Here is a 57,671-nt window from a genome sequence, read left to right on the forward strand (position 1 = left end):
CCGGCAGCCGAACGATTCCAAGTCCCGCGACGGCCGCATCGCGAATCAGATCGCCGTTATTGGCGCGTAACGGCCCGCGCACCTCGACGCTCTTCACCACGCCCTCGACGCTGAAGTCCCAGCTCACCGCGCCGCCGTGGCCGTACAGCAGACATTCGTGGTTCGCGAGATCGCCAGGCACGGCCGGACTGCCACGCCGGCGCAGATAACCGGGGCTGCAGCACGCCACCATCTTCACATCGATCAGCTTTTGCGCGATCAGCGACGAATCCGCCAGCGTGCCGATACGGATCGCCATGTCGAAGCCTTCGCCGACCACATCGACGGCGCGGTCGCTCAGTTCCATGTCGAAGCGCACGTCGCGATGCTCGCGCAGAAACGCCGCGACGAGCGGAGACAGATGCATCATGCCGAACGACATCGGCGCGCTCACGCGTAGCAGCCCGCGCGGCCCGGCGCGGCGCAGCGACATGGCCTGCTCGGCGTCCTCGACCTCGCCGAGGATGCGCTTCGCGCGCTCGTAGAACTCCTGACCCAGATCGGTTACCGCCAGCTTGCGCGTGTTGCGGATCAGCAGTTGCACACCGAGTGCTTCCTCGAGCGCCATCACACGGCGGCTCACGAACTGTTTCGACAGCGACAGCCGGTTCGCCGCGGCGGTGAAATTGTGGGCGTCGACGGTCGCGACGAAGATGCGCATGTCATCGAGTTGCATCGTATTGTCTACTCCAATGCGACAGTGTTTCCGGTTTTATCATGATTATAGCCATCCGGATTGACCTACACTGTCGTTCATGGATCGCAGCCAAACATCTGGCCCGGATCGCACGACAAAACTCAAGGAGAAAGAGCATGCTCGAAATCAGACACGCCAACCAACGTGGCCGCCCGGAACACGGCTGGCTCAGCTCGCGTCATACGTTTTCGTTCGCGAACTATCACGATCCGAAGCAGAACGGCTTCTCCGACCTGCTCGTGATCAACGACGACCGTGTGGCGCCGGCGCAGGGCTTCGGCAAGCATCCGCATCGCGACATGGAGATCTTTTCGTACGTGCTCGAAGGCGCGCTCGAACACAAGGACACGATGGGCACGGGCTCGGTGATCGTGCCGGGCGACATCCAGTTGATGAGCGCGGGCACCGGTGTGGCGCACAGCGAATACAACCATTCGAAGAGCGAGCCGGTGCACTTCCTGCAGATCTGGATCGCGCCGGCCCAGCAAGGCACGAAGCCGCGCTATCAGCAACTGCACTTCGGCGCGGCCGACAAGCGCGGTGTGCTGCGGCTCGTGCTGTCGCCGGACGGTGCGAACGGTTCGCTGCAGTTGCAACAGGATGCGCGGGTGTATGCCGGTCTGTTCGACGGCGAGGAAACCGCGCGGCTCGAACTCGCGAAGGACCGCTATGCATATGTTCAGGTGGCGCGCGGCAGCGTTACGGTGAATGGCGTCGAGCTTGGCGAGGGTGACGGCGCGCGGGTGCGGGGTGAAGAAGCGCTGACGTTCACGCAGGGCCGCGATGCGGAAGTGCTCGTTTTCGACCTGCGAAATATCGAAACCTCGGCGTTGTGGGCATAAGCGCTCCGCTTGCGCCGCGATTGACTCAAACCTGAACGCGGCTCGCTGGACGACGATTTCCAGCGAGCTTCATCCCTCTACCCTATCGGGAAAAATCATGCGCTACACACTGTTTGAAAACCAGAAAGACGTCGTCGTTCTCGTCGCTCGAATCCTGCTGATGGTGCTGTTCGTGATGTTCGGCTGGTCGAAGCTGACCGGCTTTGCCGGCACCGTCGCTTATATGACGTCGACCGGCGCGCCCGTGCCGGCGTTCTCGGCTGTTATCGCGGTGGTGATGGAGCTTGTGGTGGGCGTCGCGCTGTTAGTGGGATTTTTCACGCGACCGCTGGCGCTGCTGCTTGCGGTGTATACGCTCGGCACCGCGATCATCGGCCATCACTACTGGAACATGACCGGCGCGATGCAGTACGACAATATGATTCATTTCTACAAGAACATCGGCATCATCGGCGGGTTGCTGCTGTTGTGCGTGACCGGCCCCGGCAAGTATTCGTTCGACCGGCGGTGATACCGATTCCCGTGCTTTAACGAAAAAGGCCCGCACGAATGCGGGCCTTGTTGCATGCGCAAACTGAAACGGCGGCCCGCGGGCCGCCGTTTGCCTCTCTGAGCTACCGAATCAAACCGCTGCTTCGGCTTCCGCTTCGCTGACCGCCGCGACTTCTTCGCTGTTGCGGATCAGGTGATCGAATGCGGACAGCGATGCCTTCGCACCCTCGCCCACTGCGATCACGATCTGCTTGAACGGCACCGTGGTCACGTCGCCGGCGGCGAACACGCCCGGCACCGACGTCGCGCCGCGCGCATCGACGACGATCTCGCCATGCTTCGACAGCTCGACCGTGCCCTTCAGCCATTCGGTGTTCGGCACGAGACCGATCTGCACGAACACGCCTTCGAGTTCGACGTTCTTCACTTCTCCCGAAGCGAGGTCCTTGTAGACCAGACCGTTGACCTTCTTGCCGTCGCCGGTGATTTCCGTGGTCTGCGCCTGCGTGAGGACCGTCACGTTCGGCAGGCTGCGCAGCTTGCGTTGCAGCACCTCGTCGGCACGCAGCGTCGCACCGAATTCGAGCAGCGTCACTTCGCGCACAAGACCCGCGAGGTCGATCGCCGCCTCGACGCCCGAGTTGCCGCCGCCGATCACCGCGACGCGCTTGCCCTTGAACAAGGGGCCATCGCAGTGCGGGCAGTATGCGACGCCATGATTGCGATACGCGCGCTCGCCCGGCACGTTGATTTCGCGCCAGCGCGCACCGGTCGCGAGGATGATCGTCTTCGCCTTCAGCACCGCGCCGTTGGCCAGACGTACTTCGATGATGCGCCCCGGAATCAGCGCTTCGGCGCGCTGCACGTCCATGATGTCGACGTCATAGGTCTTCACGTGCTGTTCGAGCGCGGTCGCGAACTTCGGTCCTTCGGTTTCGGTCACGGAGACGAAGTTCTCGATCGACAGCGTGTCGAGCACCTGGCCACCGAAACGCTCGGCCACGACACCGGTCGCAATGCCCTTGCGCGCCGAGTAGATCGCCGCCGCCGCGCCCGCCGGGCCGCCGCCGACGATCAGCGTGTCGAACACCGGCTTGTTCTCCAGTTGCTTCGCGGCGCGCGCACCGGCGTTGGTGTCGAGCTTCGCGAGGATTTCCTTCACGCCGCTGCGGCCCTGGCCGAAGGTTTCGCCGTTCAGGAACATGGTCGGTACCGCCATGATCTGGCGCGCGTCGACTTCGTTCTGGAACAGCGCGCCGTCGATCGCGACGTGACGGATGCGCGGATTGATCAACGCCATCACGTTCAGCGCCTGCACGACTTCCGGGCAGTTCTGGCACGACAGCGAGAAATACGTTTCGAATTGATAGTCGCCGTCGAGGCTGCGGATCTGTTCGATCACCGCATCGTCGAGTTTGACCGGGTGGCCGCCGACCTGCAGCAGTGCGAGGACGAGCGACGTGAATTCATGCCCCATCGGAATGCCGGCGAAACGGATGCCGGTTTCCTTGCCCGCTTCGCCAATCGAGAACGACGGCTTGCGTTCGTCGTCGCCGCGACGCTCGATCACCGTGACGCGCTCCGACAAGGTCGCGATGTCGTTCAGCAGGGCCAGCAGCTCCTGGGACTTCGCGCTGTCATCGATCGACGCGACGAGCTCGATAGGCCTGCTAACTTTTTCGAGGTACGACTTCAGTTGAGTCTTGAGATTGACGTCAAGCATGGCGTTGCGATTCCGTGACGAGGGGTGTGGGTGTCCCGGCGCCGCACGCATCCGGATAGGACGTGTTGGGCCCGGGGACGCGCGAAGCGCCGTATCAGGCGATTCGCGCGGTGAAGCGCCGGGAAGATCCCGGCAGATGCAGACTGCGGGGTGCAGCGTGAGCTGCGCGGACCTTAGATCTTGCCGATCAGGTCGAGCGACGGGGTCAGCGTTTGCGCGCCCGGCGTCCACTTGGCGGGGCACACTTCGCCCGGGTGCTTGGCGATGTACTGAGCAGCCTGAACCTTGCGCAGCAGTTCGCCAGCGTCACGGCCGATGCCGTTGTCGTGGATTTCGCACAGCTTGATCTCGCCTTCCGGGTTGATCACGAACGTGCCACGCAGCGCGAGGCCTTCTTCTTCGATCAGCACGTCGAAGTTGCGCGAGATAGCGAGTGTCGGGTCAGCCAGCATCGGGTACTTGATCTTGCGGATCGTATCCGACGTGTCGTGCCAGGCCTTGTGCGTAAAGTGCGTATCGGTCGACACGCTGTAGATTTCCACGCCCAGCTTCTTGAAATCTTCATAACGATCGGCCAGGTCACCGAGTTCGGTCGGGCACACGAACGTGAAGTCGGCCGGGTAGAACACGAAAACCGACCACTTGCCCTTCAGGCTTTCTTCAGTGACGGTCTGGAAATCGCCGTTGTGAAAAGCCTGTGCTTTGAACGGTTTGACTTGACTGTTGATGATCGGCATTTGCTAAATCCTCTCTTTGAGGGGGTTGGAAAGTGGAGCCAGTATGTCAGACTGCGCTTAATAGGTAAAGTGGATTGTGTTAATGAGTTCGATAGTCCCACACTATTCATGTCGTCGATTGAAACTATCGGACGATTTGCCGGGCGTTTCAGCCCTTCAGAAGCCGCCACAGCGTGGTTCTGCCGATGCCGAGCGCTCGGCTCGCGGCGGCGCGATTGCCGCCCGATTGTTCGAGAGCGCGCAGCGCAGCCTCACGGCTGGGGGTAGCGCGGGGCGCCGTACTGCCGGGCGCAGGGCCCGGAGGCGCCTGTGTGATCTGCTCGACCTCGACCGCCCTGATCCGGAAGAACTCGGGAAACACGGCCTGCCGGTCTGGCAAGGCGTCGGCAGTCAAGTTCCCGGACATCTCGTTGATTGGCTCACCGATATAAATCGCCGCGCGGGCCAGGAGATTTTCCAGTTCACGGACGTTACCGGGCCACGCGTAATCCGCAAAAAGCGGGGCGAGAAACACGAGCACCCGCTCGAGCCCCGCCGCCGACAAGCCGTACTGCAGCGCGCTGCGCTCCAGCAGATGCCGCGCCAGCGGCGCGATGTCGGCACGGCGTTCGCGCAGCGGCGGCAATTTTATCTGAAGCAGATTTAATCTGAAATACAGGTCCGCGCGAAACGCGCCCTCCTCGACGAGCGCGTGCAGATCGCGGTGTGTCGCAGCGATCACCCTCACGTCGACCGGCGTCGCGCGGCCGGCGCCGAGCTTCATCACCTCGCGCTCCTGCAGCACGCGCAATAGCCGGCTTTGCAGCGCGGCCGGCATTTCGCCGATCTCATCGAGAAAAATAGTGCCGGTGTGCGCGATTTCAAACAACCCCGGCTTGCCGCCGCGCCGCGCACCCGTGAACGCCCCTTCCTCGTGTCCGAACAGTTCGCTTTCGATCAGCCCCTCGGGCACCGCCGCGCAGTTGAACGCGACGAACGGATTGCCGCGCCGCCGGCTCGCGTTGTGGATGCCCTGTGCGACCAGTTCCTTGCCGGTGCCGCTTTCACCACTCAGGAGCACGGTCGCGTCGTGAGCGGCGCCGGCGCGCGCGAGCCGGCGCACGCGCTCGAGCGCCGCCGAAGCGCCGATCAGATCGTCGAGCCGGTGCCGCGCAACCAGATGCCTCGGCCGCTGGCTGGTGCGCAGGGAACGGTCGATCCGCTGCGCAACGAGCGCGTCCTGCGCCGTCACGACGAAACCGGCGCGCGCGCCCTGCTCGACGATCGGCACACAGCCGACGATCAGCGCGCGGCCGCCGATCTGTTCGATGCGTTCGTCGACCGGCTGGTCGGCGGCGCGCGTCTCGCGCAGCAGCGGCGCGAGCGCGCGCGCCACTCGCGCGGGGGTGTCCTCGTCGTCGTTTGGGACCGCCTGCGCGGCGCCTAGACCGAGCAGTTCGAGCATTGCCGGGTTGACGGCTTCGAGCTGGGCGGCTTCGTCGAACGCGGCGACGCCGTCACGCAGATGCGCGACGATCGTGTTCAGGCGCACCCGCTTCGATTCCTTCTGGCGGCTCACCCGCGCCAGTTCGACCGAGCGCTCGAACGCTTCCTCGACCGCGGCAAGCGAATACAGGAACACGCTTTCCATACCGGCCTGCTGCGCCAGATCGCAGGCCATGCCAGCGCCGACCACCACGCGGCAACCCTGCGCGGCGAGTTCATCGACTGCGAGCCGCACTTCGTCGATCGACCGATACGCGCGCTGCCGCAGATCGACGTTCAAGAGCGGGCTCAGGTCGGCCAGCTCCTGCGCGATTGCTTCGTGCAGCACGAGCCCGATGCGCGCCTGCGGCCATGTGGCGGTCGCGCGCGTGATCGCGCTCAACACGTCGAAGCCATTCACCTTGACCATTACCACCGGCACGCTGAGGTTCTCGCGCAGGTACGCGCCGTTCGAGCCGGCGGACAGTACGACGTCGACCGAACCTGCGTCCACGTAAGCCTGCAACGCGGCGACGGCCGCGCCGTAGCCCTCCCGCACCGTGAAGAACTTCGCCCGGCCCGCGTAGCGCGGCGCCACCGCCTCGCAAAGCGACTGCAGTCGGCTGATACTGACGAGTGCGACACCGGGCCGCCCGGCATCGACGGCGGGGCCAGGATTGGCGACAAATGGGGTGAACGTGGACACGCGGCTCTCCTTGATTGAAACGTTCCTCGAAACGTTTCATGAAACGTTTCACCGATTGTGCCATGAACGTCCAGGCAGGAGGTCATATCGCGCAAACCCTTGTTCCAGCGGCACGACCGGCGAACTGCCGTTCAATGCCGTTCAATGGCACGCTTCCTGCAGAATGTAGGCCGCGTTCCCTTACCGATTTCCCTTCTGGAGACCTCCATCATGACCACCACTTCCGCCACCCGCCGCGCCGCGTTCCGCGCCAAAGTCAATCAGCGTCAGGGCCTGCTCGTGCCCGGCGCGTTCAACGCGATGAGCGCGCGCGTGATCGAGGACGCCGGCTTCGAGGCGGTCTACATCACCGGCGCGGGCGTCACCAACATGTCGCTCGGTCTACCCGACCTGGGCTTCATCGGCCTTGCCGAAGTCGCAGAGCACACCGCGCGCATCCGCGACGCGGTCGCGCTGCCGCTGATCGTCGATGCCGACACCGGCTTCGGCAACGCGCTGAATGTGCGCCAGACCGTGCGCGTGCTCGAGCGCAGCGGTGCCGACGTGATCCAGTTCGAAGATCAGGTGATGCCGAAAAAATGCGGCCACTTCTCGGGCAAGGAAGTCGTCGCGGCGAGCGAGATGGTCGGCAAGATCCGCGCGGCTGTCGACGCGCGCGAAGACGCGAACCTGCAGATCATGGCGCGCACGGACGCGGCCGCGGTCCACGGCATCGAGGACGCGATCGAGCGCGGTCATCGCTTCATCGAGGCGGGCGCCGACATCCTGTTCATCGAGGCGACCGAATCGCTCGCCGACATCGAGCGTCTGCCGGGGCTGTTCAATGTGCCGCAGCTGATCAACATCGTGATCGGCGGCAAGACGCCGGTGCAGTCGCGCGACGCGCTCGCGAAGCTCGGCTACGGCATCGTGCTGTACGCGAATGCGGCGCTGCAGGGCGCGGTGCTCGGCATGCAGCGCGCGCTCGGCACGTTGCAAAGCAACGGCCGCCTCGACGAGGACGCGGCGATCGTCGCGCCGTTCAGCGAGCGCCAGCGGCTCGTCAACAAGCCGCTGTACGACCGGCTGGACAAGGAGTACGCGGGGAAGGACTGACGTTCGGGCGGCGGCGCGGCGGTGCGACGCGCTGCATGCCTGCGCGATGTGGAACCCTTTATTGCGTTAGGATTCAGGGCTGGCAATCAGGCAAGCTGATGTTCGCGTCAGCCCGCCGCGACCATTCGCGGCGCCGGCCTCGTCCGCGGGGCCGTTCTCCCGGCTGCCGGCAGAAGCACGAAAACGCAAACGAAAGGTAGTCGCAAGCACCATGAAGTCAAACTCTTCACGCGCCCCGCGCGGGCTCGTCAATTGTCTTTCAGCGCGCACGCGCGCAGCACGGGAGCTCGCCCGATGAGCTGCAGCGGGACCCGCACCGCGCACGTCGGCTGGCTGCCGTACATCGTCGCGGCTACCTTCTTCATGGAGTACCTCGACACCACGGTGATCGCCACCGCGCTGCCGCAGATGGCGCGTTCGTTCGGCGTCGGCCCGAACAGCCTGAGTCTCGGCATGACCGCCTACATGCTCGCGCTCGCGATCTTCATCCCGGCGAGCGGCTGGGTCGCCGACCGCTGCGGCGCGCGCACCGTGTTCGTCAGCGCGATCGGCGTGTTCACGGTCGCGTCGGTGCTGTGCGGACTGTCGCAGAACGTGCCGGAGTTCACGGCCGCGCGGCTGCTGCAAGGCATCGGCGGCGCGATGATGGTGCCGGTCGGCCGTCTCATCGTGGTCCGCAGCACCGAGAAAGCTCGCATGATGCAGGCGATCTCGACGATCACATGGCCGGCCATTGCGGCGCCGGTGGTCGGCCCGCCGATCGGCGGCTTCATCACGACCTACGCGTCGTGGCGCTGGATCTTCCTGCTGAACGTGCCGTTCGGCCTCGCGGCGATTGCCATCGCGCTCGCCATCGTGCCGAACCTGCGCGGCACTGAACGCAAGCCGCTCGACGTCGTCGGCCTGCTGCTGAGCGGCGTCGCGCTGACCGCGATTCTGTACGGCGCGGAACTCGCGAGCCAGCCGGCCACCAATCCGTGGCTCGCGGTCTCGATCGTGGCGGGCGGCCTGCTGGTCGGCGCGCTCGCGTTCCAGCATGCGAAGCGTCATCCGTATCCGCTCGTCGACGTATCGACGCTGAAGGTGCCGACGTTTTCCGTGACGGTCATCACCGGTTCGTTCACGCGCATTGGCATTGGCGCGGTGCCCTATCTGATGCCGCTGCTGTTCCAGGTCGGTTTCGGGCTGTCGGCGTTCCGCTCGGGGCTGCTGCTGCTCGCGAGCGCGCTCGGCAATCTCGGCATGAAGGCGCTGACCACGCGCATCCTGCAGCGCTATGGCTTCCGGATGGTGTCGATCGTCGACGTGGCGGTGGCCGGCATTTTCATCATCGCGTGCGGACTGCTGACGCCGGACGTGCCGCTCATGTTCGTGCTGATCGTCGTGTTCGTGTACGGCGTCGCGCGCTCGATGCAGTTCTCGACGCTCGCGACGCTCGCCTACGCCGACATCCCGCAGCCGCAGATGAGCGCGGCGAGTACGCTGTGGAGCGCGGCCGCGCAGATGACGATCGGTCTCGGCATCGCGTTCGGCGCGGTGTCGCTGCGCGTCGCGGCGCTGTTCAACGGCGAGACGACCGGCCACGTGTTCACGCTCGACGATTTCCGCCTCGCGTTCCTGTTCGCGGGCGTGCTGACGCTGCTGTCCGTGCTTGGATATATGGGGCTCGCCCGCAATGCCGGGCAGAGTATCGGTGGGGGTTCGCGCGGCGGCGAAACTCCGGCGAAGAGCTAGGGGCCGCGCAAGCGCAGCGCGATCAAAAGGAGACGTGCCGTGCAAGCAGGCGAACTGACGATTTCCAGCCGCATCGACGATCTCGAGCTCGACCTCGTCTACACATTCCTGTCGCAGGAAACGCCGTGGGCGCGAGGCATGCCACGTGCGACCTTCAAGCGCGCCGTCGCCGGGTCGCTGTGCTTCGGCGGGTTTGTCGATGGCAAGCAGATGGCGTTCGCGCGCCTCGTCACCGACGAGGCGACCTTCGCCTACCTATGCGACGTGTTCGTGCTGCCCGCGTATCGCGGCCAGGGCTATGCGTCGGCGTTGATGAAACATATCTTTGCGAGCCCTTCGCTCGTCACGCTGCGCAGAATCATGTTGGTCACGACCGACGCGCATCACGTCTATGCGCCGCATGGGTTCACGTCGCTCGAGAACCCCGAGCGGTATATGGAGGTGCATCGACCGGATGTTTACAAAGCGGCCGAATAGGCCCCGCCTCGGCACACCTCCCACTGATGTGACCCAGCCTCGGCCGTACGCGCCCTCGCGCATCCACTTCGTCATGATCCACTTATCGCCGGCAAGCACCGGCGCGCCGCCGTGCAGAGTCGACGGATCGAGCTGGCGCTGGCCGTTCATGTAGCGGAAATACACCGCGCCGCCCGCGCGCGCCTAGTCGCGCGTCAACTGCCCGCGATAGTGCAGCAGCCCTCGGCGCGCCTGCTGCCTGAGCATCCGCTGCACGAACGGCGACCAGCCGAACAGCGTGCCGCGCACGCCCATCGCCTGGCGCATCCACAGCCACAAATCGAAGCGGTCGCGATGCTCGACGATGAGCCCATCGCGGAACACGAAACGCGCCTCGATCCGGTTCACGACGTCGCGCCCCGTCTGGACGAAACGGTAGCGCGCCACCCACTGCGCGCGGCCGGTATGGTCGTCCGCCTCGATGTCGCTGAAGCTCAGCGTGAAGTCTTGCGCATGCTTGACGAGCATGCGCCACATGTCGCGCGCTTCGTCGCCGACCAGCTCGCCGAAAGCGGGGTCGCTGAAGACGACGTCGTCGGCATAACAGGCGACCATGGTCTCGGCGTCGCGTTGCTGGAAGGCGGTGTAGAAACGTTCGATCAGCTCGGTGTTGGGATGGCTCATTGATGTCGTATGGTGTATTGCGGGAGCGCGTCATGCACGCGCAGCGTCGTGTCGCGCTCCGGAAAAACAGCCCGCACGCGGTAGGCGGCGGGGATGGCGCACACGATATCGGAAAACGGCGTGAAAGGGGGCCGGCGCGAGCCGACGACGGCTTTTACCCTTCCGATACCGCTCCCTTGAAGCGCACCACCTCCGCCCGCCCGGCGAGCTTCCACACCACCGCCGCCACCGCGCCGCGACGAGCGCCGCTACCCCCAACGCCGCCGCAAAACCCGCGGCGAAGGCACCTTCGAAGTCGCGCGGCGCGGGCGCTTCTCACCTCGGCTCGGGCCGCGTCCGGGTACGCTCGCGGCCGTGCTCGCCTGCGTGTCGCTCGGCGGTTATGTGTCGGTCGTGCCGCATACGCTCGCCGATTGCATCGCGCTGCCGGGCGTCGTCTACCGTGACATAGCCGGTCAGGCGATTGCGTCCGAAATCGCGCTCGCGTTCCGTCGGCACGAGCGAGCGCCAGCCGTCAAGGCGTTCCTACGCTTCGCGCGCGATGGTAAAGATTCACGCTGACGGCAGCGTCGCTACGTTGATCGGGGTCGGCGTCCTGTCGGATATTGCGGTAGGTCTGCCCTTCATGCAGCACTGGGCGCTGATGACTCGCCCGCTCGTGACCATGCCGATGCGTCAGAAAGCTGGATCAACCTTCGTCCGCATAGGCGCGGCCTCGAATCTCGGCCAGCGACGTATCGACCAGCAAGCGGCCCGCATCGAACACCGTCTCGAGCGCTTCGTCCCACTCGCCCTCCACCGTGCTCCCGTCCCACGCGATCGGCAACGTGACCGTCCGGTACTCGCCGGTGCGGCGATGGCGCAGCAAGGTGAGCCGGCCTTTCATCGAGCGCTTGGCGTGATCCGTGACTGGATCCTTCGACACATCGTGCCACGTGTCGCCTAGCCGGATCGCCGAGCACTTCATCGCGAAGCGCTGCGTATCGCGGTTGATCTGCTGCAACAGCGCACCGCCCATGCCGAACACGATGTTGTCGGTGGCGAAGCCGGCCTCGTCCATCGCGGCCAGGATCGCGACGATCGAATCCGGGTTCACGCCGTCACCCTGAATCACGCGCACATGGTCGAGCACGCGCCGCCCCTTGCTGTTGGTCTGCGACCCGAACGAAGCCTCCAGCGAGCGCAGCGTGTGCAGGACGATCGTGCACGGATCGCCGGAGTCCGGGCGAATCACGAGCATGCCGCCGGAATCGAGCACGGCCTGCTTCAGCTCGCCGCCCCATGCGTTCAGCGCGGCGAACAGGTCGTAAGAGTCGGACACCACCGAAACGATCGCGCCCGGCTTGCCGAAGCGGGCGATCATGTTGCGATACGCGTCGACTTCGCGCTCGCGGCCCCACGACGTGATCGTGCTGTGCTCGGCCGCCGGCACCGAGAACGCGGCCATGCGGTCGCGGTAGTAGTGATTCGCCGCAACCACGCCGAGCACCGTATCCGAGCCCATGAAGCTGACGAGATGTGCCGCGCCGCCGATCGCCGCCGACTCCGCGCTCGACACGCCGCGCGCGCCGAAATCGTGCAGCTTGAACGGTAGCTGCGAGAGATCGTCGCTGCTTTTCAGCAGATACGCGCGGATCGTCTGGCGCAGATGCCAGCTTTGCGTCGCGATCGTGATCGGATACCACACGCGCATCAGCATCGTCTCCAGATACGACGTGAGCCAGAACACCTGCGGATCGTCGCATTCGACGGTGACGAGCACGTTGTGCGTGGGCACGACCGAGCCTTCGGGCGCCGCGCGAATCCGCACCGGCAGATGGCCGCCGTATCGCTGCACGACGTAGCGCCAGCCCGCCTCGTTGAACGGCTCGCCGTGCGCGCTGAAGAAGGTCCGCGCCTGGTCGATCATCGCGCCGGTAACCGGCCGGCACAGGTACTCCTTCAGCAGCATCTGCAAGCCGAAGAACAGCGTGCGGCCGTAACGTCCGCCGCGCGATTCGATGTACGAGAACATCGCCGTCGCGTCGGGCGGATATTGCAGATAGTGCGATGCCTTGTACGAATCCGTATTCAGAATCGGATTGGACAGGATCGACGCAAGGTCGCTGAAACCCTGCGCGTTTTGCATGGACGGTGCTGCGCTCACGTGATTTTCTCGCTGGAGTGACCGGACGGCGCGAGCCTGCCCGACGCTTTCGAAACTCTGAGGCCGCGGCTCGACGCCTACAGACTATGCCGGGGATGACCCTGTATCTCACCTTACTACGGTATGCGCGATAGCGCTCGTCGTCGGACTGCAGCTTCTCTTCGCGCAGGATGAGTCTGGCCCGCAGCGCCAACTCCAGCCGCAGACAATCATCCTCCGGATCTCGAGGTTCACCAGTAGAAGACCGGGCTAGAGCAGCGAGTAGACGTCGTCCTAGCCCCCCGGCTTCAATTGCGGCGGCAGATTCGGCCACGTCGCGAGCAACCTGCCGAGCATGCTCCTGCGGCGCTCCGCACTCGCGGGCCACAGCATGTTCGCGAGCAGCACGATGCCTTGCGCGAGCCCGCTGTCGCGCGCGCACGCGACGAGCGGCACGCCGCGGCTGAGCGCATCGTTGACGTGCTGATCGTCGCGCGGCAGTTGATGCGCGACCCTCGCGCCGAGCGTGCGTTCGAGCATCGGCAGATTGATCTGCGCGTCCTTGTCGTACTGGTTGACGACGACCCGCACCTTGCTGGACGGATGCCCCAGTTCGCGAAAGATATCGAGCATGCGGCGCGCGCCATGCAGGTACAGCGGGTTCTGCCGCACCACCATGCAGATCGCGTCGCTATGCGCGAGCGCGCGGATCGTCGACGGATTCAGGCTCGGGCCGACGTCGATCAGCACCGCGTCGTAGCGCTCGCGCACCAGCGTCAGAATCCGGTCCAGCTGAGCGGGCAGCAGTTCGGCGGCCTTCAACGGATCGCCGGCGCCGGCGAGCAGATCCAGGTTCGGGCACACGTGCATCGCGCACGCGTCGAACAGCGCCGGGTCGAGTTGCTCGTTGCGCGAGCACAGATCGACGAGCGTCATGGGCGGGGGGCGATTCGCCATCAGCAGGCTCGCGTCGGCGAATTGCTGGCTCAGGTCGATCAGCAGCACGCGCCGCTCACGCCGCGCGGCGAGCGCGCACGCGAGGTTGACCGCGATCAGCGTGGTGCCGCTACCGCCCTTGCTCGACGCCAGGGTGACCACGCGCGCGTGGCGGCGTTCGGGCTCGCGGCGCCGCGCTTCGATCTGCGCAAACGCATCGACGACGGCCTGACGATCGAGCGGCCACGACAGCACCTGCCGCACGCCGACGCGCAGCGCCGCGCCGATCAGCGCGGTGGACGGCGCCGGCGTCACCAGCATGCAATGGAGCGTCGGCGCGCAGGCGAGCGTTTCCTCGATGCCGTCTAGTCCGCGGATGCTCAGATTGGCGTCGTCGACGATCAGCAGGTCGGCGCCGCGGACCACGCGCGCGTGCATCGGCAGTTGCCGGGCCGGGCCGAACGCGGTGCGCAGCCGGTAACGCACGCCGCTCTCTTCGAGCCGCACGACGATTCGCTGCGCGTTTTCGATGCTCGCGGCAATCAGGAAGATGTCGATCATGGCAGCTCTGCGGCGCTTGGCGCGTCATGCGCGGGCTTTTATTCCAGTCGTCTGTTCACGATTGACGACGCAGGCTTCGGCGCGAGTTCCTTACCGCGACGCTCCCCCGTGAAAACCATGAGCCGGCAAACGGTGTTATCGAATTCCTGCGCGGTCGCTGCGAGCCGACGAGCGGCAAGCGTCAGACGTCGGTTTCATCGTCGTCGCGCCGCTGCGCCGCGCTGCGTTCAGCGCGCACCGGCATGGCGTACAGCGCGTCGCGCAGCAGGTCGCGGCGGATCTCGGCTTGCGCTCGGCGCTCGAGCGCCTCGGCGACGACGAGCGTCAGCAGATCGACCGACGAGCCCGCCGCCTGCGCGAAAAAGCGCGCGCGCGATGCCGCGACATACCGCCGGTAAGTGCTTCTGGTTCCTCCCGAAGCGGCCGGCCTGCGAATCAGTTGTGGTTTCATGTCAGCCCCCGATGTCGAGCAGATTTGCGCCAGGTCACGCCGTCTGGTCTCAGCGCCCCGGCCATTGGGCCAGGTCGCCGTGCCCGTGCCAACCCACGGACACGGCCCCTGGTTCACCTCGTACATTCGTCTCTCTGTGGAGACTAGCGTCTCTCCCCGCTTCATCGCGCCGGCCGATCCTGATCCGGCGCTGCCCCTTCCCTTTGCGGCGCGTCGCTCGCGAACGTTGCCAGCGCGTTGCCTGTCGTTATCGCCACCCTTTTCGCGTCGTGAGGACAAAAAGTCGAAAAGGAAAAACGGCGAAGTCGTTGCCCTTTTTTCGTCCGGTTTTGAATGGCCGCCAAACCGGTCCGCCACTCACCCGTTTGCTAACGTATTTAGAAGGCCCCGCCGCGCTCCCGCAAACACCTGATGGCTTCCCCGACCATGTCTGCGAGTGACTTTTTTACCGCCGGCCTTTTTTAATCCGGTTTTCCCGTACCGTCGACCTGGCGGCAAAACATTTTTTCTGTGCAGACCTTATTGCAATGGTTATGCCAACACGCATTCGAATTTGTAAGGCGCCCGCCAAAGCTTCACTCTGGCGAGAAATCGGTTTGCTTTTGACGCAGTGCGAACCGGCCCGATTTTTGGCGTGGCGCGCATTGATTCGTTTCTGACACGCCAAATCGCCGCGCGCTGGCCGCAAAGCGCGCCTCCCGCTTCCGTCTCGCCAGCCTGCTGACTGGCCGCGGGGCCCGCCACACGCGGCTTCGCCGCTCCTTCCGGTTGGCAAAGCGCCCCACCCGGCGCGGTAAAGCGCATTCGACTCGCGCTGTCCAATCTGTCGCAACCGTGAAACACGACTGCTCGCGCCCCGTCCGTTTTAGTCACGCCTTAATACCCGGGCAATTGCTACCCAATGTGCGATTGCGCGCATAACCGGCCTTGACCGCTTATTCATAAGTGATCCGTGTTAATCCGAAAATCCAACCCGCATTCTTCATCCATGTTTCTTTGTCTGGCGCTTTCAGGCGCTTTCGCTTATCGTTAGGCCATGCGCCAATCAGAGCGCTTCTATCAGGTCAACGAGGCAAGCCACGGTTCCAGTGGTTTTCACGGTTCGGGGAAAAATCGCCGGGCAGTTTCAGCAATGAACGACAAGGTCGCCGCCATTGCATGAATCGGTCCGCCATGCAGCGCGTTCCGGTTCGCGCCGCGCTTGAAGCGTGTCCCTTGTTCGTGATTGCTGCTGTCGTGAATGCGTCGCAGCCGGAGTGCAGCAACTGGCCGCCTGAATCTCACAACGTCGCACGGCAGTCCTGAGGATCGAACGGGGGGAACCATGACTACGACTTGCACGCCGGCCGATATGGAACGCACGGTTCTGTACGTGGCGAACGCGCCCGACCAGATACTCGTCGAGTTTCTGGCCGCGTCGGGATGGCAAGCCGTGCACGCAAAAAGCACGGCCGTGGCGGAACGCATGATCGAACGCGGCAACATCAAGGTCGGTCTCGTTCAGTTGCCCGAAGATTGCACGTCACAGCAGTTGTCCGCGCTCGCGCTGTGCATGCGCCGCGTCGAAACCAACTGGGTCGCGCAGATCGTGCCGGGCCAGGCCGACAACGAGCTGGTCAGCCGTTTCATCCTCGATTACTGCTTCGACTTCGTCACGCAGCCGTGGCTCAACGAGCGGCTCGTGTTCGCGCTCGGCCACGCGCATGGGCTGTCGAGCCTGCGTCAGCCGCGCGTCGTGCCGGAGCCGTCGCTCGGCCGCCACGGCATGGTCGGGCAATGCGAGCCGATGCAGCAGCTCTACCGGCGCATCGACAAATGCGGCGTGACCGATGCGCCGGTGTTCATCGCGGGCGAATCGGGCACCGGTAAGGAGCTGACCGCTCGTGCTATTCACGACCGCTCGCCGCGCGCGGGCCGCACGTTTGTCGCGATCAATTGCGCGGCGATTCCGCCGAGCCTGTTGCAGGCCGAACTGTTCGGCCACGAGCGCGGCGCTTTTACCGGCGCGGTGCAACGCAAGCTCGGCCGGATCGAGAGCGCGCATGAAGGCACGCTGTTTCTCGACGAAATCGGCGACATGCCGCACGAATGCCAGGCGGTGCTACTGCGCTTCCTGCAGGAAGGCACGATCGAGCGGCTTGGCGGCAACGGTCCGATCAGCGTCGACGTGCGCGTGATCTCGGCCACCCACGTCGATCTGGAGCGCGCCGTCGAAGCCGGGCGTTTCCGTTCCGACCTCTATCACCGGCTGTGCGTGCTGCGCCTCGTCGAGCCGCCATTGCGCGAGCGCGGCGGCGACATCAAGCTACTCGCCAATTACGCGCTCAGCATGTACAAGCAGGACGGCGCGCGCAAGCTGCGCGGCCTGTCGAGCGACGCGATCGTCGCGATGTCGAACTATCCGTGGCCCGGCAACGTGCGCGAGCTGATCAACTGCGTGCGCCGCGCGGTCGTGATGAGCGAGGGCCGCTTCATCACCGCGAGCGACCTCGGCCTACCCGAAGCTGACAATGGCCCGGCGGTCACGCTGGCGGAAATCCGCAGCAAGGCCGAAAAGGATGCGATCGAGAACGCGCTGCTGCGGCACGGCTACAAGCTGTCCGATGCGGCGGCCGAACTCGGCATTTCGCGCGCGACGCTGTACCGGCTGATGCACGCGAACCGGCTGCATCAGGAGCCGGCCGGACGCGGCGCGAGCAGCGGCCCCCATGCCGATGACGAAGCAGAGCGCCAGACCTCTTCAGTGGCATAAGCGCGGATTTAAGCGCTTTTTGTAGTGAACGCTTAGCAGCGCACGGTCACGGCGATTGAGCATTCCCGACTTTCCGTGCTCTGCCCGCACGTAGCGTGGTCGTCGAGAACATCCTCGCGCCGCCGCCAGCATTGCCACCCGGCAAGCGGCCACCTACCTCCTGCGCCGCCCCGCCCACGGGGCTTTCCGGGCAAGCTTTCTGCTGCCTTCGACAGGCCTGCCGGCCAGCATCGGCTATCCTGTCGGGTCAACGCCCCACCTGACGGGCGCCGCTCCCGCGGCCCTTTCGCCCGTCCGGCGGGCCTGCGCCGCAGGAACTTCAGCGCCCCGCCCCGTGTCGGTCCCGGGTCACCCCGCTGAAACAGCCCATGTTCCGGCACAATCGTCCGCACTTGCTTCATCCCGCTTTACACCCTATGCAAAAATTTCTGCGTATCTATTTTTTCATTTTTCTGCTCGCAGGCGCGGCGCCCGTCTTCGCCGCCGCGCCTGAGCCTGCCCATCCCACGCCCGCGACACCCGCTTCCGCCGCCGTCACGCTGACACCTCAGCAGGCCCGCGACGCGCTCGCTGTCCTGAACGACCCCAAACGCCGCGCGCAAGTCGCCGATACGCTGCAAGCGATCGCCGCGGCCGGCGCGTTGAGCGCGCCGCCCGCATCCGCGCCGGCGGCGGCGTCGGCGCCGGCCGCCGCAAGCGGCGCAGCCGCGCTCGTGCCGGACGCGTTCAAATCCAATGGCCTCGCCTCGCAACTCGCGCGCGAGGGCGCGCATTACGCCGGCCATCTCGCGACCTCGCTGCGCGGCTCGATCGCCGCGCTGCTCGACGTCGCGTCGGTGCGCGCATGGTGGAACTGGCAGTTCGCCAATCCGCACGCGCGCGCGGTGCTGTTCGAGGTGCTGTGGTCGCTGCTGGCCGCGCTGATCCCCGCTCTGGTGCTCGAATGGCTGACGCGGCGGCTGCTGCGGCGCGTCTATCGGGTGATCGCCGCGCGCCGCGAAGCCGCGCTGCAGGATGACAACGACAACTCACCGCCGCCCGCGCACGACGCCGGCGCCGCGCCGGCAGGTCATCCGCCGACCAGCACGCCGCCGCTGCCCCCGCTGTCATCGGTGCCGTCAGTGCTCGAAGCGGAGGCGCAAGCCGTCACGACTGGCCCTGCCGCGCCGTACGCAACGCCATCCGCCAAAGGCCGCGCCATCGAAGCCGAAGGCAAGCGCAACGCGACGCACCACTGGACGCTGCTGCAACGTCTGCCCCGCGCGTTGCTGATCACGCTGGTGCGGCTCGTGCCGATCGCGGTGTTCCTCGGCGCGGCGAGCGCGCTGATGTCGATCTTCACCGGCAACGGCACGCCGCAGGATCGCGCGCTCGATTCGCTGATCGACGTCTATGTGGTGTGCCGCTGCGTCGTGATCGTCGGCGCATTCTTCCTGCAGCCGAGCGCACCGCGTCTGCGGCTGCTGCGCATGGGCGATGCGTGGGCCGCGTTCGTGCTCGGCTGGATCGTGCGAATCGTCAGCGTGGTCGGCGCCGGCGTTGCGCTAGCCGAAGTCGCGCAGGCGCTTGGCATGAACGACGCCGCGCATCTCGCGCTGCTGAAAGTGGTCGCACTCGCCGGTCACGTGATGATCTCGATCCTCGTGCTGCACTGCGCGAAACCGGTCGCCAACCGGATCCGCAATCGCTTCGCCGCTCACGAGTCGTTGGAGATGTTCGGCAACGCGTTCGCGGACGCGTGGGCCGTGGTGACCGTGGTCATCGTGATGGGCCTGTGGTTCGTGTGGGCTTTCGACGTACGGAACGGCTATCACGCGCTCGTGAATATCGGCGGCATGACGCTCGCGATACTGATCGGCGCGCGGCTCGTGTCGATCGTGATCTTCGGCGCGCTCGCGCGCATCTTCCATGTGCAGGACGATGCGTCACACTCGCTCGTGCATCAGCACGCCTACCGATACTATCCGGCGCTGCGGCGCGTGATCGGCTGGATCATCGGCAGCGTCACCGCGCTGGTGCTGTTGCAGGCGTGGGGCGTCGACGTCGTCGATCTGTTCCGCAGCGGCACGATCGGCCACCGGCTCGCCTCGGCGCTCGCGACGATCGCCGTCGCCGCGATCATCGCGCTGGTGGTGTGGGAGATCGTCAACGTGTCGGCCGAACGTCGCCTCGATAACTGGACGAGCAGCGGCGATCTGGTGCGCGCCGCGCGTCTGCGCACCTTGATGCCGATGCTGCGCACCGCGCTGTTCTGCGTGATCGCGCTCGTCGTCGCGCTGACCGGCCTGAGCCAACTCGGCGTGAACATCGGCCCGCTGCTCGCGGGCGCGAGCATCTTCGGCGTCGCGCTCGGCTTCGGCTCGCAGAAGCTCGTGCAGGACTTCATCACCGGCATCTTTCTGCTGATGGAAAACGCGATGCAGGTCGGCGACTGGGTCACGCTCGCGGGCGTGTCGGGCACCGTCGAATATCTGTCGATTCGCACCGTGCGGCTGCGCGGCGGGGACGGCTCGCTGTTTACGGTGCCGTTCAGTTCGGTGTCGACCGTGAACAACACGAATCGCGGCATCGGCAACGCGGCGGTGCGCGTGAATATCGTGTTCGGCCAGGACGTCGAGCGCGCGATCGAGACGCTGAAGGAAATCGGCGCATCGCTGCGCACGGACGACAACTTCAAGGACGGCATCCTGGCGGACTTCTCGTTCTGGGGCGTCGATGCGGTCGACGGTTCGGCGATCACGCTGGCCGGCCAGATGCAATGCCGCGATACGTCGCGCTGGGGCGTGCAACGCGAATTCAACCGACGCATCCTCGAACGCTTCAGCGAACTCGGCATCGAGATCGCGAATCCGCAGCGTCATCTGCTCACGTGGGACCCGGCGAGCAAGGCCAGGTTCGATACGGCCCTGCCGCGCGAACGTCATGGCGACCGGCCGGACGGCGACGCCGCGGGGGACGGCCACGCTCCGCACAAGGGCGACGCGCCGCTCGACGACCAGATCCCGGTTGATCCGAGCCCGGCCGGCGGCCCTGGTACGCCCGGCAATCCGGGCTCGACCTCGCCGCACGCGTGACGCGTCGCGCGTCGCGCGCGTAAAGGTTCGCTAGCGCGGCGCTAGCGAACCTGCCACCAGCGCGGCAACAGGCGCCGCACTTCCGGCCTGCGAAAGCGGTCGTCGATCAGATGCACGACGCCGCGGTCCTCTTCGGTGCGGATCACGCGCCCCGCCGCCTGCACGACTTTCTGCAAACCCGGATACAGGTACATGTAGTCGTAGCCATTGCCGAAGCGCGCATCGAGCGCGCGGCGCATCTGCTCGTTGACGTCGTTGATCTGCGGCAGACCGAGCGTCGCGACGAACGCGCCGATCAGTTGCTGCCCGGTCAGATCGACACCCTCCGAAAACGCGCCGCCGAGCACCGCGAAGCCGATGCCCTGATTCATCGTCCTGAAGCGCGCGAGAAACGCATCGCGCGCGGCTTCGTCCATGCCGGGTTCCTGCGCCCACACCGGCAAGCCGGGATGCCGCTCGCGCAGCAGCGCGACCACGCGTTGCAGATAGTCGAAACTGCTCAGGAACCCCAGATAATTGCCGGGCTGGGAGTCATACTGCTTCGCGATCAGCTCCACGATCGGCGCGAGCGAGCGTTCGCGGTCACGCCAGCGCGTCGACACATGAGCGGCCACGTGCACCTGCAACTGCTCCGCGCGAAACGGTCCCTCGACGTCGAGCCATTGCGTATCCTCGGCTAGCCCAAGTGTGTCGCGATAGAAATGCTGCGGATTCAGCGTGCCGGAGAACATCACCGTGGTACGCGCGGCCGCATAGCGTGGCGCGAGGAACGGCGCGGGGATCACGTTGCGCACGCAGAGCGTCGCACTGGTTTTGTCGCGCGGCGCGTAGCGGTCGGCGCTCAATGTCACGTCGAACATCGAGTGCTCGCCGAACTGCTCGGCGAGCGCGACGAAGTGCATCGCGTCGAAGAAAACCCGCAGCGCATGTTCGTCGATCGACAACGGCGCGTCGGCGAGCTGATCCGTTACCGCGCCGATCAGATTCTGCGCGGCGGACAGCAATTTGCCGGGCACCTCCGCGTACACCTGATAGCTGGACGTCTGCGTGCGCTTCACCGCATTCCACTCGCGCTGCAAGCGTTCGAGCGGCTTCTTCAGCGCCACCGGCGCGCTCTTGCGCGCGAGCCGGAACGCGCTTTGATCTAGCGACGCGGTATACATGCGCCGCGCGCGTTCGAGCAGGTTGTGCGCTTCGTCGACCAGCACGCCGGCGCGCCACTGGTTGATCTGCGTGAGCGCATGCAGCATCGCGCTCCCGTCGTAGTAGTAGTTGTAATCGCCGACGATCACATCGGCCCAGCGCGCGAGCTCCTGCGACAGATAGTACGGACAGATATTGTGCGTGAGCGCAGCCTCGCGCACCGCCGCGCGATCGAGCCGTGGCGTCGCCAACGCGGCGGCGCGCGCCGCATCGAGACGGTCGTAAAAGCCGCGCGCGAGCGGACAGGACTCGCCGTTGCAGGCTTTGTCCGGATGCTCGCAGGCTTTGTCGCGCGCGACGAGTTCGAGCGTTCTGAGCGGCAACGGCGCGCTCTGGTGCAGCGAGTCGATCGCATCGAACGCGAGCGCGCGGCCCGGCGTCTTCGCGGTCAGAAAGAACACGCGATCGAGCCGCTCTTCGCCGCAGGCTTTCAGCAACGGAAAAATCGTCGCCAGCGTCTTACCGATACCGGTCGGCGCCTGCGCCATCAACGGCTTGCCGTCGCGTGCCGCGCGATACACGGCCACCGCGAGCTCGCGCTGCCCGCGCCGAAACCGCCCATACGGAAACTGCAACGCGACGAGCGCCGCGTTGCGCGCGACGCGATGCGCGTCTTCCTGCACGGCCCAATCGAGAAATCGTTCACACTGGTCGACGAAGAAGATTTCGAATTCGCGCGCGCTGTGCTGCTGCGTCAGCACGGTTTCCTTCTGACTGCCGATATCGAAGTACACGAGCGCGATCGTCAGCTCGCCGAGCCCGCGCGCCCGGCACAGCAGATGCCCATACACGAGTGCCTGCGCCCAATGCAGCACGCGATGATTCGCGGGCATACGCGCGAGATCGCCGCGATACGTCTTCACTTCTTCGAGCCGGTTCGCGATTCCGTCGTAGCCGTCCGCGCGGCCACGCACGGTCAGACTGCGATGCGTGCCCGTCAGCGTGAGTTCGGTTTCGTAGCCGCTCGCGCGACGGCCGGCGACCATCTGATGACCCGCGATGCCTTCGAGCGAAGTCGGCGCGGGCGTGAAGCGCAGATCGAGATCGCCGCGCCGAGCGGTGAATTCGCACATCGCGCGGACGGCCACCACGTAGCTCATACGACGCGCTCCGCTGCGGCTTGCGTCGCGGCGTCCGCTTCGCTCTGCGCCTCTTGCCCGGCCCAGCGCACGTCGACGACGCGCACTGGCATGCCGTGCTGCGCGCAGTACGCGAGCCAGCGGATCTGGTTGTCCTGCAGACGATCGCCGGGGCCTTTCACCTCGATCAGTTCATAGCGACGCTCGGCCGGCCAGAACCGGATCAGGTCGGGCAAGCCCGAACGATTGCCGCGAATGTCGCGCAGCAAGCGCTCGAAGCACAGCTTCAGATGCGCGGCGGGCAGACAGTCGAGCGCGAGCGCGATGAGGTCGGGCGTCAGCAGTCCCCAGAATACGAACGGCGACTGCATGCCGGCCTTGTCGTGCAGATGCCGCAGAATCGTGTCGCGATAGACGCCGCTATCGAGCTGCGCGAAGCACGCGGCGAACTGCGTGGCGCGACGCGCGTGAAAGTCCGGCGCGTGCAGATCGGCCGGTCCGCGTTGGAACGGATGAAAAAACGCGCCGGGCAACGCCGTGAACACCGGCTCCCAGCACAGCAGGCCGAACAGCGAATTGATCAGCGCGTTCTCGACGTAGTGCACCGGCGCGGCGTCGCTGCTCAAATGATCGCGCACCAGGTACTCGACGGCCACCGGCGTATCAGGCTTCGGCAGCACCAGCGTGCCGCGCTCCACAGGCCTCGCCGCTGGTACGCGCGGCACCGGCTCGCCGCACTTGCGCCGCAAGCGCGGCAACATCCTGGCGACGCGCTGCGCCTCTTCTTCGCTCTCAGGCGCGGCATCGGCCTGCGAGGCCAGCGCCAGCGCTTCGGCGTAACGCTCGCTGCGCTCGAGCACGCGCATGCGTCGAAGACGCGCGCCGGGCCAGGCGCACGCGTCGTACACCGCGAGCGCGGTGTCCCACTGCCCGCGCCGCTCGCAATCCTGGCCGATCCGGAACAGTAGTTTCGCGCGACGCGTTTCCAGCCACGGATTCGCGGTGCCGATCGAGCGGACGGTCGCGATCAGTTCGTGAAGGGTGGGGGTGTCGGTGCCGACCGGTAGCCATTCGAGCGCATCGCGGCACGCGTGCAGCGCGAGATAAACGTCGACGTCCGCGCGTTGCTGGAACGCGCGCGACCAAGGCCCGAACGCGACCTTCTCGTACTGGAACACGCCAAGATCGGCGAGCACGAACTCCGACCAGTCCTGATGCAGATTGCCGAAGAACATCAGGCGCAAGCGATCGCACAACGGCGCGATCGCGACGTGCAACACGCGGTCCGTAGAAGCGTCGTGCCAGGCGGCGAGCGGACGTGATGTGCATGCTTGCGCGTCGCCGCTTGCGGTTTCGTAAAACTCGCGCAGCATTTCGAGCAGATCCGGTTTGCGCAAAGCCTTTGCGCCGGGAATCCGCGCGATCGCGTCCGCGAAGATGTCCAGCAATTGCGCACGCGTGCTGAGCGCAAACAGGTCGTCGAGAGACAGGGCCGGCTCGGTGTCGATCCAACGATGCACCGTCATCGGCATCGCCGCCTGCAACGGACAGCCGATTTCGTCGTAAGCCAGGCGGCTCGCGCGGAACAGCATGCCTTTGCGCATCAGCATGCGCACCAGCAGCGCCCGCGATGCCTGCGGCAACGTCGCGAAAGTTTCCAGAAAAGCGTGCTCTTCGTCGTCGAGCAGATCGTCGTAACGCGCGGCAAGCCACGCAAGCGCGCGCTCGAAATTCAGCAGGTAGTAAGGGGCTTCAGAGCGGATCTCTGAGCGAGCATCGGTTGCCACGGACTTTGTGCGGGACCTGTATGTTTATACAGTGATGATAGCAAAGTCCGGCGCTGCGACCGCCGCGCATCAGCCCGCGAGCCACACGACCGTCAGCGAGCGCACGCCCTGCGCGCCGCGAATCAGTACGCCCTCGATATCGGCGGTGGCCGAAGGGCCGGTAACGAGCGCCGCGTAACGCGCCCTGCGGAAATCGTCGCGACGATAGACGTCTTGCAGTCCATCGAGCAAGTGCGCCGGATCGAGCAGCACGACCAGATGCTGAACGATGTAGCCCAATGCATTGACCACATATTCGCGCTCGCTAAACCACACCGAGCCGGTTTCGGCGACGCCAAAGCGCGCACGGACCAAACCGACGTCGACGTCCTGCAGCGATGCGGGGTCCGTATCCGCGCCGATCTTGCGCGTGCCCGGCACTTCGGCGCTCGCCGATGCGATCGATGCCACCGCGCCAAAACGCTCGCGAATCAGATCGCTGACGTCGCTCGCGCTGGCCGCTTCGACGCAAGTGCCGCCCATCGTTTGCAACGCCGCCGTGAAGCGCGCCCGCAGATCGCCGCCAACCGCTTCGAACAGCGGCACGTCGGGACGCGGCCGCGCGGCCGGTTGCGCGGCGCGCACCTTGGCGAGAAAAGCCTCACGCGTTGTCATCGCCGCCTCCGCGATTCTTTTTGTACCAGGCATGAAAAGTCATCTTCGGCGCCTCCGGCAATTCGCGCTGCCGGCCCCAGATATTCAGAGGGTTGTACAGCACGAAATTCGGCAGCCGCCGCAACGCGCTGCCCATCGACGACACCGTCGCGCGATACAAGGTCGGACTCGATAGCAGACGTCCCGCCATCTTCAGGACCTCCTGCTTCACGAACGGCACTTCGTGCTGCTCGGCGATCACCGCGCGCCACTTATAGATCTGCTCGTGAATGTTGATCTTCACCGGACACACATTCGTGCAACTGCCATTGAGTGTCGATGCGAACGGCAACGCGCTATAGCGTTTCAGATCGAACGTCGGATTGATGATCGCGCCGATCGGCCCCGAATAGGTGCCGCCATACGACAGGCCGCCGCTGCGTCGATAGACCGGACACGTATTCATGCACGCGCCGCAGCGTATGCATTTGAGCGAGTACCAGAAGTCCTCCATCGCGAGCCGTTCGGAGCGGCCATGATCGACGAGGATGAAATGCATCTCGGTGCCCGGCCGCGGCGCACGAAAATGCGACGTGTACTGCGTGATCGGCGAACCCAATGCGCTGCGCGACAGCATGCGCACGAACACGCCGAGATCCGACACCTTCGGTATCAGCTTCTCGATTCCGATCGATGCGATATGCAGCGGCGGCACGTTCGCCGAAAGATCGGCATTGCCTTCGTTCGTGCAGACGACGACCGTGCCCGTTTCCGCCACCGCGAAATTGCAGCCGGTCATGCCGGCCGTTTTCTCGCGCACGAAATACGGCCGCGTATTCATGCGCTGGCTTTCGGCCAGATAGTGGATATCGCTATTGCCCGGATCGGTGCCGATGGTCCGGCCGAACAACTCGGCCACGTCCGCGCGCAGCTTGTGCACGGCCGGCACGACCATATGACTCGGGTCCTGATGATCGAGCTGCTGGATGCGCTCGCCGAGGTCCGTTTCCATCACGGTCATGCCGCGCGGTTCGAGATACTCGCGCATCCGGCATTCGTCGGTCAGCATCGACTTGCTCTTCACGAGCGTCGTCATGCCGCGCTCGGACATCAGCTTGTGGACGATCGCGTTGTGCTCTTCCGCGCTCGCTGCCCAATGCACGACCACGCCATTGGCCTCGGCCGCCGCCGCGAACTGCTCCAGGTAGTCGGCCAGATGCGACAGCGTGTGTTCCTTGATGCCCGACGCCAGCGAGCGCAACGTTTCCCATTCGGCAATGCCGTGCGCCTGCGCGTCGCGCTTCTCGCGCAGGTCCCACAGACGCTTGTCGTGAAACGCGACATGCTCGGTCTTGCTGATGAAAGAACCCGCGGCTTTGGCGTGATCGATGCGGTGATGGTCGCCGCTCATGCGCGTGCTCCATTGAGAACCTGCGCGATATGAATGAAGCGCGCGTCGGCTTTCATGCGTTCCGCGCAACCCTGCTGGTGCATCAGGCACGACATGTCGCCCGAAACGATGTACTCGGCGCCCGCATCCAGATGGTCGCGCACCTTGTCCTGCCCCATGCGCACCGACACCGCCTCTTCGGTGACCGAGAACGTGCCGCCAAAACCGCAACATTCGTCGGGCCTCGCCGGCTTGACGAACTCGATGCCCTTCACGCCTTCGAGCAACGCGCGCGGCTTCGAAAACGGCGTGCCGGCGATTTCCGACGCCGACGCCTGCTTCAGATGACGCAGCGCGCTGCAACTGGTGTGTAGACCGACACGATGCGGAAATTCGGCCCACGGAAATTCGCGCGCGCCGATCACGTCGTGCAGAAACTCGACCAGTTCGTAAGCGCCTGCGCGCACTTTCTTCACTTCGTCGGTCTGCTCGAGCGCGCTCAGATGTTCGCGCACGTGATGAATGCAACTCGCGGACGGCCCGACGATGTAGTCGTAACCCGCGAAGTTGCGCGCGAATAGTCGCTCCGTGGCGGCGGCGTCCGCATGCGCGCCACTATTGGCCATCGGCTGGCCGCAGCAGGTCTGCTGCTGCGGATAGTCGACCTCGATGCCGAAACGTTCGAGCAGTTCGAGCGTCGCGATACCGACCTCCGGATAGAACGCGTCGATAAAGCACGGGATAAACAGCGCGACTTTCATAGGCTCTTCAGGAAAAGCGGCGGGAACGATGTCTGTTGACCGGTGTGGTCGGCGATCGCGAGATGAAACGCGGCATCGAGTTCGGCGAGATTCGCGCGATCGCGCGAGAGCGACGCGGCCTTCAACGCCTCGAACGCCGCGCGGATTTTCTTCAGATCGGTGGCGGTTGCGCGCTGCGCGGCATAGACCGACGAAATCGCTTCGAGCCCCTGGCGCAACTCCAGAATGTCGGCACTGGTGCGCGGATTCTGCAGCAACAGTTCGGCAAGCGGCTTCGAGATGATGGGCGCGGTCACGTCGACCACCGTGAAACCGCCGCGCCCCGACGTTTCGATGTAACCGTCCGCCTCCAGCCGGATCAGCGCCTCGCGCAGCGATGGTCGCGACACGCCGAGCTGCGCCGCGAGATCGCGCTCGGCCGGCAGACGGTCGCCGGGCATCAGCGTGCCCTCCGAGATCAGTTGCTTGATCTGGTCGGACACCACGTCGGAAATGCGCTTGCGCGCGAAGGACGGAATCGGGGTGAATGGCATAAGCGGCGAACGATGAAGCCGGTTGACAAAGCGCGCGGCTACTCCACGGTGCGGGAATTATACCGTTCGACACCATGCGACGATTCGCCGATCTCAACGCGGCTGCCCGGTATAAAAGCTCACGAGGTCACGCTTCATCGCGCGCAGCGCGGCATCGTCGAGATACACCATATGGCCGGTCGGATAGTAGGCGATGCGCACGTTCTCGCGCAGCGACCGATCGAGGCCGAGATGCGCGAGCGCATATTCGGTCGCATAGAACGGCGTGGCGAGATCGAAGTAGCCGTTCAGCGATAACACCCGCAACTGCGGATTCTGCCGCATCGCTTCGGCCAGATCGCCGCCTGCGTAGGGCAGCTCCAGCCGTTCGCCCCACCATTCGCGATGTTTCCAGTCCCATTGCTTCAACGCGTCGTCGCTGAACACCACGTAACGGTCGGTTGGCGTGTAGTGCAGGTCGTCCGACAGATGCTGATGAAGCGCCGCATTGAACGCATTCGACACGCTGCTCACCGACGCATCGAAGTCCGGATCCTCCGATGCATCGTCGTAGTTCAGGCCTTCGAAACGCGCATCGTAGCGGCCCACGCTGCGCGACTCGTTGCGCAGCAACTCGTTTCGAAAACGCGACGGATAAAGACGCAGACGGTTACGCTTCACGAAACCCACGTCCAATCCGGTGAAGTACGCGATGCGCGCGGCGATCGCGTCGCGCTGATCGTCGGGCAGCGCATCGCCCTGTTCGAGCGCCTGCGCATAGGGTCCGCGGGCGAACGCGCGTGCTTCGTCGAGAAAGGCCGGCAGGCTCGCGGGCTTCGGTGTGACCTTGTCGTGATACCACGCGATCGCCGCGAAACTCGGCAGATAACTCTCGCTCCTGAAATCGTTGCCGGGCGCGAACGCCGCGGAATTGAGCACCGACGACAGCAGGATCACGCCGTTCAGCGCGATATTGTTCTGCCCCAACTGATAAGCGAGTATCGCGGCGCGCGCGGTGCCATACGATTCGCCGAGCAGGTACTTCGGCGAATTCCAGCGCTGATTCACCGTCAGATAACGGTCGATGAATTGCGCAAACGCACGGACGTCCTGATCGACGCCCCAGAAGTCCTTGCCCGTGCCATGCCCGACCGGTCTCGACAGGCCCGCGCCGACCGCGTCGATGAACACGAGGTCGCTGGTGTCGAGCAGGCTATCGGGGTTGTCGTCGAGCGTGTACGGCGCGGGCGGCGTGCTCGCGGGGCTCGCGGTGCGCACGCGTTTCGGGCCGACCGAGCCCATCATCAGGAATACGCTGCCGGCGCCTGGGCCGCCGTTGAACAGAAAGGTGATCGGACGCGTCGCAGGCGTCCTGGTCGGCACCGTGTACGCGACATAGAACACGCTCGCGTTCGGCGCGCCGGTCTTGTCGTGCAGCAACAGATTGCCCGCGCTCGCCGTGTAGTCGAGCTTGCGGCCGTTCAGGCGAAGCGAATGCGTGGTGACGCTGGCGGTTTCGGGCGGCACGGGAATCGCGGGCGTCGAGGCCCTGTCGTTGCGAGGCGTTGCCGTCGCGTCGGCCGAGTCCGGTGCATTCGATGCAGCCTGCGTGTCGCCACGCGCAGCCGTCCGCTTGCGCGGCTCGCCGTTCGGGCGCGCCGTCATCGCGTGCGGCTCGCTCGATTCGCCGACCGGCGACGCGTTCGCCTCCGGCCCCTGGCGTGGTGCGATCGGCGCGAATGCGGCGGCGTCCGTGCTTCCCCCCGTTGCCGTGCTTTCCGAGGTGCTCGACGCATCGGCCTGTTCGGCTGCCATGCACCGTTCGCCGAACGGCACCACACCAGCGACAGAAAGCGTCACCGTCAGCGCGGCGGCCGGCAATCCGGCTGTCAGCAAGCGGCTCAATGAAGAAGAGAAGCGATGGATCATGAAGTTTTCCGCGACGAGTCGAAACGCGCTGGAATCGGGCTAGCCGGGTTCGGGAGCACACCCGGCGCTCGATTCTTGACGCAAGTTTGCGCGGCGTCAACCGTCGGCGCCACAGCACGCCGAACATTACAAAGCGCTTTTTCCTCGACGTGGCGCAGACCTGCGCAGTCATGGCAGAATCGACAGCGCCTTCGTCGCCTTGTCGAGAATACCCAATGGACCAACTGGTACTGGATGCATTCGACGCTGCCGCGCTGATCCCCGGCTTTCGCGCGCCGCAACTGCCGCACGAGCAGCCCGACCCCTCGACCCTCGACGCCGCCGACCACGCGATGCGGCACTGGACTAGCACCGTCAGCGGCCCGCTGGCGCCCGGCTCCGACGTGCACCGGCAGGAAATGTGCCGCATGTTTCGCGAGACCTTCAATCCGTATCGCCCGTCCGTGCTCGCATGGCCGCAGCTCGAAGCCGCGACGCTCAAGCGCATCGTCGATCTGCCGATCTGGGACATCGCCGTGCAAACCGAAGGCAGGGCGCGGCTGCGCATGGCCGCCTACGCGGCCTCGCTCGACAGCCCGGAGCTGCGCGACGCACTTGCGCTGAACGCGTGGGAAGAGAACCGCCATAAGGAAGTGCTGTCGCGCATGGTGCATGCGTATGGCATCGCGCTCGCGAGCGAGCCGTCGTACGTCTATCCGAAAGACACGGAACGGGCTTACCTCGTGACCGGCTATAGCGAATGTATCGACAGCTTCTTCGCGTTCGGCCTGTTCGAGGTGGCGCGGCGCTCGGGCCTGTTCCCGCCGGCACTGACCGAGACATTCGAGCCGGTGATGCAGGAAGAGTGCCGCCATATTCTGCTGTTCGCGAACTGGGTCGCCTGGCATCGCGCGCAGCTTTCATGGTGGCAGCGCATCCGCTTCGAGCTCAAGGTGGCGGGCGTGTGGGCGTTTCTGGTGTGGGAGCGCATTGGGCTCGCACGCGCGATGGATGCTGACGGCAACGTCCATGAGCACGATAACAACTTCACGGTAAACGGCGCGCAGTCGGTAACGGATGTCGATATCAGCGTGCCCGAATTGATGCAACTGTGTCTTCAGGAAAACGAACGTCGATTCGCTGGGTATGACCCACGGTTGTTGCGGCCCGAAACGATGCCTCGGCTGGTGCGCTTCGGCTTGAAATTCGTGCGCAGGAAAAAGTAAGCCGCGCCGAACGCACTGCCCAGCCACCTTCGGCTGGCCATGATGCCCACCGACCGGATCGTCGCAATCTACAACCCACCGCCCTCTCAGCCCCGCCCCCCTTCCACGAACCGCGCGATCCTCTCGCACGCCTCGATCAATCGATCCTCGCCCACCACCAGCCCCAACCTCACGAAGCCGTTCGCCGTCTCCCCGAACGCACTCGCGTCGAGCACGGCCACGCCTTGTGCGCGAAACAGCTGCCATGTGAACTCGGTCGTATCGAGCCCGGTCCCGCTGACGTCGACCATCATGAACATGCCCGCTTCGGGCAACAGGCACCGCAAGCCCGGCACACGATGCAAGCGCTCGAACACGACGTCGCGCCGCCGCCGGTAGATCTCGCGAATATCGGCGACGATCTCCGCCCTGTTCTCCAAAGCCGTCAACGCGGCCTGCTGGATGAAACCCGGCAGACCGTACAGCATCGCGAGCGCGAGCCGCGCCATGTGCTCGATCAGCGTCGCGGGCCCGATTGTCCAGCCGACACGCCACCCCGCCATCGCATGCGACTTCGACAGGCTGCCGAGCGTGACCGTGCGCTCCGCCATGCCGGACAGCGACGCAATGCTCACGTGATCGCGTTCGAACGTGAGTTCCGCATAGACCTCGTCGGACAGCACCCACAGGTCGTGCTCGCACGCGAGCCGCGCGATGCGTTCGAGATCGGCGCGCGGCATCACCACGCCGGTCGGGTTGCACGGCGTCGCGAAGAATATCGCCCTCGTGCGCAGCGTGATCGCCGCTTCGAGCGCGTCGCAGTCGACGTGAAACGCGCGCGCCGGATCGACCGGCACCGCGACGAGCGTCGCACCCGCCGCGCGCACGCAGGCCTCGTAGGTCAGATACATCGGCTCGGGAACGATCACTTCGTCGCCCGCTTCGAGCAGGCACAGCGACACCGCGAACACGCCGTTTTGCGCGCCGGCGGTCAGCACCACGTTGGTGGCGCTCACGTCGCAGCCCGTCGTGCGCGCGTGCTCGGCGGCAATCGCGGCGCGCAGCGGCTCGCGACCGGCCATCGCCGTATAGTGCGTATCGCCGGCCCGCAACGCATCGATGGCGCGCTCGACGATCGGCGCGGGCGTCGAGAACTCGGGATCGCCAACGCTCAGCACGATCACGTCTTCGCCCCTGGCAGCCGCCTGCTGCGCGACCCGATGAATTTCCCACGCCGACGTGCGCCGCCCTTGCAGTCGCTCGACCAGATTCGAATACTTCATTGCGCTCACCCGTTGTTGTGCGGTCCGTTCCGCCGATCTCTTTCCAATTGACCCGCCAATGTAAAGGCACGCCGGCGAAACGTCCAGATACGAAAAAGGGTCATGCGAGCGGACAACCTCGCATGACCCTGTGCGCAATGTACTGCTGTTTGAATGACTGCTTTGCTTCAAACCCCCGCCAGGTTTTATTTCAAACCCCGTTAAAACTTCGGCGCTTCAAAGCTGCCGGCGCAGTTCAGCCGGCGGCACCTTCATCAGATGCCGGTATTTCGCCACCGTGCGTCGCGCGACCAGCACGCCCTGATCCGCGAGCATCTTCGCGAGCGTCACGTCCGACAGTGGATCACGCGTATTTTCCGCGGCGATCATCTCCTTGAGCAGCGCGCGCACCGCGGCGGCCGAGCAGGTTCCGCCGCTTTCGGTGCCGAGCTCGCGCGGGAAGAAATGCTTGAACTCGAAGATGCCGCGCGGCGTCGCCATATATTTGTTGCCCGTCGCGCGCGAGATCGTGGATTCGTGCAGGCCCAGCTCGTCAGCCACGTCACGCAGCACCATCGGCTTCAGCGCGATCTCGCCGTACAGGAAGAACGCCTTCTGATGCGCGACGATGCATTCGGCAACCCGCTGGATCGTATCGAAGCGCTGTTGCGCGTTGCGGATCAGCCAGCGCGCCTCCTGCAGTTGCTGCGCGAGCGGCGAACGGCTCGCGCCGCCCGACTGCGCGAACAGCTGCGCATACATGCGATGGATTCGCGCCCGCGGCTGCACCGCCGGATTGATCGACACGACCCACTTGTTGCGCACCTGACGCACGATCACGTCGGGCACGACATAGTTATCCTCGGTGCGGCCGTAGCAATTGCCGGGCTTCGGATCGAGCTTGCGCACCAACGCGCAAGCCACACGCAATTCCTCCGCGCTGCAGCCGATCTGTTTTTGCAACTCGGCCTGCTCGCGGCGCGCGAGCCTTTCCAGATGATGCTCGGCGATCTGCCGCGCGACGTCACGTCCCGGCGTATTGGCGGGTAGCGCATTGATCTGCAGCGCGAGGCATTCCGATAGCGAACGCGCGCCGAGCCCCGGACGATCGAGCGCCTGCACGAGGCGCAACGCCACCAGCAGTTCTTCCTCGGTCAGCGTGGGTTCCAGATCGACGCTATCGGCCAGGTCGGCCAGCGACTGCCGCAGATAGCCGTCGTCGTCGAGCGCCTCGATGATGAAACGGGCCACCGCGCGATCGCGGTCGTCTAGCCGGTACAGGCGCAACGCGTCGTGCAACTGTTCGCGCAGCGTGGGTTGCGAGCGAGCCCAATCGGCCGGGTCGCTGCCGTCCGCGTCGCCGTTCTGGCGCGTCGAGTTGCGCGAACCGTAGTCGCCGGAAAAATCGGCGGGCATGTCGTCCTGGCCCGCGCTTTCGAGCGTATCGCTACCGGCGCTTTCCGCCGGCAGTCCGTCCGGCTCGGCGGCGGCAAGCGTATCGACGGCGGGCGGCGCGTTGGCGTCTTCACCTTCGCCTGGCGTCGTGCCGGCGAGCGCGACGTCCTCAGCTTCGGATGAGTCGTATTCGAGGAACGGATTGGTATCGAGCGCCGTGCGCAATTCCTGCTGGAACTCGAGCGCCGACAATTGCAAGAGCCGCACCGACTGCTGAAGACGAGGCGTCAATGCGAGAGACTGCCTTGTACGAAGTTCGATTGAAGGCATTGGAGTGATCCCGTTCGTTAATAGCCTCAGACTCAACGAGCCGAGTTCACTGACCAACGCAACGTCCGTACCAGATCGCGCAAGACGCTGTTTTGATTGCGCTTTGTTTATTCAGGCGGATGAATTGCCCTGACCGGGCGCGCCGGTTTTTACAAACGGCAGGCAATTTCCGGTCCCTTTCTTCACCTCTCCGTCGACCTCGCGCATGGCCGGCGCCGCAGCCCTATTCGTCAGTCGAAACTCCGCGGTGCATGCGGCTTTCGCGAGCGACATGGATTGGCTCGCAGCCGGCAGGCACGATGGTTGCGGAGCGACGGTGTGTGGACGGACACCGCCCTTCGCAAACACCTCGATCGAGCGCGGATGCGAGTACAGCGTCCGGTGTCGAGAAACGGGCCCCTGACGGTACCGTAGCGGCGACGACCCCACGTGTCTCATCAGCGGCTTCGGCCGCGATCGGCCACCGGCCAACAAGACCGCCATTTTCATTACCACCTGATGGAGAGAACCATGAAGACGATCCAGCTTCTGAAGACCGCAGGCAGCATCGCCGTCGTCGCGTTCGCGCTGAACGCGAACGCCCAGACCAGCGCTTCGGCCCCGCCAGCGGCGTCGGAAAGCATCGGCCAGCATATCGACGATGGCACCATCACGACCAAGGTCAAGGCTGATCTGCTTGCCGCGAAGAACGTCAAATCGACGCATATCCACGTGAAGACCCGCAAGGGCGTCGTGTGGCTCACGGGTTCGGTGCCGTCGGCCGACGACAAGTCCGCCGCCGAAGATGTCGTGCAAAGCGTGAAGGGCGTAACCAGCGTGAAGAACCATCTGAAGGTCGCGGCTGACTGATATCCGCGCGATCGGGTCGCACCGATTCGACTGAACAGAACGTAACAGAGCCGGCTGGCAGAGCCGGCTCTTCCTTATTGCACTGACGCGTCGATCAATGCTTCATCGCCGCATACTGGTCGCGCAGATCGCGCACCCGGTCATGCGTTTGCAGCACGCCCTGGTACTGCCGCTCGACGATTGCCCGCACGTCCGCCGGCAAATCCTTCTCCAGCGCGTCGTGATAGCGTTTCTTCGCGACGTCCTCGCCTTTTTCGCACTCGGCAAGAATCGCATGGTCGCTGCGATTCGCTACCGCCGATTTCACGTCGACCCAGCCGCGATGCAGCGCACCGCTCATGCTGCCGCCGGTTTCGGGCTTGCCGCCCAGGGTCTGAACGGCATCCTGCAACTCACGCGCGCCGCGCGAGCAGTCCTCGGCACTCGAACGGAACAGCATCTTCAGCTGGTCGTCGTGCGCATCCTCGGCTGCCTTCATAAAGCCCTTTTCGCCATCCTTCGACGTTTCGACCAGATCATTCAATACGGAAACAACGTTGGTAGCCATTCAATACCTCCAAGGGTTTCGTTCATCGCGGAATCCGCCGCGCGGGGCTTTTTATGCGCCTCGCGATGAATCGGTTCGACGCGCGGCGGGCTGCATTTGATAGCACGCATCACGCGTGCCCGGCACCTCGCGCGAGCCGATGCGTAGCGAAAGGCAGCTCGAACGAGCGCAGCCGCCGCGCCGATGCGCGGCAACCGCGGGTGTCGCGCGACGTCGAAACAGCGCGGAAAACGGAAAACGGAATCGGGATAGGGGCGGTCAGTTAGCCTGACCGATCCCCTCCCACACCACCCGGCATGCGGGTCCGCACCGGGCGGTTCGAGCAGTTGAGGTCATGAGAGGCGGGGTACGCCAAGACGGTCGAAGTAAGCAACTGGCATGGCCCGGTTCAGCAACAGGTAGCTGTTGTGCCACCAGCGACGGCTGTTCGCCGCCACCAGCCTGGCCTCTGATTCCGAAGCACCCAGCGCTCGCAACTCCCGATACATTGTCTTGCCCCGGCGCCAGTGCTTGAGCTGCAGCGCACGCAGACGGTGCCTGATCCATTCGTCGAGTTCACGGAACACCCGCGGCGTCTGGGCCAGATTAAAGTACGCCTTCCAGCCCAGCATATACGCCCGCATTCGCTCCGCCACCTCCGGCAGGCTGCGCCCGCACGAACGGCGTGTCAGTTCCCGGATGCGTTGTTTGAAGTTCGCCAAGGCCTTGCCAGCTACCGCGCATTTCACCTGCCGGCCTTTCCCGTGCCACAGCGTGTAGCCCAGGAACTTGCGCCGGGATGCTGGCGCGACCGCTGTCTTGGCCTCGTTGACCTTCAGATGGAGTCGTGCATAGAGCCTGCACAGGCCCTCCAGCACCCGTTCGCCCGACCTCCGGCTGCGCACGTACACGTTGCAGTCGTCGGCGTAGCGCACGAAGCGGTGGCCACGCTTCTCTAACGCCCGATCCACCTCGTCCAGCAACACATTGGCCAGCAGCGGCGAGAGTGGCCCGCCTTGCGGCGTACCCTCGTATCGCTCGCGGAGCACGCCGCCATCCATGATTCCGGCCGCAAGGTAATGCCGGATCAGACGCAATACCGCCTTGTCGCCGATCCGCCTCGATAGGCGTTCCATCAGGATGTCGTGATTGACCCGGTCGAAGAACTTCTCCAGATCCACATCGACCACCACCCGATAGCCGTCCTGCACATGCCGCTGTGCCATCAGCACCGCGTCACGCGCCCGACGCCCCGGCCGGAAGCCATAACTGTGTTCGGAGAACGTAGGGTCAATGATGGGTTGCAGGACTTGCAGCAGGGCTTGCTGGATCAGCCGGTCCGTCACCGTCGGTATCCCCAGTTCTCGCATCCCGCCCCCGGGCTTCGGTATCTGCACGCGCCTCACCGGCTCGGGCCGGTAGCTGCCATCCAGTAACGCTTCCCGTATCCAGGGCCAGTGCGTCTTGAGATATGCCGCCGTCTCAGCGATCGACCTCCCATCCACCCCTGCACTGCCGCGATTGGCTTTGACGCGTTTCCACGCCATCACCAGATTCGCTCTCGCGAACGCCTGCGCAAGCAGGTCGTCTCGCCCCAGGCTTCCGGCTTCATCGTGCGCCGCCCGTGCTTCATCACGCGACGCTTCCGGCGCGGCTTCACCACGCCTCCTTTCGTCGCGCTCCGCCTTCGCGGAATTCGGATGCATTGCACGTCCGAGCACCACGGCCTTCGGCCCTCCTACTCGTTCGGCCCTTCGCTGGCGGCTTTAGCCTTCCCGGCCACGCCTTCCAGCTATTACGGCCTCTGCTGACTTCTCGCTCCGGTTCAGCACCGTCGCCCTTTCAGGCATGAGGCGAGATCTCCCCAGGTAAGAACGCACTCCTTCATCGCACAACCGCCGCATCTACGCCGCATCGCCTTGGTCACAAGAGCTTCGCGGCCGTTTGCCCGCTCGCCCTGCTCAGCAGCGCCTTCTATGCAGTTCTTGTTCATCGGCTCACGATTTACGCTCCGCGCTTCCTCCCCACACCCGGTCGCCCTCGTGCAGTTGCGCTTCACTTCATTCGCTGTGACCAGCTTATGGCGGGACTTGCACCCGCAGGAGTGCGCCCATGCTGGGCGCACAAACGGAAAACGGCCCGATGATCGCCATCGGGCCGTTTTTTGTCTGTATGCCGCGTCGCTCATATCACGCGCGCTTCTCCGCGAATTCCTTGATCGGCTCAGGAGTCTTCAGCGGATCGAAATCGGCCCAGCGTCCCTGCTGCCAGCGGCCGGTCGCCTTCTCGATCGACACGCCGCCCGCTTCACGCAGCACGCGCGCGGCGTCCAGCTGATTGTCGGGCGACACGTGCACGGCGACGAGCACGCCCGAATCGCGCGACTCCTCGTGATACGGCACGCGATGGTCCGATTTGCCGCGCTCCGTGGTGCGCGACATCGCGCCGACCAGCGAGCCGACATATGCGCCGACGCCGGCCGCGATCAGCGACACCAGCAGCGGCGCGGAAAACACCGCGAAGATCGCCACGCCAATCACCGCGCCAATCACCGCGCCGATCGTCACGCCCATGCCCGCGCCTTTAGGCGCTTCTCGCGCGCCGGGGTCGGTATCGGTGTCGCCGCCGATCGGGAAACGCGCATGCTGGCCGCGCGGATTGACGAAAAACAGCGTGACGTCCTCTTCCACGAAACCCGCATCGAACAGTTTTTGCGCCGCGCTTTCCGCAGCGGGAAAAGTCGTGAAGCGTGCCGCGACGATGAGTGACATACGGCCTCCTTATCGTTAATTGCCGTTCGTGGACCATCCTGTCGCCGGTGGCGCGAGTCGGAAGCAGCGCGCCCAGTCAATGCGACATGCAGCGGCGCTACGCCGCGGCGCCGCGATCCGGTTCCATGCCTTCCACCCTGAACAGTCCGCTATGCAACACTACGCCTTCTCCGTTGTTCTGGTCGAGCGCTTCCGCGCAGACCGAGCGGATGCGCTGACGGCCTCTGTCGAAAGCGGCCATCAACGCCGCTTCAAGCGCGGACTCCGCGCCGAAATGATCTTCCAGAGCCTCGGCAGTGATCGCGCAAACCACTGGCTCGCCATCGACGCGCGCAAGAAAGCGCACGCTCAGATTGGCGCCGTCGAAGGCCGCTTCGTCATCGGGGAAAGTGATCTGCATCAGAGAGTCCTCATAAGCAGGCCGTGGCAGGATCGCGTTCATGACGAGCCCTTCAATTTGCCGGCCAGTTGCTCCGCCATCTCGAGGTGATGCTTGATGGTTGGCAGCGCTTGCGCGGCCGCGGCCTTCAGTTGCGAGTCGGTGCCGCTCTCGCTTTGCTGCTGGAACAGGTCGACCGCGCGCTGATGCGCTTCCACGCCGACCTGCTCGACATAGGCCTGATCGAACTCGGTGCCCTTCAACGTCTGCAGTTTGCCGACCAGCGCGGAATCCGCGGACGGCGTCGGCTTGAAGCCCTTCTTAGCGACCAGCCCGGCCATTGCGTGCGACAGCTTCGTGTGGTCGGCGATCATCTGTTGAGCGAACTTCCTGACATGCGGATCGTTGGAGTTCTTCAGCGCGACCTTGCCAGCGGCGATTTCAGTGGCGTCCGACTTCGACGCTTCGAGCACGAACTGCTGATCCGCGGGTGACAGCGTCGTGCCGCCGGTCGGCGCTGCGCTCGCGGGCGCATCGCTCGCCTGCGCGCAGGCCGTGTCGATCGATGCCGCGCTCACGCCCAACACGGCCAGCGCGGCAGTCAACACTTGTAGGGAATACCGGAATTTCATGCATTTTCTCCCTGTCGAATCACCGATGCGCAGGCTCCGAAGCCAACGCGCGCGCCGCCCGCGATCAAGCCGCCTTGCGCTTCGTCAGTTGCCCGATCAGCGCCTTGTTGAACGCGGGAAGGTCGTCGGGTTTGCGGCTCGAAATAAGATTGCCGTCCTCGACCACTTCCTGATCGACCCACGTGCCGCCCGCGTTGCGAATATCGTCCTGCAGGCTAGGCCAGCTCGTCACCGTGCGCCCCTTGACGATCCCCGCCGATACCGGCAGCCACGTGCCGTGACAGATCACCGCGATCGGCTTCTTCGCGTTGTCGACCGCTTTGACGAACGCCTGCGCCTGCGGCAGCAGTCGCAGCGCGTCGCCGTTCACGACGCCGCCCGGCAACACCAGCGCGTCGTAGTCGTCGGGACTGGCCTTGTCGAAGGTCGCATCGACGTCGACGGTATCGCCCTTGTCGACGTGTTTGAAGCCCTGGATCTTGCCCGGCTTCGCCGAGATCACATGGACCGTCGCGCCCTCCTCGGTGAGCGCGCGTTTCGGCTCCATCAGTTCTGCCTGCTCGAAACCATCTACGGCGAGTACCGCTACCTTGTAGCCATTCAGTGCATCAGTCATGCGTGCTCTCCTTCATGCGGCGCCGCGCTCATGCACTTGCCCGTGAGGCATGTGCATAGGTCTGCGCCTTCGCTAAGCGTGGTTACGCAAAACACGTGCCTGGTTGAGGCAGTGTTCAGCGGGCTGACATTACGTTGGCGATGCACCGACGCTGCGGTTGCGCCGTTCAGCTCGAGCCGCCGCGTGTGCAAAAGCGCCGTGGTCAGACGTCGTTTTCGTCTTCGTCGGAGCGTTCCGCGCCCGGCGGCACTTGCGGATCGACGACGTGGTCGGTGCCGATATCGCGGTCCATCTCCAACGTCGAATCGCCATCGGCCGACGCGCGCTCGCCCGTACCTGAGCGATCGGTATCGCTGCCGAGTGCGGCGTCGCCGGCTTCGAGCGCGTGATTGTCGAGCTCCGTATCGACGTCGAAATCGTGACGCCTCGCGCCCGCCACGTCGCTGCCGCTATCGGACGAGTCGCTGGGACCCAGCGCGCCCGTCGTGCCGGACGTTTGCTTGACGGTCTGCTGCGGCTCTTCATCGGGGTTGAGTGTGCTGCTCATGAAAGCTCCCTTTCCGGTTGGTCACGTCGACTTTTCCGCAAGGACTGTTCCGCCTCAGCGCGCTGGTCACCTACCAGTGGCATCGCCCTTGCTTCCCGCCGATCACACGGCGCACATCGCACCTACTCGGCGAACCGGTTCGAACCGGGTTTGAAACTTCTACCTGCAACAATGGCTACCGCGACTCATTCCACGACCACATCACGCAGCCCGACCACCGCGAACGGCAACACCGCACCCCAACCGATGCCGCCGGGACTGCGCCACGCCGACGACACGAGGCCCGGCTACACACGCAAGCGCGAGCGGAACGGCTTCATCTATTTCGACGTCGACTGCAAGCGCATCGTCGATGAGGACGAGATTCAACGCATCAATTCGCTCGCGATTCCACCCGCGTACGAAAACGTGTGGATCTGCCCCGATCCGTGCGGTCATCTGCAGGCGACCGGCCGCGACGCGCGCGGCCGCAAGCAGTACCGCTATCACCCCCGCTGGCGCGAAACGCGCGACGCCGACAAGTACGAACGGATGGCCGAGTTCGGCCGCGCATTGCCCAAAATCCGCGCGCGCGTGGCGCGTGATCTGAAGCTGCCCGGCATGCCGCTCGACAAGGTCGTCGCGGCCATCGTGCAGTTGCTCGACACGACGCTGATCCGCATCGGCAGCGCAGAATACGCGCGCGATAACCACTCGTACGGATTGACGACGCTGCGCAAGAAGCACGTGAAGATCAGGGCCGGTCAATTGCGCTTCCAGTTTCGCGGCAAGAGCGGCATCGAGCACGACGTGACAGTGGACAATCCGAACATCAAGCGCATCGTGCGACGTTGCGCGGAGCTGCCCGGTCACGACCTGTTCCAGTATCTCGACGAAGACGGCACGCGCCACAGCGTCGGCTCGACGGATATCAACGACTACCTGCGCCGCGTAAGCGGCGCGGACTTCACCGCCAAGGACTACCGCACGTGGGCCGGCAGCGTGTACGCGCTCGCGGCATTGCGCCGCTTGATGTGCAGCAGCGCGGCCGAAGCGCGTCGTCATATCGTCGCGATCGTGAAAGAAGTGGCGACGCTGCTACGCAATACGCCCGCCGTCTGCCGGCGCTGCTATATCCACCCGGTGATCATCAGCGCGTTCGAGGCCGACGAGTTGCAGAGCCTCGCGCCAGGCCAATCGCGCCGCGGACTCAAGGTAGATGAAGTGGCCTTTGCGGTGCTGCTCGCGCAGGCGGAAAAGCGTGCGGCGAAACTCGCGCGCGCATCCGGTGCAAAAGGACGCAAGACGCGGGAGTCGTCGGTCGACGACAGTATCAACGGTTCGTTGACGAGTCTGCTAGAAAAGTCGCGCGTGGTGCGCAAGAAAGCCACCGCCGCGAAAGACAAAAGCGCCGCGGCGCATTTGCGAGCCACGGCACGCGTGCGTACGCGGCGCGCTGCGCGGGAAATGGCCTCCGAACCGAAACCGCCGGCCCAGTGACGGGCTCAGCGCCGAATCGACCCCGGCTCAAACGTCTTCCTCGAACGCCGCCATCACGAGCCAAACGTCGCGTTCGCCGTCGCGTATCTCCGCCGCCAGCGCATAGGCATCGTTTGGCGAACATACGCGCGCGAGCGTGCTATGCGCGACTTCACCATTGTCGAACACACGCTCCGTCAACGGCCGCACTTCCTGCTTGCCTTCGAACATCGGCTGTTGCCGACGATACACGAGCGTCTCGGCCTTCCAGTTGCTGAAGCACTCGCGAACATGCGCGAAGTCCCCGCCGCAGATGTTCGCCTGATAATGAATCTTCTTAGTCACGATTTTCTCCCTCGATGGGGAGCGCGATACCGCCGGCGCGTTACGATGAACGCACAGGTGCATGGCCGCGCCCGCATCGATCCAGCGTTACTGTCCCTTCGTATCGCTGCTGGCATTGGCGCCGGGCGTGTTCGTCGTATCGGTCATCGGCTTGTTTGCCTTCGACTTCTTGTGATGATGTTTCATCGACGAAGTCGATCCCATGGTGCTGCCCGTGACATTCGACGCGGGCTCGTTGCCCGCCGTCGGCGCCGCGGTCGCCGCGCCATGCGCGTTGCCGCCGCCGGCGCCGCTATTGCCGTTACCGCCGCCCGCCTGCGCGAACGCGGCGCCCGACGCGACGGCGCCCGACGCGACCACACATACCGCGAACAGCCATGCCTTCGGATACTTGCTCATCTGGGTTCTCCTTGAAGTAAAAGGACGTGTGAGATCCTTCGGTTCCCTGCTGCCATCACTGAGAATCGAGCAAGGCCTATGCCGCGCGATGCAGTCGTCGCATGCGCGCATCGCGCTTTGCTGATCAGCGCTGGCGTCGGCACTGACGAAATAATTGCAAACGCGCTCGCATCCTTTACGCACGCGGTGCCTCGTCGCGCGGATGCGCCGCGCGCCACGGCGTAACGGCGCCGCATGGCTAGATGGAACGGCCGTTGCTAAATGCCTCGGTACATTCACCCCTTCAAAAAGGAGCCCATCATGGTGATGCAGACCCAGACACAAGGTGCGAACATCGTCGGTAAAGGCGCCGCGACCGCGGAAGGCCCAGGTCCGGATGTTATGGCAGCGGCTACGCTCGACGGCAACAAGGTTATCAGCAGCGACGGCGAGCACATCGGCAAGATCAAGGACATCATGCTCGACGTGCGTTCGGGCCGCGTCGCGTATGCGGTGCTGTCGAGCGGCGGTTTTCTCGGCATCGGCGACAAGCTGCTCGCGATTCCGTGGAGTGCGCTGACACTCGATACGCAGGAAAAATGCTTCGTGCTGAACATGGTGGCCGAGCGCGTGAAGAACGCACCGGGATTTGATAAGGATCACTGGCCATCGATGGCGGATCAGACGTGGGCCACCACCGTGCATCAGTACTACGGCAGCGAACCGTACTGGGGCGACGTCTATACGAGGCGCGACGACCTCGGCGTCGGTGACATTCCCGCGGGTTCGTCGGATGCGCCCGAGGCCGGTGGCGTGAAGCTCTGATCGCCAAATCGACCATTTTCGACGCGTGGCGAGTCCGACATTCCGCTTCAGGGGAGAACACAATGGCGACCCGAAAGACCAGCAGCAAATCGAAACGCCCTGTGTCTCGTGGCAAGTCGGGACGGCCGCCGCGTCAGCGCCACGCGCAGGCGCATGCCGCGCATCGCGCCAAAACCGCGAAGTCGAACGGCGCGTCCGGCGCGAAGAGATGGTCGCATCACGTAATGGAAACGAGCGACGCGATGGACATCCAGAAGGATATTTTCAAAACCGGCAGCGCGGAGTCCATCGCGCAATCGTTGAAGCACTCGTCGACGGCGAGCCGTCGACGCAAGGGCACGCCGTTTCAATCGGCGATGTCGATGCTCAATTTCTACATCAATCGAGCGGGCCGAAACCTGCCGAAGGAGCGGCGCGATACGTTGCAGCGGGCCAAGCGCAAGCTGCGCGAAGCGTTTGGACGAGAGCCGCGGTGAGGTGACCGGATGACGGCGCCATCACGCGGCACGGCGCTTCAGTCGGCTCCAGGCTGAATGCCGAAGGCACTCTGCACGGCCTCGTACCGCGAATTGACGTTCAGTTTTTCGAACACGTTCTTCATGTGCCATTTGACCGTCTCGGGTGCCAGACTCAATGATCGTCCGATTTCCTTGTTGGACAGCCCGCGAGCGACGTAGCCCAGTATTTCGAGTTCTCGCGCGCTCAGTGTGCCCGGCGTTATCTTCGTGTTGGCATAGCTCGACGAAGAAGATGGCGTGTTATCCGCCTCGTCGAAAGCCGACAGCACCGTGCCGATATACGTGGCGTGCCCGGTCGCGATTTCCGATGGCGTGCGGCGAAAGCGTTCCAGTAACGCACGCATCGGCGGCCCCTCGTCCACGAAGCTATTGATCATCCCCATCGCGCCGCCGATCCGCAGCGCGTTTCCCAGCGCGGCGAACGCCTGTTCCGAAGCACCGTTCTGCTCATGCGCGAGAGAAAGCAGCAGCGAAACGACGGCCTCGGCATAGCGCCAGCCCAGTGCAACCAGATTGTCGAGTGAGCGCGAGAGAAAACCAACCGCGTCGCCGGCGGCATTTTCAGCGAGCAGAACGCGGGCTTGCAGCACGCAGTAGCTTGCCCACGTTTCCATCGCCGAACCCCGTCGCCCTTCGCACATCATCGGTACGCTCGCGCTCAGTTCGTCGGTGACCTGTCGCGCCTCGACCACCCTACCGTCGGCAAGCAGCTGTCTGACGGTTTCCGCATCGCACGCGACCTTCAGACGCAACCATCGACGGGTTATCGCGAGCTGTCGACCGTCCTCGAGAACGGCGAGTGCCGGCCCTTTTTTGCCATCCCGCCACAGCAGGCGCGACGCGGTAAGCATATAGCGCATCAATGCGGCGAGCGGCGAAGTCTCCAGCGCGATGGTCATGCGACCGTCGATCAACTTCCGCGCCTTGGACAGCTCGTTGCACTCGTAGTAAATCGACGCAAGGCAACCGGCTACCGCGGCCGCGCCCGCCGACCACTCTCCTAGCTTGTCTTCGGAGTACCGCATCGCGACCTCCATCACCCGCCTCGCATCGGGAAGTTCGCCGTGTATCAGCGCGGCGATGCCGTACACCGCGTCGCGCAACATATCCGCGCTGTTCGGTTTCCGGCTGAGTCCCACCTGATCGACCCGCGCTCTCCATACGCGGGAGATGTAGGCGAACTGCCCTCTATACATCAAGCCGAAAATCTCCGCGCTTTGCCCGTAATGGCGTACCCACGGTTCCGCAGGCGCCGTCGATGCCTCAACGGCACGCCCGAGTTCCAGCGCATGTTCGCTGTCGTCGTTCACGCAAGCGATCACCGCGTGGATCGCGTTGATCTCCGCCCATGCGACCTCGTCGGCTACCGACCGATCATCACGGGCCATTCGTTCGAACTCGTCGGCAATCTCGCCGATCTCCTTCGACGCGCGCGCGGTCTCAAGCGACATCGCGAGAGCCCAGGCTTTCACCAGACGCAAGCGCAGTCGACCCGCGATCACGTCCGGCGGCAGTTTGCGAATCCAGCCCGGCAGCATGAACGGGTCGCCGCGTTGGAGCATCTCCATCGCACAGTTTTCGGCCCACTGCACCGCCTGCCCGATGTCGCCCGCTGCCAGCGCATGTCGCACGGCTTCGCGCCACAGGCGAGCCCGCGCGAACCACAGGCTGGCCCGGCGATGCAGCAACGGAACCTGTCGTGGCGTCTGACGCATGAGACGGCGGCGAAGCGCATCGCTCAGCAATGCGTGATAGCGATACCAGTTCTGCGTCTCATCGAGCGGCCGGATGAACACGTTATGCCGCTCGAGCCAGTCCAGCTTTTCTCCGCTTTCGCCCTCACCGCCCATGACATCGTCGCACAGCGTCGCCGTAAGCCGCTCGAGAATCGACGTGTAAAGCAAAAACGTCAGCATGGGCGGCGGCAAATGCGCAAACACCGTATCGTTCAGGTAGCGATCGATGCCGAAGCGGGAACCGGCGAGATGACTGGCGAGCGCGGCCACGTCATCGATCCGGTTCAGTCCGAGCGAAGCCAGCTGCAAACCGGCCACCCAGCCTTCGGTCGCGCTGTTCAACAACTCGACGCTGTTGCGGTTGAGCAGCGCGTTACCGGTGTGGTCGAAAAACGCCTGAGCATCGTCGAGCGAAAAGCGCAGATCGTCGACATTCACACGCGAAAGTTTGTCGGGCGAGCGCAGCCCGCTCAGCGACAGCGCCGGTTCACCGCGCGCGCCGAGCAGCACGTGCAGGTTGTCGGGCGCGTAGCGCAGCAGGCGCGACACGATCGCGAGAACGGGTTTCGCGCTCAGACGGTCGACGTCGTCGAGCACCAGGAAAACACCGCGGCCGTATGCGGCAATGCCATTGATCAGCACTGAAATGACCGTTCTGACCGGTGTGTGTGCATCGTTATCGAGAAGTTGCTGTGCCTGCCACGCGATCTCCTTCGACGCGCGACAAAGCGCCGCCACCAGATAGGCCCCGAGTTGCTGCGGATCGTCGTCTTCTCCATCGAGACTGAGCCACGCAACGGGACGCTTCTTTCTCGTTTGCGCTTCGCTCCACGCGGCAAGCAAGGTCGTTTTGCCGAAACCCGCGGGCGCGGTCACGAGCGTAATGTGACCCGGACGCCGTTCATCGAGTCGCCGGAGCAATCCCGGCCGTTGCACGCAACCCGCGGGAAGACGCGGCGGCATCATCTTGGTCTGGATCAGCGACACGATCCATTCACGCTCGAAACTATCAGCGGTTGTATTCATGAGTTGTCCTCTCACCGGCTATCCGTGAGAGGCATGGAGGATCGTTGTGAATTTGTTTTCAAGATACGCCGAACCGTGTGACGACTCAATGAGGAGCCGCGCAACGAGGCGCGACCAGCGCAATCCGCTTCAGGTCGCTCATGGTCTCGTGTCGGATCGCTAGCGGAGATCGCTTTGCGCGCCCTGCTCGGACCCGTCGTTCTTCGCGACAGCGTCTTCCGGCTCGGTGCTCGCCGGCGCTTGCGCTTCCGCGCTGCCAGCATCGGCCTCGTCAAGGCGGTAGCCGTGCGTATAGACGGTCGTCAATCGCACGCCGTTGTCCGGATGCAGGGCCAGCTTGCGTCGCAGCCGGTAGATATGCGTGTCGATCGTGCGCGACGTACTATCCAACTCGCGGCCCCACGCAAGCTTCGCCAGAAGCCGCTTGGAAACGACCCGTCCGACGTTCGCGAAGAAATAGGCCGCCACGTCGAATTCCTTTTCCGTCAACAAGATCGATTCGCCGTGCAGAAAAACACTGCGCTGCGTGACGTCGAATACGTACGGCCCAACCGCGATTGCACTTTCCACCTTGATGCTGCGTCTTGTGCGACGCAACAGCGCGCCTACCCGTGCCCCCAGCTCTTTGGCCCGGAACGGCTTGACGACGTAGTCATCCGCGCCGGCGTCCAGCGCCTGCACGATGTCGACTTCCAGAAGTCGGCTGGTCACGAACAGCACCGCGGGTTCGCGGCCCAGGTGACGGCGTATCCAGTACAGCACCTCGAAACCGCTCATGCCCGGCAATTCCCAGTCGAGCACCACGAGATCGACCTCGTTGGCCTGAAGAAAACTGATTGCGTCCTTGCCCCGCTCGACCTTGTTTATTCGATGCCCGGATTGCCCGATTTCCCTTTCGACCGAATCAGCTTGCGCGGGATCGTCTTCCACCAACAGGATATTCATCTATCACCTTTCTTCTTTCGCCCTGGCGACTTGAAGACCGGCCCGCTCGACAGATGCGGCGAAAGACATTTGCATCTGGAATTCCACTCACACGAGCAAGCAGTTCAAACAGGACGAAAAGCCAACATAAAAAAATCGCATACGGCACCAGGTCGGCGTGAGCGGCCAGCGGCGCCGGCCCCGTATGCCTTGTGAATTTCGAGAAGAAAGATAGAGCCAGTCGCTTTTCAAATCCCCCCCTTTGGGAGGGGGGGATGGTGTTTTCGAAGGGGGGGGCTCATATTGCACGATCACCCCCCTTATCAGCGATTCGATCTGGCGCGCGAGCATCCGGCCGCGCGTCGGCGGCGGTAATGGATCGGGATCGTCGCGGACATACAGCCGGTTTCCCCGTCGCGCTCGTACCGACGCCGCCCTTGACCTTCAGGTTGGAGGTCACGCGCGCGGAAAAGCCGATTGCAACGGCCGTGTAGCCCTTGTAGTTGCCCGAGCCGATTCCAACCGCGAGGGTCTTGCCGGGGTCGACGTCCGGGATCATCGTCAACGCGGTCGCGCCGGCGATGCCTGAATAGGCCTGGCGCGCCGCCGCGTTCACCCCCTGCTGAACCGAGTCCAACTGCTGCATGTTGATCGCGTCGGTCGGACTGACGCCCGGCGCGACGTTCGAGATCGTCAGTTCGTGACCGAGCGAGCCGATCGACACCGAGTTCGCGTCGCTGGCGGCGGAGCCCGCACCGAGCGCGACCGAGTTGGGCGCGGCCGCAACCGCATTCGCGCCGAGCGCCGACGAACCCGCGCCGCCGAGCGTGACTTTCGTGTGGGATGGGTCGTCGTACTGGACCGCGTCGCCGAGGCCGGTGGACAGGGAAGCGAGGCTGCTGTTGGTCGTGGTCAGCGCGGCGGAAAGCGACGTTACGTCGCTTTGTGCGAGCTGATGTCAGTTGAGGTCGAAGTCGACAACGAAGTCAATTGCCTGAAATTGACGGCATCGGTCGGGCACACGCCAGCGCCGCGCATCACGACGACCTTGCCCGGTTGCACGCGGCCGTCCTTGATCGCCGCGATCGCAACGTCGGATGTCGAGAAGCGGATCGCCTCGCCGGTGAACGCGCGCTGCTGACAGCCGGCCCGGTCTGAACAACGCTCACACCCCACACTGCCGCCCACGGTCCGCTGACTCTTCCACTGCCCCTGCTGTACCTCGAACAGCGTATAAGGCATCTGATCAGATCCCCATGCGGCGGAAGCGGTGCGAACGACCGCATGGATGCCTGCGCCGCTGTCGACGCTGATCGCAACGCGCTGGATCGAGGACGGCACCGCGCAGACGATCCTCGACGCGCAGCGCGCCGAGTTGCGCGCGCGCCAGGAGATCGCGCGCGAACTATTGCCCGCCGAGCATCTGAAGAGCGACCCCGCATGCATGTTCGTGTGGTTGCGCGTGCCGCCGCCGTGGCGCTCGGACGACTTCGCGGCAAACGCGCTCGCGCGCGGGGTCAACACGATGCCCGCATCCGCGTTCGCGGTCGATCGCTCGACGGTCGAGCACGGCGTGCGCATCAACCTCGCTTGCGCCGAGTCGCGCGAGCAGTTGACGCGTGGCCTGCAGATTCTCGCGCACACGCTACGCGACCGGCCGCGCGCGCTGTTCGGCACGATCTAGCTAGCAGTGGAAGCGTAAAGCGGAGCCGCTAGAATACGGCACTCCCCTCCCCGCCGAGCGCGCCTTCATCCGATGACTCCGTCCGACGATTCAAGCCCTTCCTCACGCACGCACGCCGCCGATGCGCTGTTCGCTTTCCTGAAGACGCTGCCGCTCGGCGACCGCTTGATCGAGGGCGGCTTCATGGCCGTGCAGGCCGTGGCGGGCGCGAGTCTCGCGTTCGGCATCGCTCGCGCGCTGCACACCGAGCAGGCATTCTGGGCCGCGATCACCGCGATCGCGGTGAGCCAGCATAGTTATCTCGACACCCGCAAGCTGTCGCGCGACCAGTTCATCGGTGCGATGGTCGGCGGTATTTTCGGGCTGATCGGCACGCTCGCGGGCGGCGGCCATTTTGCCGCGTACGCGGCGACCGTGGCGGTCGCGATCCTGATCTGCTGGGTCGTCAACGTCGGCAGCGCAGCGCGCCTCGGCGGCATCACCGCGACGATCATGCTGCTGGCGCCAGGCATCGGCCCGGCGTGGGACAAGGCCTTGCTGCGGCTTGCCGAAGTGACGCTCGGCACGGTCTGCGCGCTCGTGGTCGCGCGACTGATGGCGTCGTTCGAAAAGCGCGCGTTCAGCAAGGGCGGACCGCCCAGATAGAATCGCCCACGCGTTGAGTCTTTAGTCAGTCATCCAGAGCATCGTCCGTTGGCGTGCGGCGCCGGTAACGTCCCGGCGTCACACCGACGCTTTGCGCGAACGCCTTGCCGAACGCCGCCTCCGATTGATAGCCGACCGCCTCGCCGATGTCCGCCGCGCTGCGTTGTGTGCGCAACAGCAGATCGCTGGCGATCGCCATGCGGATCTGCGTCAGAAAATCCATCACGGTCACGCCCGCGCGCTCGTTGAAGTGGCGCGCGTAGGTCGCGCGCGACATCGCCGCGCGCTCGCCGAGTTCAGAGATCGTCCATGCGCGTTCGGGCGCGTCGAGCATGGCCTGCACCGATGCGCCGAGGCGTGCGTCCGTCAGCAACGCGAGCATCCCGGTGCCGTTCGCATTGCGCTCGCCGTGCACGCGCAGTGCCATCGCGAACAGCGCGTGGCTCAAGGCCGTCACGATCGCGAGCGCGCCAGGCTGACGCCGCTCCGCTTCGCCGCGCATCAGAGTGATCACCGCCTGCAACGCATCGAGCGTTTGCGCATCCCCGAGCGATACGTGCAGCGGATCGGGCAGCACATTGAGCAGCAACGCCGATGAACCGGCTGCATAGACGAAGCGGCCGCACAGCAGATCGACGCCGTCATGAATCGCGCTGTCGTTGGGCGCGTGCGCGGCCGTGGCAGTGGTTTCGTGGCCATCGTTGCGCCGCACCGGCAGCATGCCGTCATGCCCGAGCGTCAACGGCAGGCCACCCGCCGAGCGCTTTACGTCGCGCATGCGATGCGCGGCGCCACGCGGAAACAGCATGAAATCGCCGGCCTGCAATTCGAGCGGCACGCCGGCGGCGGTCTCGATCACACAGCTGCCGTCGAGCACCAGATGAAACGGCGCGACGCCCGCCTCCAGCGGCGCGTGATCGATGTCGAATGCGCCTGATAGCAGGCAGCGAAGATCGAGACTCGCTTGCGGCCGGGCAAGGTCGATCAGGCGACTGAGCGTGTCCATGAGACGAGCGCGCTAAAAGTTGAGTCGAATCAGTATTCAGGATATCGCGGCGCGGCGCAATACTTTGTCCCACGACGCCGGCAACCGCCGGCGCGCAATGGACCAAGGAGCACTGCCATGTTGAACTGGATCGATTACCGCAAGGAACTGTTCGGCCGTATCGGCGAAATGTCGAAGCTCGCGCCCGAAAGCGTGAAGGCGTATCAGGCGATGTCGAGCGCCGGTCAGAAGACCGATCTGCTCGGCGCGAAAACGCGCGAGCTGATTGCGCTCGCGGTAGCGGTCAGCCTGCGCTGTGACGGCTGTATCACGGTCCATACGGCCGAGGCGCTGAAGCACGGCGCGACCCGCGAGGAAATCGCCGAAGCGCTCGGCGTCGCGATGGCGATCAACGCGGGCGCGACGCTGGTGTACTCGGCGCGCACGCTGGACGCGGTCGCCGCGCACACGCAGGGGTAAGCGAGACTGATGATTAGCCGCAGCGATCGCCAAGTCGTCGTCCGTCCTTACGTGCCGCATCGACCGATCATGTCCGGCGATGCGGCGCGCGGCCCTTGTTGCAGCGATCGATCAAACGCCTACCAGCCTGGTGACCGTTCCTCAGAACTGAATCGTCGTGCGCAAACCGAGAACCGCTTCGTTCTCGATGCGCTGGGACGAATCGTCCGGGTGCGGAATTCCGCCGCCCGGCCGCCAGAAGTACTGGAAGTCCGCTTGCAGCATCCACCACGGCGCGACCTGATACTGATAGGTGGCTTCGAGCATGGTCTCCGCGCCGCGCGACGGATAGCCCGGCGTGTACAGCGGCTGCGCGCTCGCAAGATCCTGCGCGTGCGAGCCGATCTTCGCATAGCCGAGCGCGAGCCCGACCACGTCGTTGTCGCGCCCCTTGAACGGCGCCTTGAGCGTCACGCCCGCGTTCACGCCGAGATCGACCAGATTGCGATCGCCCGGCGCACCCATGATGCGCGCGAACACACCGAGCGACCGCGGACTGTCGGAGCCCGCGCGCCACACCATCTGATCGGCGACCGCGTAGAAGCTGTAGTTGCCGCGATGACTCGTCGGCACGCCGTTGCTCGCCGGATTCGCTAGCGACAGGCCGCTCGTGTCGAAACCCTGATCCGCGAAGTGGTTGCTGTTGTACCAGAAGCCGAGCTTGTAGGTGCCCGGCAGGCCGGCCGGCTTCGGATCGGACGCATTCGCCGACGGCTGGTTGATCGCGTACTGCAGTTCGCCGATCACGAGCACGCCGTTGCCGAGATTGAAGTTCGTGCCGCTCGCGTTGAGCTTTTGCGGATCGCCGACGCCTGGCGCCGGATTGCCGTCGAATACGCCGCCCAACACGGTTACTCCGTTCGCGAACGACGCCCGCGCCCTCACGCCGAGCGACGACAGCGGATAGGCCGGGCCGCCCGCCGGCAGATCGACGGACGGCAGCACTGGCCAACCGAACGTCGCGTTCATGAAGGTGGCCGCGTACTGGCTGACCATGAACTCCTGATCGAGACTCTGCTGACCGATCTTGACGTCGACGTTGCCGAGCGACTGCTGATACCACAGTTCCCACAGACGGGTAGCGGCGTCGGCTTCGATGCCGCTCGCGGTTTGCAGCGTTTGCAGATTTCTGGCGGTCAGGCTCGTGCCGTGAATCTGCAGACCGGACACGTTGAAAGTGCCGCCTGGCAATCCAAACGCCTTTTGCGTATCGACGACGAGTCCGAACTCGGTCAAGCCTTGATAAGCACCGCCGCGATTCGTCCTGCCCGAGAGGTTGCCCATGTACTCGCCGGTCTCCTGCAGATTGAAAGTCACACCGTAGTTGCCGAGCCACGGACGCAAACCGCCCATGTCGCCGAGCAGGTTCGGGCGCTCCCACAATCCCGTGGGCGCGGCGACGCTCTGATCGGCGGGCGCCGCATTGTCCGTGGCGCCGGGAGCCGGGGCGGCCGGGGCGGTCGATGGCGCCGCTTGCGTCGGCGCGGCTTCGCCGGGTGTCTGCGCGAACGCGCAAGGAACGAGGCCGAGAGAAAGAACCGCGCTCACGGCGATGGCACCGCCGGAGCTCTGCGGTCTGCGCTTGTAGATATTTTCCATCACGTATCTGGGGTTGAAGTTATAGGCGGATCGCTCCGTTGTTGTTCGCACACGCAGGTGGCAAACGTGTGTTCAATTCATTCCCGGCATGCAAGCTTGCGCGAGCCAGCGACGTTACCGTGACGCACTCCGGCGCACAACGAGCGCAATGCGAAAGCGCAACCGCCTCTGCAAGCAGAGGTTGCAGACGACGATCAGAAAAGAGGAAGCGTGCTACGGAAAACCGGCAGCAAAGGCCGGTCAGAATTGAAGCGCGCTAACCCGAATGGGGCGAGTTAGCGGCGAAGGAGTGAACCTGCGGCGACTATCTCGCGGTTGTGTTGCCGGCGCTGGCCGGCATCGGACTTCCACTGCCTGAACATGCGTCCATGGGTGACTCCTTCGATACGTTGGGGCGAATTGTATTGACGTCGCCCGAAAAAGCGCAAGTAAAAAAACGCATAAAGACAACGTCGGGTTCTCGGGGCCGCACGCAATGATTCTCGAACTCGTTGCGCAAGCCTTCGTCGATAAATGTTGGCTCTGCTTACAGAATCTGGTTGACTCCGGGTTTTTACCGCGTCTAGAATTCGCCCGTCTTCTCAAATGGGGCTGATGCCTTGGACACCTGCAGTAGTCGATCTTCGAACAGTTTCACTGCCTGACCGGCAGAACGTCCGCGCCCCTTCCCCGCGCCGCCGTTCCGCCAGCAGGCAGAACGGTGCGCGCCGTAGCAAATCTTCTTCGTGCACCTCGATCATGAGCGCCATGTGGACGCGGCCTTCGCTCGTCCGCACTGGCACGCCCTCGCAAGCCTTCGGGTTTGCGGCCGACGCTCGCCGATACCCGCGCGTGGTCGCGGGTTCTGGCGAGGCCGGTAAAACCACGCTGCGTGCCTGAGCGCAGTTCAACCCGACGAGGAGCCCCATGCCCGACAGTGACAGTTGTTGTTTATGCCCCTTCCCTTCAGCCTTAGAGAAGGAAAGCAGCTAGCAACCTGACGCCGCGCCAAGCGTGCGACGTTGGACCGTCTGCCCGCTTTCCGCTTTCCGCTTGCCGCGTCACATACGACGCGCGGAGAAACGTCATGTATTTCGCTCTGCTTTTGCCGCATCTGCCCTATCGCAACGAGTCGCGCGCTCACTACGAGTCGCTTCTGTCGCTCGATCCGGTCCAATCGAATCGGCTTGTCACGCTGTGGCGCCGAATCGGGTCGCTGCTCTCTTAAGTCCTGCCAGGTTTCTGTCACGAATCAACGCCATTATCGAAAGATTGTGGCGTTGCCTCGTCGTGGCCGTTGCTTGCTGAATGAGCCCTTTCGTCAACTTGCGATTCGTCATGTTCCAACTCAACAATCCCTCGCGAATCGATGCATGTGTCGCCGCCCTGCACGGCGGCACGACTTCGCTGTGCGCAAATACCCACGGCCCCGGAGGTTACTGATGGAGTTCGGTTTCAACCTGAACCGCACCGCCAATGCATCCGCACGACGGCTGCGTCCAAACGGATGGGACTTCGTTGCGTTCCCGCTGATCATCTGCCTGATCGCGATGGCGTCGATCGGCTTTCACGAGACGCTCGCGCCGATGTCGACGCTAAAGACGCAGGCGATCTCGCTCGATCCGGCCAACCTGCCCGAGTACGCGATGCGCACCACGCTGCGCATGCTCGCGGCGATGGTCGCGTCGCTGATCTTCACGCTGGTCTACGGGACGCTGGCCGCCAAGAGCCGCCGCGCCGGTCTCGTGCTGGTGCCGATTCTCGACATCCTGCAGTCGGTGCCGGTGCTCGGCTACATCTCGTTCACGGTGACGTTCTTCCTCGCGATGTTCCCGGGCCGCGTGCTCGGCGCCGAACTCGCCGCGATCTTCGCGATCTTCACGAGCCAGGCGTGGAACATGACGTTCAGCTTCTATCAGTCGCTGCGCACGGTGCCGCGCGATCTCGACGAAGTCTCGCGCGGCTTTCATCTGACTTCATGGCAGCGCTTCTGGAAACTCGAAGTGCCGTTCTCGATGCCCGGCCTGATCTGGAACATGATGATGTCGATGTCGGGCGGCTGGTTCTTCGTCGTGGCTTCCGAAGCGATCACGGTCGGCAATCATACGGTTACGCTGCCGGGCATCGGCGCCTACCTGGCGCAGGCGATCAGCGACAAGAACCTGCACGCGATCGGCTGGGTCATTCTGACGATGACGGTCGTGATTCTCGCCTATGACCAGTTGCTGTTCCGTCCGCTCGTCGCGTGGGCCGACAAGTTCCGCATGGAGACCACGACTTCGGGCAACGCGCCGCAGTCCTGGCTGCTCGACACGATGCGGCGCACACGTCTGATTCATCAGTTGCTGACGCCGGCGGGCGTGATGCTCGCGACCACCGCACGCATTCCGTTCCGTGTGCCTTTCGCGAGCGCGCGACGCGCCAGCGGACCGCGCGGCGAGAAATCGACGCGCGTGGGGGACATCGTGTGCGGCGTGCTCGTATTCGCGCTGACGGTCTATGCGATCTATCGCGTCGTCGCCTATGTGCGTGCCGGCGTCACGCTCGACGAGGTCGGTCACGTGTTCGTGCTCGGGCTCATCACACTACTGCGTGTCGCCGTGCTGATCGCGATCTCCTCGGTGATCTGGGTACCGATTGGCGTGTTGATCGGCCTGCGTCCGGCGCTCGCCGAGAAGGTCCAGCCACTCGCGCAGTTTCTCGCCGCGTTCCCCGCGAACCTGCTGTTCCCGGTGTTCGTGATCGTGATCGTGCGCTTTCATCTGAATCCGGATATCTGGCTGTCGCCGCTGATCGTGCTCGGCACGCAGTGGTACATCCTGTTCAACGTGATCGCGGGCGCGACCGCCTATCCGAACGACTACCGCGAGGCGGCCATCAATTTCCGCATCCGGGGCTGGCAATGGTGGCGCCAACTGATGCTGCCGGGCGTATTCCCTTACTACGTAACTGGCGCGATCACCGCATCGGGCGGCGCGTGGAACGCGAGCATCGTGTCCGAGTTCGTCCAGTGGGGCGATACCAATGTGGTCGCGCACGGCCTCGGCGCCTATATCGCCGAGACGACCGCCGCGGGCGACTTTCCGAAGATCATCCTTGGCGTCGCCGTGATGTCGCTATTCGTCACGCTATTCAACCGCGCGCTGTGGCGCCCCCTGTATGCCTTTGCCGAAATCAGGCTGCGACTCGACTAGGAGTGAACCCATGCAAAACGTCATTCAAGCCATTCCCGCCGACCGGCTCCAGTCGCCGCCGCCCGTGGGCGCGCAAGTGCTGAACATCGAGCACGTGAGCCGCGGCTTCCATAAAAACCAGAGCGACCTGCTGGTACTCGACGACGTCAATCTGACGCTGCACGAGGGCGAAATCGTCGGACTGCTCGGCCGCTCGGGCTCGGGCAAGTCGACGCTGCTGCGCATCATCGCCGGTCTAATCCGGCCGACGAGCGGCAATGTGACCTACCTGGGCAAGCCGCTCGACGGTCCCGCCGAGGGTGTCGCGATGGTGTTCCAGACCTTCGCGCTGTTTCCGTGGCTGACGGTGCTGCAGAACGTCGAAGCGGGGCTGGAGGCGCTCGGCGTCGGCGTCGAGGAGCGGCGCACGCGCGCGCTCGCCGCGATCGATCTGATCGGCCTCGACGGTTTCGAAAATGCGTATCCGCGCGAACTGTCGGGCGGCATGAGGCAGCGCGTCGGCTTCGCGCGCGCGCTCGTCGTCGATCCGACCATCCTGCTGATGGACGAGCCGTTCTCCGCGCTCGACGTGCTGACCGCCGAAACGCTGCGCACCGACCTGCTCGACCTGTGGAACCAGGACCGCATGCCGATCAAGTCGGTGCTGATCGTCACGCACAACATCGAGGAAGCCGTGTTCATGTGCGATCGCATTCTCGTGCTGTCGTCGAACCCCGGGCGCGTGGTGGCCCAGACCGTAGTGCCGTTCGCGCATCCGCGCAACCGGCTCGACCCGGATTTTCGCGCGCTCGTCGACGAAATCTACGCGAAGATGACCGCGCGCCCCAGCGACACCGCGGCCAAACGCGAACTCGAACCCGGCAGCTGGTTGCCGAACGTGTCGACCAACCTGATGGCCGGTCTGCTCGAAACGCTCGCTGCAGCGCCCTACAACGGCCGCGCCGACATGCCCGAGATCGCGCGCACACTGCAGCTGGAAGTCGACGAACTGTTCCCGATCGCGGAGATGCTGCAGTACCTCGGCTTTGCCGAAGTCAGCGAGGGTGACGTGTTCCTGACGCCACCCGCGCATCGATTCGCCGAGGGCAGCACGCAGGAGCGCAAGATCATGTTCGCCGATCATCTATTGCAGCGCGTGCCGCTCGCCGCGCGAATCAGAAAGGTGCTCAACGAACGGCCCGGACATCGCGCGCCGCGCGTGCGCTTCGAGCAGGAACTCGAGGACCTGCTGTCCGACAGCGCGGCGCAGGAGACACTCGATGCGGTGATCGACTGGGGTCGTTACGCGGAGATCTTCTCGTACAACGACAAGACGGAGACTTTCAGTCTCGCGGACGTCGAGACCTGAGCGAGTGCCGAAACGAAATGGCCGCGGAGAACCTGAGAGCGGTGGATCGTCTTCACGAGTTGGCGGTTTTTCCAGTCGACCGCCTCAGGCCCGCGCGCGAGCATGAAACTCGCGCGGCCCATCGATGAAGATTCGGGCTTCCAGGGCGAACGCGA

At 64.6% G+C, this 57,671-nt stretch carries 48 protein-coding genes and 4 pseudogenes; 19 read left to right on the plus strand and 33 right to left on the minus strand.

What is annotated here, in order from left to right; translation table 11 throughout:
• Nucleotides 1-715, minus strand: a 715-nt coding sequence (locus OKW40_RS24435; protein WP_429492090.1) for a LysR family transcriptional regulator, incomplete at its 3' end; no start/stop codon positions are given.
• Between the two features lie 137 nt (nt 716-852).
• On the opposite strand from OKW40_RS24435, the gene OKW40_RS24440 reads away from it, so the two are divergent.
• Both OKW40_RS24440 and OKW40_RS24445 read left to right on the plus strand, forming a co-directional pair.
• Complete coding sequence (locus OKW40_RS24440; protein WP_429492092.1) at nt 853-1,578, plus strand: pirin family protein; 726 nt, start codon at nt 853-855, stop codon at nt 1,576-1,578.
• Between the two features lie 97 nt (nt 1,579-1,675).
• Nucleotides 1,676-2,089 (plus strand): DoxX family protein, encoded by a 414-nt coding sequence (locus OKW40_RS24445; protein WP_018425254.1) that lies wholly within the window; start codon nt 1,676-1,678, stop codon nt 2,087-2,089.
• Between the two features lie 111 nt (nt 2,090-2,200).
• Here OKW40_RS24445 and ahpF read toward each other — a convergent pair whose 3' ends face one another.
• From ahpF to prpR, 3 genes are all read right to left on the minus strand, one after another.
• The gene (ahpF, locus tag OKW40_RS24450) at nt 2,201-3,793 is read right to left on the minus strand and encodes an alkyl hydroperoxide reductase subunit F (protein WP_429492094.1); all 1,593 of its coding nucleotides are present in this window, start codon (nt 3,791-3,793) and stop codon (nt 2,201-2,203) included.
• A 173-nt stretch (nt 3,794-3,966) separates the two neighbouring features.
• A complete protein-coding gene (gene ahpC, locus OKW40_RS24455; RefSeq protein WP_090809789.1) occupies nt 3,967-4,530 on the minus strand; it encodes an alkyl hydroperoxide reductase subunit C in 564 nt (187 codons plus the stop codon).
• Between the two features lie 148 nt (nt 4,531-4,678).
• On the minus strand, nt 4,679-6,700 hold the full coding sequence (gene prpR, locus OKW40_RS24460) for a propionate catabolism operon regulatory protein PrpR (protein WP_429492096.1): 2,022 nt from the start codon (nt 6,698-6,700) through the stop codon (nt 4,679-4,681).
• A 210-nt stretch (nt 6,701-6,910) separates the two neighbouring features.
• Between prpR and OKW40_RS24465 the strand changes: the two genes are divergently transcribed.
• The 3 genes from OKW40_RS24465 to OKW40_RS24475 all read left to right on the plus strand — a co-directional run bounded on the left by OKW40_RS24465 (nt 6,911) and on the right by OKW40_RS24475 (nt 10,006).
• Nucleotides 6,911-7,795: an isocitrate lyase/PEP mutase family protein gene (locus tag OKW40_RS24465; RefSeq protein ID WP_429353665.1), complete on the plus strand. Its 885-nt coding sequence runs from the start codon at nt 6,911-6,913 to the stop codon at nt 7,793-7,795.
• Nucleotides 7,796-8,089: 294 nt separating this feature from the next.
• A complete protein-coding gene (locus tag OKW40_RS24470) occupies nt 8,090-9,529 on the plus strand; it encodes an MFS transporter (protein ID WP_429492099.1) in 1,440 nt (479 codons plus the stop codon).
• Between the two features lie 39 nt (nt 9,530-9,568).
• Complete coding sequence (locus OKW40_RS24475; protein ID WP_429492101.1) at nt 9,569-10,006, plus strand: GNAT family N-acetyltransferase; 438 nt, start codon at nt 9,569-9,571, stop codon at nt 10,004-10,006.
• Nucleotides 10,007-10,048: 42 nt separating this feature from the next.
• Here OKW40_RS24475 and OKW40_RS24480 read toward each other — a convergent pair.
• Both OKW40_RS24480 and OKW40_RS24485 read right to left on the minus strand, forming a co-directional pair.
• A pseudogene (locus tag OKW40_RS24480) lies at nt 10,049-10,189 on the minus strand (2-oxoglutarate-dependent dioxygenase); the annotation flags it as partial.
• A complete protein-coding gene (locus tag OKW40_RS24485; RefSeq protein ID WP_090809781.1) occupies nt 10,190-10,669 on the minus strand; it encodes a nuclear transport factor 2 family protein in 480 nt (159 codons plus the stop codon).
• Between the two features lie 282 nt (nt 10,670-10,951).
• Here OKW40_RS24485 and OKW40_RS24490 point away from each other — a divergent pair.
• Nucleotides 10,952-11,230: pseudogene (locus OKW40_RS24490) on the plus strand (LysR substrate-binding domain-containing protein); the annotation flags it as partial.
• 127 nt (nt 11,231-11,357) lie between these two features.
• Here the strand turns inward: OKW40_RS24490 and OKW40_RS24495 are convergent.
• The 3 genes from OKW40_RS24495 to OKW40_RS24505 form a co-directional block, all read right to left on the minus strand.
• A complete protein-coding gene (locus OKW40_RS24495; protein ID WP_429492103.1) occupies nt 11,358-12,797 on the minus strand; it encodes a nicotinate phosphoribosyltransferase in 1,440 nt (479 codons plus the stop codon).
• A gap of 291 nt (nt 12,798-13,088) precedes the next feature.
• Nucleotides 13,089-14,291, minus strand: coding sequence for an AAA family ATPase (locus OKW40_RS24500; RefSeq protein WP_429492104.1), 1,203 nt, complete (start codon nt 14,289-14,291; stop codon nt 13,089-13,091).
• A gap of 181 nt (nt 14,292-14,472) precedes the next feature.
• Nucleotides 14,473-14,742, minus strand: coding sequence for a hypothetical protein (locus OKW40_RS24505; protein ID WP_184059979.1), 270 nt, complete (start codon nt 14,740-14,742; stop codon nt 14,473-14,475).
• A 1,324-nt stretch (nt 14,743-16,066) separates the two neighbouring features.
• Here OKW40_RS24505 and OKW40_RS24510 point away from each other — a divergent pair.
• The gene (locus OKW40_RS24510; protein ID WP_184059977.1) at nt 16,067-17,494 is read left to right on the plus strand and encodes a sigma-54-dependent transcriptional regulator; all 1,428 of its coding nucleotides are present in this window, start codon (nt 16,067-16,069) and stop codon (nt 17,492-17,494) included.
• 416 nt (nt 17,495-17,910) lie between these two features.
• On the plus strand, nt 17,911-20,568 hold the full coding sequence (locus OKW40_RS24515) for a mechanosensitive ion channel domain-containing protein (RefSeq protein ID WP_429492106.1): 2,658 nt from the start codon (nt 17,911-17,913) through the stop codon (nt 20,566-20,568).
• A 41-nt stretch (nt 20,569-20,609) separates the two neighbouring features.
• Here OKW40_RS24515 and OKW40_RS24520 read toward each other — a convergent pair whose 3' ends face one another.
• The 7 genes and pseudogenes from OKW40_RS24520 to OKW40_RS24550 form a co-directional block, all read right to left on the minus strand.
• On the minus strand, nt 20,610-22,871 hold the full coding sequence (locus tag OKW40_RS24520) for an ATP-dependent DNA helicase (protein WP_429492108.1): 2,262 nt from the start codon (nt 22,869-22,871) through the stop codon (nt 20,610-20,612).
• Entirely contained in the window at nt 22,868-24,637 is a 1,770-nt protein-coding gene (locus tag OKW40_RS24525) for a VRR-NUC domain-containing protein (protein ID WP_429492110.1), read from the minus strand. The genes OKW40_RS24520 and OKW40_RS24525 overlap by 4 nt, the downstream gene beginning before the upstream one ends.
• Nucleotides 24,638-24,706: 69 nt before the next feature.
• A complete protein-coding gene (locus OKW40_RS24530; protein WP_429492112.1) occupies nt 24,707-25,291 on the minus strand; it encodes a LutC/YkgG family protein in 585 nt (194 codons plus the stop codon).
• Nucleotides 25,278-26,681 (minus strand): lactate utilization protein B, encoded by a 1,404-nt coding sequence (locus OKW40_RS24535; RefSeq protein WP_429492114.1) that lies wholly within the window; start codon nt 26,679-26,681, stop codon nt 25,278-25,280. The genes OKW40_RS24530 and OKW40_RS24535 overlap by 14 nt, the downstream gene beginning before the upstream one ends.
• Entirely contained in the window at nt 26,678-27,421 is a 744-nt protein-coding gene (locus tag OKW40_RS24540; RefSeq protein WP_429492115.1) for a (Fe-S)-binding protein, read from the minus strand. The genes OKW40_RS24535 and OKW40_RS24540 overlap by 4 nt, the downstream gene beginning before the upstream one ends.
• Nucleotides 27,422-27,462: 41 nt before the next feature.
• Nucleotides 27,463-27,954, minus strand: a pseudogene (locus OKW40_RS24545) (FadR/GntR family transcriptional regulator); the annotation flags it as partial.
• A 93-nt stretch (nt 27,955-28,047) separates the two neighbouring features.
• Entirely contained in the window at nt 28,048-29,862 is a 1,815-nt protein-coding gene (locus OKW40_RS24550) for a S10 family peptidase (protein WP_429492117.1), read from the minus strand.
• A gap of 215 nt (nt 29,863-30,077) precedes the next feature.
• Between OKW40_RS24550 and OKW40_RS24555 the strand changes: the two genes are divergently transcribed.
• Nucleotides 30,078-31,067, plus strand: a complete 990-nt coding sequence (locus OKW40_RS24555) for a ferritin-like domain-containing protein (protein ID WP_429492119.1) — start codon at nt 30,078-30,080, stop codon at nt 31,065-31,067.
• An 86-nt stretch (nt 31,068-31,153) separates the two neighbouring features.
• Here the strand turns inward: OKW40_RS24555 and OKW40_RS24560 are convergent, their stop codons facing one another.
• Together OKW40_RS24560 and OKW40_RS24565 are read right to left on the minus strand one after the other, a co-directional pair.
• Nucleotides 31,154-32,329, minus strand: a complete 1,176-nt coding sequence (locus OKW40_RS24560) for a pyridoxal phosphate-dependent aminotransferase (RefSeq protein WP_429492121.1) — start codon at nt 32,327-32,329, stop codon at nt 31,154-31,156.
• A gap of 216 nt (nt 32,330-32,545) precedes the next feature.
• The gene (locus OKW40_RS24565; RefSeq protein ID WP_429492123.1) at nt 32,546-34,033 is read right to left on the minus strand and encodes an RNA polymerase factor sigma-54; all 1,488 of its coding nucleotides are present in this window, start codon (nt 34,031-34,033) and stop codon (nt 32,546-32,548) included.
• 510 nt (nt 34,034-34,543) lie between these two features.
• Here OKW40_RS24565 and OKW40_RS24570 point away from each other — a divergent pair.
• Nucleotides 34,544-34,882, plus strand: coding sequence for a BON domain-containing protein (locus tag OKW40_RS24570; RefSeq protein ID WP_429353651.1), 339 nt, complete (start codon nt 34,544-34,546; stop codon nt 34,880-34,882).
• 94 nt (nt 34,883-34,976) lie between these two features.
• Here OKW40_RS24570 and OKW40_RS24575 read toward each other — a convergent pair whose 3' ends face one another.
• From OKW40_RS24575 to OKW40_RS24605, 7 genes are all read right to left on the minus strand, one after another.
• Nucleotides 34,977-35,429 (minus strand): PA2169 family four-helix-bundle protein, encoded by a 453-nt coding sequence (locus tag OKW40_RS24575; RefSeq protein ID WP_187613572.1) that lies wholly within the window; start codon nt 35,427-35,429, stop codon nt 34,977-34,979.
• A 332-nt stretch (nt 35,430-35,761) separates the two neighbouring features.
• Nucleotides 35,762-37,132, minus strand: coding sequence for a group II intron reverse transcriptase/maturase (gene ltrA, locus OKW40_RS24580; protein WP_429490198.1), 1,371 nt, complete (start codon nt 37,130-37,132; stop codon nt 35,762-35,764).
• A gap of 465 nt (nt 37,133-37,597) precedes the next feature.
• On the minus strand, nt 37,598-38,179 hold the full coding sequence (locus tag OKW40_RS24585; protein ID WP_184039756.1) for a hypothetical protein: 582 nt from the start codon (nt 38,177-38,179) through the stop codon (nt 37,598-37,600).
• 97 nt (nt 38,180-38,276) lie between these two features.
• Complete coding sequence (locus OKW40_RS24590; protein ID WP_429492126.1) at nt 38,277-38,621, minus strand: DUF1488 domain-containing protein; 345 nt, start codon at nt 38,619-38,621, stop codon at nt 38,277-38,279.
• The gene (locus tag OKW40_RS24595) at nt 38,618-39,190 is read right to left on the minus strand and encodes a DUF4142 domain-containing protein (protein ID WP_184059952.1); all 573 of its coding nucleotides are present in this window, start codon (nt 39,188-39,190) and stop codon (nt 38,618-38,620) included. The genes OKW40_RS24590 and OKW40_RS24595 overlap by 4 nt, the downstream gene beginning before the upstream one ends.
• 64 nt (nt 39,191-39,254) lie before the next feature.
• On the minus strand, nt 39,255-39,806 hold the full coding sequence (locus OKW40_RS24600) for a type 1 glutamine amidotransferase domain-containing protein (RefSeq protein ID WP_429492128.1): 552 nt from the start codon (nt 39,804-39,806) through the stop codon (nt 39,255-39,257).
• Between the two features lie 202 nt (nt 39,807-40,008).
• Nucleotides 40,009-40,353 carry a chemotaxis protein gene (locus OKW40_RS24605; protein ID WP_429492130.1) on the minus strand — a complete coding sequence of 115 codons (345 nt, stop codon included), beginning with the start codon at nt 40,351-40,353 and terminating at the stop codon, nt 40,009-40,011.
• Between the two features lie 171 nt (nt 40,354-40,524).
• Here OKW40_RS24605 and OKW40_RS24610 point away from each other — a divergent pair, with 171 nt between their 5' ends.
• Nucleotides 40,525-41,832: a DNA topoisomerase IB gene (locus tag OKW40_RS24610; protein WP_429492132.1), complete on the plus strand. Its 1,308-nt coding sequence runs from the start codon at nt 40,525-40,527 to the stop codon at nt 41,830-41,832.
• A gap of 27 nt (nt 41,833-41,859) precedes the next feature.
• Here OKW40_RS24610 and OKW40_RS24615 read toward each other — a convergent pair whose 3' ends face one another.
• Nucleotides 41,860-42,156: a hypothetical protein gene (locus OKW40_RS24615; RefSeq protein ID WP_429403036.1), complete on the minus strand. Its 297-nt coding sequence runs from the start codon at nt 42,154-42,156 to the stop codon at nt 41,860-41,862.
• Nucleotides 42,157-42,243: 87 nt separating this feature from the next.
• Complete coding sequence (locus OKW40_RS24620; protein WP_429492134.1) at nt 42,244-42,555, minus strand: hypothetical protein; 312 nt, start codon at nt 42,553-42,555, stop codon at nt 42,244-42,246.
• Nucleotides 42,556-42,855: 300 nt separating this feature from the next.
• Between OKW40_RS24620 and OKW40_RS24625 the strand changes: the two genes are divergently transcribed.
• Nucleotides 42,856-43,359, plus strand: a complete 504-nt coding sequence (locus OKW40_RS24625; protein WP_184059940.1) for a PRC-barrel domain-containing protein — start codon at nt 42,856-42,858, stop codon at nt 43,357-43,359.
• A 62-nt stretch (nt 43,360-43,421) separates the two neighbouring features.
• Nucleotides 43,422-43,835, plus strand: a complete 414-nt coding sequence (locus tag OKW40_RS24630; RefSeq protein ID WP_187616654.1) for a DUF3175 domain-containing protein — start codon at nt 43,422-43,424, stop codon at nt 43,833-43,835.
• A 38-nt stretch (nt 43,836-43,873) separates the two neighbouring features.
• On the opposite strand, the gene OKW40_RS24635 is transcribed toward OKW40_RS24630, so the two are convergent.
• From OKW40_RS24635 to OKW40_RS24650, 4 genes are all read right to left on the minus strand, one after another.
• Nucleotides 43,874-46,639, minus strand: coding sequence for a LuxR C-terminal-related transcriptional regulator (locus OKW40_RS24635; RefSeq protein ID WP_429492136.1), 2,766 nt, complete (start codon nt 46,637-46,639; stop codon nt 43,874-43,876).
• Nucleotides 46,640-46,798: 159 nt separating this feature from the next.
• Nucleotides 46,799-47,584: a response regulator transcription factor gene (locus tag OKW40_RS24640; RefSeq protein ID WP_184059936.1), complete on the minus strand. Its 786-nt coding sequence runs from the start codon at nt 47,582-47,584 to the stop codon at nt 46,799-46,801.
• 277 nt (nt 47,585-47,861) lie between these two features.
• Complete coding sequence (locus OKW40_RS24645; protein WP_429493948.1) at nt 47,862-48,479, minus strand: YadA-like family protein; 618 nt, start codon at nt 48,477-48,479, stop codon at nt 47,862-47,864.
• A 17-nt stretch (nt 48,480-48,496) separates the two neighbouring features.
• Nucleotides 48,497-48,805, minus strand: coding sequence for a hypothetical protein (locus OKW40_RS24650; protein ID WP_429494011.1), 309 nt, complete (start codon nt 48,803-48,805; stop codon nt 48,497-48,499).
• 16 nt (nt 48,806-48,821) lie between these two features.
• Here OKW40_RS24650 and OKW40_RS24655 point away from each other — a divergent pair.
• Together OKW40_RS24655 and OKW40_RS24660 are read left to right on the plus strand one after the other, a co-directional pair.
• A pseudogene (locus OKW40_RS24655) lies at nt 48,822-49,247 on the plus strand (PLP-dependent aminotransferase family protein); the annotation flags it as partial.
• A gap of 72 nt (nt 49,248-49,319) precedes the next feature.
• Entirely contained in the window at nt 49,320-49,892 is a 573-nt protein-coding gene (locus OKW40_RS24660; protein ID WP_429492138.1) for an FUSC family protein, read from the plus strand.
• A 25-nt stretch (nt 49,893-49,917) separates the two neighbouring features.
• Here OKW40_RS24660 and OKW40_RS24665 read toward each other — a convergent pair whose 3' ends face one another.
• Nucleotides 49,918-50,898: a cupin domain-containing protein gene (locus OKW40_RS24665; protein ID WP_429492139.1), complete on the minus strand. Its 981-nt coding sequence runs from the start codon at nt 50,896-50,898 to the stop codon at nt 49,918-49,920.
• A gap of 117 nt (nt 50,899-51,015) precedes the next feature.
• On the opposite strand from OKW40_RS24665, the gene OKW40_RS24670 reads away from it, so the two are divergent.
• Nucleotides 51,016-51,357 carry a carboxymuconolactone decarboxylase family protein gene (locus OKW40_RS24670; RefSeq protein ID WP_184009880.1) on the plus strand — a complete coding sequence of 114 codons (342 nt, stop codon included), beginning with the start codon at nt 51,016-51,018 and terminating at the stop codon, nt 51,355-51,357.
• Between the two features lie 141 nt (nt 51,358-51,498).
• Here the strand turns inward: OKW40_RS24670 and OKW40_RS24675 are convergent, their stop codons facing one another.
• Nucleotides 51,499-52,995 carry a carbohydrate porin gene (locus OKW40_RS24675; protein WP_429492141.1) on the minus strand — a complete coding sequence of 499 codons (1,497 nt, stop codon included), beginning with the start codon at nt 52,993-52,995 and terminating at the stop codon, nt 51,499-51,501.
• Between the two features lie 1,066 nt (nt 52,996-54,061).
• Between OKW40_RS24675 and OKW40_RS24680 the strand changes: the two genes are divergently transcribed.
• The 3 genes from OKW40_RS24680 (at nt 54,062) to OKW40_RS24690 (ending at nt 57,516) form a co-directional block, all read left to right on the plus strand.
• The gene (locus tag OKW40_RS24680) at nt 54,062-54,202 is read left to right on the plus strand and encodes a hypothetical protein (RefSeq protein WP_184009884.1); all 141 of its coding nucleotides are present in this window, start codon (nt 54,062-54,064) and stop codon (nt 54,200-54,202) included.
• Nucleotides 54,203-54,416: 214 nt separating this feature from the next.
• Nucleotides 54,417-56,168 carry an ABC transporter permease gene (locus OKW40_RS24685; protein WP_429492143.1) on the plus strand — a complete coding sequence of 584 codons (1,752 nt, stop codon included), beginning with the start codon at nt 54,417-54,419 and terminating at the stop codon, nt 56,166-56,168.
• Between the two features lie 10 nt (nt 56,169-56,178).
• A complete protein-coding gene (locus OKW40_RS24690) occupies nt 56,179-57,516 on the plus strand; it encodes an AAA-associated domain-containing protein (RefSeq protein ID WP_429403028.1) in 1,338 nt (445 codons plus the stop codon).
• The last annotated feature ends 155 nt before the right edge of the window (nt 57,517-57,671 follow it).

The sequence above is a fragment of the Paraburkholderia sp. RAU6.4a genome, assembly GCF_050435625.1.
In the GTDB taxonomy this organism is placed as follows: domain Bacteria; phylum Pseudomonadota; class Gammaproteobacteria; order Burkholderiales; family Burkholderiaceae; genus Paraburkholderia; species Paraburkholderia tuberum.

Bases quoted from the DNA above. Each gene is read 5' to 3' on its own strand.
- OKW40_RS24440 (WP_429492092.1), top strand. From the start codon at position 853: ATGCTCGAAATCAGACACGCCAACCAACGTGGCCGCCCGGAACACGGC.
- OKW40_RS24445 (WP_018425254.1), top strand. From the start codon at position 1,676: ATGCGCTACACACTGTTTGAAAACCAGAAAGACGTCGTCGTTCTCGTC.
- ahpF (WP_429492094.1), bottom strand. From the start codon at position 3,793: ATGCTTGACGTCAATCTCAAGACTCAACTGAAGTCGTACCTCGAAAAA.
- ahpC (WP_090809789.1), bottom strand. From the start codon at position 4,530: ATGCCGATCATCAACAGTCAAGTCAAACCGTTCAAAGCACAGGCTTTT.
- OKW40_RS24465 (WP_429353665.1), top strand. From the start codon at position 6,911: ATGACCACCACTTCCGCCACCCGCCGCGCCGCGTTCCGCGCCAAAGTC.
- OKW40_RS24470 (WP_429492099.1), top strand. From the start codon at position 8,090: ATGAGCTGCAGCGGGACCCGCACCGCGCACGTCGGCTGGCTGCCGTAC.
- OKW40_RS24485 (WP_090809781.1), bottom strand. From the start codon at position 10,669: ATGAGCCATCCCAACACCGAGCTGATCGAACGTTTCTACACCGCCTTC.
- OKW40_RS24495 (WP_429492103.1), bottom strand. From the start codon at position 12,797: ATGCAAAACGCGCAGGGTTTCAGCGACCTTGCGTCGATCCTGTCCAAT.
- OKW40_RS24500 (WP_429492104.1), bottom strand. From the start codon at position 14,291: ATGATCGACATCTTCCTGATTGCCGCGAGCATCGAAAACGCGCAGCGA.
- OKW40_RS24505 (WP_184059979.1), bottom strand. From the start codon at position 14,742: ATGAAACCACAACTGATTCGCAGGCCGGCCGCTTCGGGAGGAACCAGA.
- OKW40_RS24510 (WP_184059977.1), top strand. From the start codon at position 16,067: ATGACTACGACTTGCACGCCGGCCGATATGGAACGCACGGTTCTGTAC.
- OKW40_RS24515 (WP_429492106.1), top strand. From the start codon at position 17,911: ATGCAAAAATTTCTGCGTATCTATTTTTTCATTTTTCTGCTCGCAGGC.
- OKW40_RS24520 (WP_429492108.1), bottom strand. From the start codon at position 22,871: ATGAGCTACGTGGTGGCCGTCCGCGCGATGTGCGAATTCACCGCTCGG.
- OKW40_RS24530 (WP_429492112.1), bottom strand. From the start codon at position 25,291: ATGACAACGCGTGAGGCTTTTCTCGCCAAGGTGCGCGCCGCGCAACCG.
- OKW40_RS24535 (WP_429492114.1), bottom strand. From the start codon at position 26,681: ATGAGCGGCGACCATCACCGCATCGATCACGCCAAAGCCGCGGGTTCT.
- OKW40_RS24540 (WP_429492115.1), bottom strand. From the start codon at position 27,421: ATGAAAGTCGCGCTGTTTATCCCGTGCTTTATCGACGCGTTCTATCCG.
- OKW40_RS24550 (WP_429492117.1), bottom strand. From the start codon at position 29,862: ATGATCCATCGCTTCTCTTCTTCATTGAGCCGCTTGCTGACAGCCGGA.
- OKW40_RS24555 (WP_429492119.1), top strand. From the start codon at position 30,078: ATGGACCAACTGGTACTGGATGCATTCGACGCTGCCGCGCTGATCCCC.
- OKW40_RS24560 (WP_429492121.1), bottom strand. From the start codon at position 32,329: ATGAAGTATTCGAATCTGGTCGAGCGACTGCAAGGGCGGCGCACGTCG.
- OKW40_RS24565 (WP_429492123.1), bottom strand. From the start codon at position 34,033: ATGCCTTCAATCGAACTTCGTACAAGGCAGTCTCTCGCATTGACGCCT.
- OKW40_RS24570 (WP_429353651.1), top strand. From the start codon at position 34,544: ATGAAGACGATCCAGCTTCTGAAGACCGCAGGCAGCATCGCCGTCGTC.
- OKW40_RS24575 (WP_187613572.1), bottom strand. From the start codon at position 35,429: ATGGCTACCAACGTTGTTTCCGTATTGAATGATCTGGTCGAAACGTCG.
- OKW40_RS24585 (WP_184039756.1), bottom strand. From the start codon at position 38,179: ATGTCACTCATCGTCGCGGCACGCTTCACGACTTTTCCCGCTGCGGAA.
- OKW40_RS24590 (WP_429492126.1), bottom strand. From the start codon at position 38,621: ATGAACGCGATCCTGCCACGGCCTGCTTATGAGGACTCTCTGATGCAG.
- OKW40_RS24595 (WP_184059952.1), bottom strand. From the start codon at position 39,190: ATGAAATTCCGGTATTCCCTACAAGTGTTGACTGCCGCGCTGGCCGTG.
- OKW40_RS24600 (WP_429492128.1), bottom strand. From the start codon at position 39,806: ATGACTGATGCACTGAATGGCTACAAGGTAGCGGTACTCGCCGTAGAT.
- OKW40_RS24605 (WP_429492130.1), bottom strand. From the start codon at position 40,353: ATGAGCAGCACACTCAACCCCGATGAAGAGCCGCAGCAGACCGTCAAG.
- OKW40_RS24610 (WP_429492132.1), top strand. From the start codon at position 40,525: ATGGCTACCGCGACTCATTCCACGACCACATCACGCAGCCCGACCACC.
- OKW40_RS24620 (WP_429492134.1), bottom strand. From the start codon at position 42,555: ATGAGCAAGTATCCGAAGGCATGGCTGTTCGCGGTATGTGTGGTCGCG.
- OKW40_RS24625 (WP_184059940.1), top strand. From the start codon at position 42,856: ATGGTGATGCAGACCCAGACACAAGGTGCGAACATCGTCGGTAAAGGC.
- OKW40_RS24630 (WP_187616654.1), top strand. From the start codon at position 43,422: ATGGCGACCCGAAAGACCAGCAGCAAATCGAAACGCCCTGTGTCTCGT.
- OKW40_RS24635 (WP_429492136.1), bottom strand. From the start codon at position 46,639: ATGAATACAACCGCTGATAGTTTCGAGCGTGAATGGATCGTGTCGCTG.
- OKW40_RS24640 (WP_184059936.1), bottom strand. From the start codon at position 47,584: ATGAATATCCTGTTGGTGGAAGACGATCCCGCGCAAGCTGATTCGGTC.
- OKW40_RS24650 (WP_429494011.1), bottom strand. From the start codon at position 48,805: ATGCCTTATACGCTGTTCGAGGTACAGCAGGGGCAGTGGAAGAGTCAG.
- OKW40_RS24660 (WP_429492138.1), top strand. From the start codon at position 49,320: ATGACTCCGTCCGACGATTCAAGCCCTTCCTCACGCACGCACGCCGCC.
- OKW40_RS24665 (WP_429492139.1), bottom strand. From the start codon at position 50,898: ATGGACACGCTCAGTCGCCTGATCGACCTTGCCCGGCCGCAAGCGAGT.
- OKW40_RS24670 (WP_184009880.1), top strand. From the start codon at position 51,016: ATGTTGAACTGGATCGATTACCGCAAGGAACTGTTCGGCCGTATCGGC.
- OKW40_RS24675 (WP_429492141.1), bottom strand. From the start codon at position 52,995: ATGGAAAATATCTACAAGCGCAGACCGCAGAGCTCCGGCGGTGCCATC.
- OKW40_RS24680 (WP_184009884.1), top strand. From the start codon at position 54,062: ATGTATTTCGCTCTGCTTTTGCCGCATCTGCCCTATCGCAACGAGTCG.
- OKW40_RS24685 (WP_429492143.1), top strand. From the start codon at position 54,417: ATGGAGTTCGGTTTCAACCTGAACCGCACCGCCAATGCATCCGCACGA.
- OKW40_RS24690 (WP_429403028.1), top strand. From the start codon at position 56,179: ATGCAAAACGTCATTCAAGCCATTCCCGCCGACCGGCTCCAGTCGCCG.